General features: G+C 75.3%; 55 protein-coding genes (2 of these 55 only partly in view). 31 read left to right on the top strand and 24 right to left on the bottom strand.

The genetic code is table 11. From position 1 onward, the window contains the following. Positions 1 to 860 carry the 5' portion of a cysteine desulfurase-like protein gene (locus ACI782_RS05120; RefSeq protein WP_456906757.1) on the bottom strand. 343 nt of this gene lie to the left of the window's left edge, so only the first 860 of its 1,203 coding nucleotides appear in the window; it begins with the start codon at positions 858 to 860; its stop codon lies off the left edge, out of view. A 110-nt stretch (positions 861 to 970) separates the two neighbouring features. Next, positions 971 to 2,413 carry a bifunctional 3-(3-hydroxy-phenyl)propionate/3-hydroxycinnamic acid hydroxylase gene (locus tag ACI782_RS05115; protein ID WP_456906755.1) on the bottom strand — a complete coding sequence of 481 codons (1,443 nt, stop codon included), beginning with the start codon at positions 2,411 to 2,413 and terminating at the stop codon, positions 971 to 973. Between the two features lie 152 nt (positions 2,414 to 2,565). Between ACI782_RS05115 and ACI782_RS05110 the strand changes: the two genes are divergently transcribed. The 3 genes from ACI782_RS05110 (at position 2,566) to ACI782_RS05100 (ending at position 5,762) form a co-directional block, all read left to right on the top strand. Then, entirely contained in the window at positions 2,566 to 3,693 is a 1,128-nt protein-coding gene (locus ACI782_RS05110; protein WP_456906753.1) for an NDMA-dependent alcohol dehydrogenase, read from the top strand. 129 nt (positions 3,694 to 3,822) lie between these two features. After that, the gene (locus ACI782_RS05105) at positions 3,823 to 4,716 is read left to right on the top strand and encodes an AAA family ATPase (RefSeq protein ID WP_456906751.1); all 894 of its coding nucleotides are present in this window, start codon (positions 3,823 to 3,825) and stop codon (positions 4,714 to 4,716) included. A 110-nt stretch (positions 4,717 to 4,826) separates the two neighbouring features. After that, on the top strand, positions 4,827 to 5,762 hold the full coding sequence (locus ACI782_RS05100) for a vWA domain-containing protein (protein ID WP_456906749.1): 936 nt from the start codon (positions 4,827 to 4,829) through the stop codon (positions 5,760 to 5,762). Between the two features lie 41 nt (positions 5,763 to 5,803). Here the strand turns inward: ACI782_RS05100 and ACI782_RS05095 are convergent, their stop codons facing one another. From ACI782_RS05095 to ACI782_RS05065, 7 genes are all read right to left on the bottom strand, one after another. Then, positions 5,804 to 6,304 (bottom strand): molybdenum cofactor biosysynthesis protein, encoded by a 501-nt coding sequence (locus tag ACI782_RS05095; RefSeq protein ID WP_456906747.1) that lies wholly within the window; start codon positions 6,302 to 6,304, stop codon positions 5,804 to 5,806. 53 nt (positions 6,305 to 6,357) lie between these two features. Next, on the bottom strand, positions 6,358 to 7,050 hold the full coding sequence (locus ACI782_RS05090) for an ATP-dependent Clp protease proteolytic subunit (RefSeq protein ID WP_456906745.1): 693 nt from the start codon (positions 7,048 to 7,050) through the stop codon (positions 6,358 to 6,360). Next, a complete protein-coding gene (locus ACI782_RS05085) occupies positions 7,047 to 7,313 on the bottom strand; it encodes a helix-turn-helix domain-containing protein (protein ID WP_456906743.1) in 267 nt (88 codons plus the stop codon). Before ACI782_RS05085 ends, ACI782_RS05090 begins: the two co-directional genes overlap by 4 nt. A 101-nt stretch (positions 7,314 to 7,414) precedes the next feature. Then, positions 7,415 to 8,536 (bottom strand): XdhC family protein, encoded by a 1,122-nt coding sequence (locus tag ACI782_RS05080; protein WP_456906741.1) that lies wholly within the window; start codon positions 8,534 to 8,536, stop codon positions 7,415 to 7,417. A 68-nt stretch (positions 8,537 to 8,604) separates the two neighbouring features. Continuing rightward, entirely contained in the window at positions 8,605 to 9,738 is a 1,134-nt protein-coding gene (locus tag ACI782_RS05075; protein WP_456906739.1) for a vWA domain-containing protein, read from the bottom strand. 46 nt (positions 9,739 to 9,784) lie between these two features. Then, positions 9,785 to 10,699, bottom strand: a complete 915-nt coding sequence (locus ACI782_RS05070; protein ID WP_456906737.1) for an AAA family ATPase — start codon at positions 10,697 to 10,699, stop codon at positions 9,785 to 9,787. A 149-nt stretch (positions 10,700 to 10,848) separates the two neighbouring features. Then, positions 10,849 to 11,841, bottom strand: coding sequence for a DUF2382 domain-containing protein (locus tag ACI782_RS05065; protein WP_456906735.1), 993 nt, complete (start codon positions 11,839 to 11,841; stop codon positions 10,849 to 10,851). A 321-nt stretch (positions 11,842 to 12,162) separates the two neighbouring features. Between ACI782_RS05065 and ACI782_RS05060 the strand changes: the two genes are divergently transcribed. Then, a complete protein-coding gene (locus ACI782_RS05060) occupies positions 12,163 to 12,972 on the top strand; it encodes a DUF3097 domain-containing protein (protein ID WP_456906733.1) in 810 nt (269 codons plus the stop codon). A gap of 49 nt (positions 12,973 to 13,021) precedes the next feature. On the opposite strand, the gene ACI782_RS05055 is transcribed toward ACI782_RS05060, so the two are convergent. Further along, complete coding sequence (locus ACI782_RS05055; RefSeq protein ID WP_456906731.1) at positions 13,022 to 13,858, bottom strand: aldo/keto reductase; 837 nt, start codon at positions 13,856 to 13,858, stop codon at positions 13,022 to 13,024. A 61-nt stretch (positions 13,859 to 13,919) separates the two neighbouring features. Beyond that, positions 13,920 to 15,179, bottom strand: a complete 1,260-nt coding sequence (locus tag ACI782_RS05050) for an MFS transporter (protein ID WP_456906729.1) — start codon at positions 15,177 to 15,179, stop codon at positions 13,920 to 13,922. A gap of 217 nt (positions 15,180 to 15,396) precedes the next feature. Here ACI782_RS05050 and ACI782_RS05045 point away from each other — a divergent pair, with 217 nt between their 5' ends. From ACI782_RS05045 to ACI782_RS05010, 8 genes are all read left to right on the top strand, one after another. Then, the gene (locus ACI782_RS05045) at positions 15,397 to 16,269 is read left to right on the top strand and encodes a hypothetical protein (protein ID WP_456906727.1); all 873 of its coding nucleotides are present in this window, start codon (positions 15,397 to 15,399) and stop codon (positions 16,267 to 16,269) included. A 117-nt stretch (positions 16,270 to 16,386) separates the two neighbouring features. Beyond that, positions 16,387 to 17,436: a GTP 3',8-cyclase MoaA gene (moaA, locus tag ACI782_RS05040; RefSeq protein WP_456906725.1), complete on the top strand. Its 1,050-nt coding sequence runs from the start codon at positions 16,387 to 16,389 to the stop codon at positions 17,434 to 17,436. Positions 17,437 to 17,443: 7 nt separating this feature from the next. After that, the gene (locus tag ACI782_RS05035) at positions 17,444 to 17,683 is read left to right on the top strand and encodes a MoaD/ThiS family protein (RefSeq protein WP_456906723.1); all 240 of its coding nucleotides are present in this window, start codon (positions 17,444 to 17,446) and stop codon (positions 17,681 to 17,683) included. Between the two features lie 79 nt (positions 17,684 to 17,762). Continuing rightward, positions 17,763 to 19,148, top strand: coding sequence for a hemolysin family protein (locus ACI782_RS05030; protein ID WP_456906721.1), 1,386 nt, complete (start codon positions 17,763 to 17,765; stop codon positions 19,146 to 19,148). Further along, on the top strand, positions 19,141 to 20,166 hold the full coding sequence (locus ACI782_RS05025) for a hemolysin family protein (protein ID WP_456906720.1): 1,026 nt from the start codon (positions 19,141 to 19,143) through the stop codon (positions 20,164 to 20,166). The genes ACI782_RS05030 and ACI782_RS05025 overlap by 8 nt, the downstream gene beginning before the upstream one ends. A gap of 36 nt (positions 20,167 to 20,202) precedes the next feature. Then, positions 20,203 to 20,406, top strand: a complete 204-nt coding sequence (locus ACI782_RS05020) for a hypothetical protein (RefSeq protein WP_456906718.1) — start codon at positions 20,203 to 20,205, stop codon at positions 20,404 to 20,406. A 46-nt stretch (positions 20,407 to 20,452) separates the two neighbouring features. Further along, the gene (locus ACI782_RS05015; protein ID WP_456906716.1) at positions 20,453 to 20,980 is read left to right on the top strand and encodes a GAF domain-containing protein; all 528 of its coding nucleotides are present in this window, start codon (positions 20,453 to 20,455) and stop codon (positions 20,978 to 20,980) included. A 132-nt stretch (positions 20,981 to 21,112) separates the two neighbouring features. After that, on the top strand, positions 21,113 to 22,069 hold the full coding sequence (locus ACI782_RS05010) for a hypothetical protein (RefSeq protein ID WP_456906714.1): 957 nt from the start codon (positions 21,113 to 21,115) through the stop codon (positions 22,067 to 22,069). A 23-nt stretch (positions 22,070 to 22,092) separates the two neighbouring features. Here ACI782_RS05010 and ACI782_RS05005 read toward each other — a convergent pair whose 3' ends face one another. The 6 genes from ACI782_RS05005 to ACI782_RS04980 all read right to left on the bottom strand — a co-directional run bounded on the left by ACI782_RS05005 (position 22,093) and on the right by ACI782_RS04980 (position 26,241). Then, the gene (locus ACI782_RS05005; protein WP_456906712.1) at positions 22,093 to 22,503 is read right to left on the bottom strand and encodes a molybdenum cofactor biosynthesis protein MoaE; all 411 of its coding nucleotides are present in this window, start codon (positions 22,501 to 22,503) and stop codon (positions 22,093 to 22,095) included. Further along, a complete protein-coding gene (locus ACI782_RS05000) occupies positions 22,500 to 23,093 on the bottom strand; it encodes a nucleotidyltransferase family protein (RefSeq protein WP_456906710.1) in 594 nt (197 codons plus the stop codon). Before ACI782_RS05000 ends, ACI782_RS05005 begins: the two co-directional genes overlap by 4 nt. A 44-nt stretch (positions 23,094 to 23,137) precedes the next feature. Continuing rightward, the gene (locus tag ACI782_RS04995; protein ID WP_456906708.1) at positions 23,138 to 24,193 is read right to left on the bottom strand and encodes an ABC transporter ATP-binding protein; all 1,056 of its coding nucleotides are present in this window, start codon (positions 24,191 to 24,193) and stop codon (positions 23,138 to 23,140) included. Beyond that, a complete protein-coding gene (locus ACI782_RS04990) occupies positions 24,190 to 24,993 on the bottom strand; it encodes an ABC transporter permease (RefSeq protein ID WP_456906706.1) in 804 nt (267 codons plus the stop codon). The genes ACI782_RS04995 and ACI782_RS04990 overlap by 4 nt, the downstream gene beginning before the upstream one ends. Then, complete coding sequence (modA, locus tag ACI782_RS04985; protein ID WP_456906704.1) at positions 24,990 to 25,775, bottom strand: molybdate ABC transporter substrate-binding protein; 786 nt, start codon at positions 25,773 to 25,775, stop codon at positions 24,990 to 24,992. The genes ACI782_RS04990 and modA overlap by 4 nt, the downstream gene beginning before the upstream one ends. Before the next feature lie 70 nt (positions 25,776 to 25,845). Further along, positions 25,846 to 26,241: a TOBE domain-containing protein gene (locus ACI782_RS04980; protein ID WP_456906702.1), complete on the bottom strand. Its 396-nt coding sequence runs from the start codon at positions 26,239 to 26,241 to the stop codon at positions 25,846 to 25,848. A gap of 492 nt (positions 26,242 to 26,733) precedes the next feature. On the opposite strand from ACI782_RS04980, the gene ACI782_RS04975 reads away from it, so the two are divergent. From ACI782_RS04975 to ACI782_RS04945, 7 genes are all read left to right on the top strand, one after another. Continuing rightward, positions 26,734 to 27,597, top strand: a complete 864-nt coding sequence (locus ACI782_RS04975) for a DUF2786 domain-containing protein (RefSeq protein WP_456906701.1) — start codon at positions 26,734 to 26,736, stop codon at positions 27,595 to 27,597. A 101-nt stretch (positions 27,598 to 27,698) separates the two neighbouring features. Next, positions 27,699 to 29,405, top strand: a complete 1,707-nt coding sequence (locus tag ACI782_RS04970; RefSeq protein ID WP_456906699.1) for a RecQ family ATP-dependent DNA helicase — start codon at positions 27,699 to 27,701, stop codon at positions 29,403 to 29,405. A gap of 185 nt (positions 29,406 to 29,590) precedes the next feature. Further along, positions 29,591 to 31,234 carry a carbamoyltransferase family protein gene (locus tag ACI782_RS04965; RefSeq protein ID WP_456906697.1) on the top strand — a complete coding sequence of 548 codons (1,644 nt, stop codon included), beginning with the start codon at positions 29,591 to 29,593 and terminating at the stop codon, positions 31,232 to 31,234. A gap of 206 nt (positions 31,235 to 31,440) precedes the next feature. Continuing rightward, entirely contained in the window at positions 31,441 to 31,866 is a 426-nt protein-coding gene (locus tag ACI782_RS04960) for a DUF4383 domain-containing protein (RefSeq protein ID WP_456906694.1), read from the top strand. A gap of 182 nt (positions 31,867 to 32,048) precedes the next feature. Continuing rightward, positions 32,049 to 32,336: a DUF3040 domain-containing protein gene (locus ACI782_RS04955; RefSeq protein ID WP_456906692.1), complete on the top strand. Its 288-nt coding sequence runs from the start codon at positions 32,049 to 32,051 to the stop codon at positions 32,334 to 32,336. Next, positions 32,333 to 33,574, top strand: a complete 1,242-nt coding sequence (locus ACI782_RS04950) for an acyl-CoA dehydrogenase family protein (protein ID WP_456906690.1) — start codon at positions 32,333 to 32,335, stop codon at positions 33,572 to 33,574. The genes ACI782_RS04955 and ACI782_RS04950 overlap by 4 nt, the downstream gene beginning before the upstream one ends. Positions 33,575 to 33,609: 35 nt before the next feature. Then, positions 33,610 to 33,984: a DUF1801 domain-containing protein gene (locus ACI782_RS04945; protein ID WP_456906688.1), complete on the top strand. Its 375-nt coding sequence runs from the start codon at positions 33,610 to 33,612 to the stop codon at positions 33,982 to 33,984. Between the two features lie 147 nt (positions 33,985 to 34,131). On the opposite strand, the gene ACI782_RS04940 is transcribed toward ACI782_RS04945, so the two are convergent. Continuing rightward, complete coding sequence (locus ACI782_RS04940) at positions 34,132 to 34,332, bottom strand: hypothetical protein (protein ID WP_456906686.1); 201 nt, start codon at positions 34,330 to 34,332, stop codon at positions 34,132 to 34,134. Positions 34,333 to 34,401: 69 nt separating this feature from the next. After that, positions 34,402 to 34,599 carry a hypothetical protein gene (locus ACI782_RS04935; protein WP_456906684.1) on the bottom strand — a complete coding sequence of 66 codons (198 nt, stop codon included), beginning with the start codon at positions 34,597 to 34,599 and terminating at the stop codon, positions 34,402 to 34,404. A gap of 54 nt (positions 34,600 to 34,653) precedes the next feature. Here ACI782_RS04935 and ACI782_RS04930 point away from each other — a divergent pair, with 54 nt between their 5' ends. Both ACI782_RS04930 and ACI782_RS04925 read left to right on the top strand, forming a co-directional pair. Continuing rightward, a complete protein-coding gene (locus ACI782_RS04930) occupies positions 34,654 to 34,926 on the top strand; it encodes an ArsR/SmtB family transcription factor (protein WP_456906682.1) in 273 nt (90 codons plus the stop codon). A 9-nt stretch (positions 34,927 to 34,935) separates the two neighbouring features. After that, positions 34,936 to 35,319: a VOC family protein gene (locus ACI782_RS04925; RefSeq protein WP_456906680.1), complete on the top strand. Its 384-nt coding sequence runs from the start codon at positions 34,936 to 34,938 to the stop codon at positions 35,317 to 35,319. A 28-nt stretch (positions 35,320 to 35,347) separates the two neighbouring features. Here the strand turns inward: ACI782_RS04925 and ACI782_RS04920 are convergent, their stop codons facing one another. Then, positions 35,348 to 36,934, bottom strand: a complete 1,587-nt coding sequence (locus tag ACI782_RS04920; protein WP_456906678.1) for an LCP family protein — start codon at positions 36,932 to 36,934, stop codon at positions 35,348 to 35,350. 317 nt (positions 36,935 to 37,251) lie between these two features. Between ACI782_RS04920 and ACI782_RS04915 the strand changes: the two genes are divergently transcribed. The 5 genes from ACI782_RS04915 (at position 37,252) to ACI782_RS04895 (ending at position 43,859) form a co-directional block, all read left to right on the top strand. Beyond that, positions 37,252 to 38,055 carry an exodeoxyribonuclease III gene (locus ACI782_RS04915; protein ID WP_456906676.1) on the top strand — a complete coding sequence of 268 codons (804 nt, stop codon included), beginning with the start codon at positions 37,252 to 37,254 and terminating at the stop codon, positions 38,053 to 38,055. Between the two features lie 124 nt (positions 38,056 to 38,179). Continuing rightward, positions 38,180 to 38,938 (top strand): peroxide stress protein YaaA, encoded by a 759-nt coding sequence (gene yaaA, locus ACI782_RS04910; protein ID WP_456906674.1) that lies wholly within the window; start codon positions 38,180 to 38,182, stop codon positions 38,936 to 38,938. Positions 38,939 to 39,122: 184 nt separating this feature from the next. After that, positions 39,123 to 41,693 carry a SpoIIE family protein phosphatase gene (locus ACI782_RS04905; protein ID WP_456906672.1) on the top strand — a complete coding sequence of 857 codons (2,571 nt, stop codon included), beginning with the start codon at positions 39,123 to 39,125 and terminating at the stop codon, positions 41,691 to 41,693. Between the two features lie 247 nt (positions 41,694 to 41,940). Then, on the top strand, positions 41,941 to 43,362 hold the full coding sequence (locus ACI782_RS04900) for an amidase (RefSeq protein WP_456906670.1): 1,422 nt from the start codon (positions 41,941 to 41,943) through the stop codon (positions 43,360 to 43,362). Continuing rightward, positions 43,359 to 43,859, top strand: a complete 501-nt coding sequence (locus ACI782_RS04895; protein ID WP_456906667.1) for a signal peptidase II — start codon at positions 43,359 to 43,361, stop codon at positions 43,857 to 43,859. The genes ACI782_RS04900 and ACI782_RS04895 overlap by 4 nt, the downstream gene beginning before the upstream one ends. A gap of 58 nt (positions 43,860 to 43,917) precedes the next feature. On the opposite strand, the gene ACI782_RS04890 is transcribed toward ACI782_RS04895, so the two are convergent. Beyond that, positions 43,918 to 48,843, bottom strand: a complete 4,926-nt coding sequence (locus ACI782_RS04890; protein ID WP_456906665.1) for an NAD-glutamate dehydrogenase — start codon at positions 48,841 to 48,843, stop codon at positions 43,918 to 43,920. Between the two features lie 123 nt (positions 48,844 to 48,966). Next, the gene (locus tag ACI782_RS04885) at positions 48,967 to 49,335 is read right to left on the bottom strand and encodes a phage holin family protein (RefSeq protein WP_456906663.1); all 369 of its coding nucleotides are present in this window, start codon (positions 49,333 to 49,335) and stop codon (positions 48,967 to 48,969) included. A 270-nt stretch (positions 49,336 to 49,605) separates the two neighbouring features. On the opposite strand from ACI782_RS04885, the gene ACI782_RS04880 reads away from it, so the two are divergent. Then, positions 49,606 to 50,583, top strand: a complete 978-nt coding sequence (locus ACI782_RS04880) for a chemotaxis protein CheB (protein WP_456906661.1) — start codon at positions 49,606 to 49,608, stop codon at positions 50,581 to 50,583. Positions 50,584 to 50,637: 54 nt separating this feature from the next. Further along, entirely contained in the window at positions 50,638 to 51,822 is a 1,185-nt protein-coding gene (locus ACI782_RS04875; protein WP_456906659.1) for an AAA family ATPase, read from the top strand. 10 nt (positions 51,823 to 51,832) lie between these two features. Here the strand turns inward: ACI782_RS04875 and ACI782_RS04870 are convergent, their stop codons facing one another. Continuing rightward, a complete protein-coding gene (locus ACI782_RS04870) occupies positions 51,833 to 52,645 on the bottom strand; it encodes an alpha/beta fold hydrolase (RefSeq protein ID WP_456906657.1) in 813 nt (270 codons plus the stop codon). Between the two features lie 234 nt (positions 52,646 to 52,879). Here ACI782_RS04870 and ACI782_RS04865 point away from each other — a divergent pair, with 234 nt between their 5' ends. Together ACI782_RS04865 and ACI782_RS04860 are read left to right on the top strand one after the other, a co-directional pair. Next, positions 52,880 to 53,629, top strand: a complete 750-nt coding sequence (locus tag ACI782_RS04865; protein WP_456906655.1) for a ZIP family metal transporter — start codon at positions 52,880 to 52,882, stop codon at positions 53,627 to 53,629. A 155-nt stretch (positions 53,630 to 53,784) separates the two neighbouring features. Next, complete coding sequence (locus tag ACI782_RS04860; protein WP_456906653.1) at positions 53,785 to 54,699, top strand: alpha/beta fold hydrolase; 915 nt, start codon at positions 53,785 to 53,787, stop codon at positions 54,697 to 54,699. Here the strand turns inward: ACI782_RS04860 and ACI782_RS04855 are convergent. Beyond that, on the bottom strand, positions 54,624 to 56,459 hold the full coding sequence (locus ACI782_RS04855) for a SpoIIE family protein phosphatase (protein WP_456906651.1): 1,836 nt from the start codon (positions 56,457 to 56,459) through the stop codon (positions 54,624 to 54,626). The genes ACI782_RS04860 and ACI782_RS04855 overlap by 76 nt on opposite strands. A 200-nt stretch (positions 56,460 to 56,659) precedes the next feature. Between ACI782_RS04855 and ACI782_RS04850 the strand changes: the two genes are divergently transcribed. Next, on the top strand, positions 56,660 to 57,671 hold the 5' portion of the coding sequence (locus tag ACI782_RS04850; RefSeq protein WP_456906649.1) for a SpoIIE family protein phosphatase. The gene runs 680 nt beyond the window's last position; the window shows 1,012 of its 1,692 coding nt (coding positions 1-1,012); its start codon is at positions 56,660 to 56,662; the stop codon falls past the right edge of the window.

The raw sequence follows: 57,671 nt of genomic DNA, 5'->3' as shown, positions 1-57,671 counted from the left end.
CGCGCGCGCCGGTCCCCCTCGGGACCGCCCAGCGCGGCGAGGAAGTCGACCGCCGCGGTGGTGCCCGCCATCAGCTCGTAGGGCAGGGTGCCCAGCTCGAACCGCTCGGGGACGGCGTCGGTGGAGGGCAGCAGCTTGTCCGGGCGCAGCGTCTCCAGCAGGCCGGGTCGGGCCACGACGCACCCGCAGTGCGGGCCGAGGAACTTGTACGGCGAGCAGGCGTAGAGGTCGGCACCGAGCGCGGCGACGTCCACCGCGGCGTGCGCCGTGAGGTGCACCCCGTCGACATACGTGAGCGCGCCGGCCCGGTGGGCGAGCACGGTGATCGCGGCGACGTCCGGCCGGGTGCCGATCAGGTTCGACGCCCCGGTGACCGCCACCAGCCGGGTGCGGTCGGACAGCACGGCGGCGACCGCCTCGGGTGGCAGCTCACCGGTGGCCGGGTCGAAGTCGGCCCAGCGGACGGTCGCGCCGCGCGCCTGCGCCGCCTGCACCCACGGCCGGACGTTGGCGTCGTGGTCCAGCCGGGTCACGACCACCTCGTCGCCCGGCCCCCAGCCGGTCGCCAGGGTCCGGGAGAAGTCGTAGGTCAGCTGCGTCGTGCTGCGGCCGAAGACGACCCCGCCGGGATTCCCGGCGACCAGGTCGGCCACCGCCCGGCGCGCGGCTCCGACGACGTCGTCGGCGGTGCGCTCGGCCTGCGTCACCCGACCGCGGTTGGCGATCGGCGAGGTCAGGGTGTCGGCGACCGCCGCCGCCACCGAGTCGGGGACCTGCGAGCCACCCGGGCCGTCGAAGTGGGCGACTCCGGCGCGCAGGGCCGGGAAGCGGGCACGGACGGCGTCGACGTCGTAGCGCACCGCGACAGCATGCCCGGGTCCCGCCGCGAGCTGCTGCCGGGCACAGGGTGTGCACGCACCGCGGACCGAGCAGGCCCGAGACCACGCTGCGTGCACACAGCGCGGGACGGTCAGCGGGCCGACGCGACGATGCGGTCGGGGCGGACGACGACCGTCGAGGCCCCGGCGCGGTGCAGCCACCCGGTGAGGACGCCGTCGACGTCGTCCACCCGCACCTCGGGAGCGCCCTGCGGCCGCACCGCCAGCCGGCCGGGGCCCAGCAGCCGCAGCCGCGCCGTCCCCGGGCCCAGGACGTCGTCCACCGGGCAGCGCGACCCGCCGGCCTGGACCGGGGCACGCGGCAGCAGCGTCCCGGCCAGCCGCCGCCCGGCCCGGCCGCGGCGGGCCACCAGCGGGCCGCGGCGCAGCGGCGGGGTGCGGCTGTCGGTGGCGAACGCCGCGACCGCCGGCAGGCGTCCCACCAGCGCCAGCACCGCCCGGCGGGCGACGGAGCCGGAGCGGCCGCCCCCGGTCATGACCCGGCCGACGAGCAGCGCCAGCCGGACCATCGCCCGGGCGTGCGGCTCCCGCTCGGCCTGGTGGGTGTCGAGCAGCGCGTCCCCGGCCGCGCCGGTCAGCACCGCGGCCAGCTTCCAGGCCAGCTGGTGGACGTCGCGCAACCCGAGGCCGAGTCCCTGCCCGATGAACGGCGGCGTGAGGTGTGCGGCGTCGCCGGCCAGCAGCACCCGCCCGTCGCGCCACCGGTCGGCCACCTGCCCGCGGTAGACGTACTCGGCCACGCGCACCACCGCGGCGCCCGCCGCGCCGTACGGGTCGAGCAGGGCCGGCAGCCGCCCGGTGAGCGCCTCGCGGGTCTCGCCCGGCCGCACCCGGAACTCCCAGCGGTAGCGGTCCCCGGCGACCTGCATGAACGTGGCCGGGCGGACCGGGTCGCACACCTGGTGCACCCCCGGCCAGACCGGCAGCGGCACGTCCGAGCGCAGATCGGCCACCAGCCAGCGGTCGGCCCGGCCGAGGTCGCGCATCCGGGAGCCGACCAGCCGGCGGACCGTGCTGTTGGCCCCGTCGCAGCCCACCACCGCAGTGGCGGTCAGCCGCGAGATGGTCCCGTCGTCCAGCACGGTCAGCGCCACCCGGCCGTCGTCCTGGGTCAGCCCGGTGACCTCCGCCCCGAGCCGCAGCTCGACGCCCGGGGCCCGCCGGACGGCGGCCAGCAGCACCTCCTCCAGGTCGGGCTGGTGGAACAGCGAGCCCTGCGGCCAGCCGTGCGCGCCCGCGTCGGCCGACCGGCGGAACTCGGCCAGCGGGCGTCCCCGGCCGTCCAGCAGGCGCAGCCCGCTCATCGGCCGGCTGAGCTGCAGGAACTCGTCGGCGATCCCGGCGTCGGCCAGGGCCCGCAGCGCCTCGTCGTCGAGGTGGACCGCCCGCGGCCCGTCGTAGGGAGCCGGCCGCCGTTCCAGGACGAGCACGTCCAGACCGCGGCGGGCCAGCAGCAGCGCCGCCGTCAGCCCCACCGGCCCGGCGCCGACGACGACCACCGGGTCCCGCGCCACGGCGCCACTCTCCCAGGGTTCGGGGGCGGGGGTAGCGAGAACGTTGCAGCGCCCTTCCCATCTGTGTGAGCGACGCCATAACGTCCGGGGCACGGTCATGCGCTCGTGCATGCGAACGGCTCTCAGCGGTGAGGGCGACGAGGAGGTCACACGTGCCCGTGAACACCCGCGGAGCGATCCTGCGCTCCGGTCCCGGCAAGTGGGAGGTCACCGACCTGGTCGCGGACGACCCGCGACAGGGCGAGCTGCAGGTCAAGCTCGCGGCGTCGGGGCTGTGCCACTCGGACGACCACTTCTCCACCGGCGACATGGCGGCCGGCCACTACCCGTTCCTCGGGGGTCACGAGGGCTCCGGTGTCGTCACGGCCGTCGGGCCGGGCACCCCGGGCTTCAAGGAGGGCGACCACGTGGTCTTCTCCTTCCTGCCCGGCTGTGGCCGCTGCCGCTACTGCGCCAACGGCCAGCAGTACATCTGCGACTCCGGCGCCAACCTGCTCGTCGGCTCCCGGTGGGACGACGCGGAGAGCTTCCGCTTCCAGACGCCCGACGGCACGCCCGTCGGCCAGATGTGCGGCCTGGGCACCTTCGCCGAGGTGACGACGGTCGACGTCCGCTCCACGGTGAAGATCCCCGACGACATCCCGTTGGACGTCGCCTGCCTGACCGGCTGCGGCGTGGGCACCGGCTGGGGCACCGCGGTGCAGGCCGGAGAGGTGAAGGCCGGCGACACGGTGATCGTCATGGGCATCGGCGGCATCGGCATCAACGCCGTCCAGGGCGCAGCGCACGCCGGCGCCAGCCACGTCATCGCCGTCGACCCGATCCCCTTCAAGCGGGAGAAGGCGCAGGAGCTCGGCGCCACCCACGCCTTCGAGAGCATCGAGGAGGCCGCCGACTTCGCCCGCTCCGTCACCAACGGCCAGGGCGCGGACAAGGTGCTGATCACCGTCGGGATCCTGAAGGGCGAGCACGTCGCCCAGGGGGTCGAGGCGCTCGGCAAGGGCGGTCGGGTCGTCATCACCGGTCTCGGCGACCTCACCGAGGTGGGCATCCCGATCACACCCAGCATGCTGGCGCTGTTCACCAAGGAGATCCGCGGCGCGCTGTTCGGCGACCAGAACCCGAGCGCCGACATCCTCAAGATGCTCCGCCTCTACCAGGAGGGGAAGCTCAAGCTCGACGAGCTGATCACCAACCGGTACAAGCTCGACGACGTCAACCAGGGCTACGAGGACATGAAGGCCGGCAAGAACCTCCGCGGCGTCATCATCTACGACTGACGAAGGACCCCGCCCTCCCCACCCTCCGCAAGCTCAGCGTGGGACCCGGGACGGGGCCGCCGGCCGGACCGGGGCGTTCCCTGCGGGGAGCGCCCCGGTCGCACGTCCACCCCGCACAGGAGGACCTCCGTGAGCACCACCACCGCCGCCCGGCGGCTCGACGTGACGGGCATGGTCCGGGTCGCCCGCGAACGGGTGGTCGCCCGCCTCCGCGAGGCGGAGGTCGTCGCGGCCGCCCTGTCGGCCGGCCGCAACGTCCTGCTCGAGGGGCCACCGGGCACCGGCAAGACGACGCTGCTGCGCTCGCTGGCGGACGGGGCCGGGGTGCCGCTGGTGCTCGTCGAGGGCAACGCCGAGCTGACCCCCACCCGGCTGGTCGGCCACCACGACGCCTCCCGGGTGCTCACCGAGGACTACCGGGCCGAGAACTTCGTCCCCGGCCCGCTCACCCGGGCGATGACCGACGGCGCGATCCTCTACGTGGAGGAGTTCAACCGGGTGCCCGAGGAGACGATGAACGTCCTCCTCGGGGTGCTCTCCGAGCGGGAGATGCACGTGCCCCGCTTCGGCCGGGTGACCGCCCGCCCCACGTTCCGGCTGGTCGCGGCGATGAACCCGTTCGACGCCGTCGGCACCGCGCGGGTGACCCCCGCCCTCTACGACCGCTCCTGCCGCGTGGCGATGGGTTACCAGGACGAGGACGCCGAGCTCGCGGTCGCCGCCGCCGCCACCGACGGGCCTGCCGACCTGGTCGCGCAGGCGGTGCGCGCCGTGCGGATCACCCGCGACCACCCCGAGCTGCGCATCGGCTCCTCGGTCCGCGGCGCGATCGACACCGTGCTCATCGCGCTGGAGCTGGCCACGGTCCGCGGGCACGAGGGCGTGCAGGACGCCACCGGCCTCGACGCCGCGCTCGCCGCGCTGACCGGCAAGGTCACCCTCGCCGACGGGACCGCGCGGCCGGTGGAGGACGTCGTGGCCGACATCTGGCGCCGGGCGGGTGAGGAGCTGGGAAAAGCCTGACGCCCGAGGAACCGGGCGAGCAGTCGGAGCCCGCGGAGCCGCCGCCACCGCCGCCCGGAGCCGGCGGGCTGCGGGAGCCCCCGGGACGGCGTCCGCCGCAGCCGGCGCCGGTGGAGGACGCCGACGACGTCGAGCAGCTCCTCAAGCAGCACCAGGCCCGCCGCGCCGGCCGCGACGAGCTGGCGCGGGCGCACCCGGAGTTCCAGCAGGTCTCGCCGCAGCTGGGGCAGCTCGACGAGGAGGCGCTGGCCGAGGTCACCGCGCGCGATGCCGACGCGGCCAACCGGCTGCTCACCGCGATGGGGCGGGCGTTCGACCCGGCGCTGCGGGCCGCCGCCCGGGCGCTGGCCTGCCGGCTGCCGGTGGGGACGCCGCGGGCCGGGGTGCCCGACCGCCCCGGCACCCGCCGCGTGGTCACCCGCCGCGACGAGACCGGCAGCGACATCGACCTGGACGCCACGCTGGCCGCGCGCGGCGCCGAGCCCCACTGGAGGGCCGAGCACCTGCACACGCGGGGCTGGCGCTCCACCGGACGGGCCTGCGTGCTGCTCGTCGACGCCTCCGGCTCGGTCGCGGGCGACGAGCTGGCCGTCGCCGTCCTCACCGCCTCGGCGCTGGCCCAGCGGATGCGGCCCGGCGACGAGCTCGGCGTGGTCGCGTTCTGGTCGCAGGCGGTCGTGCTGCGGGCGCTGTCGACCGACCCGCGCGCCGACGCCGTCATCGACAGGCTGTTCGACCTCGACGGCGGCGGCACGACCGACCTCGACCTGGGCCTGCGCACCGCGGCCGCCCAGCTGGGCCGCTCGCGCGCGGCCGCCCGCGACGTGCTGCTGCTCTCCGACGGGATGCCGACCGACAGCCCCGACCCGCTCCCGGCCGCGGCGGCGCTGGTCCGCGCCGGAGCGCACCTGCACGTGCTCTCCCTGTCGGAGGAGCCGGAGTCGGTGGCCAACTGCGCCGCCCTGGCCGCCGCCGGCGACGGTCGGGTCGCGCCGCTGCTCAAGCCGACGCAGGCCCCGGCGGCGGTGCGGCTGCTGCTCGGTTGAGCGGAGTGGGAGGGGCGCACCTCCACTCCGTGGCACTCCGCTCACCGGCGGACGGCGTCCCCGGCGTGCCCGGCGTCCAGCGGGACGGCGGAGGTCAGGACGGCGGGCCCGAGCCGCAGCACGCCGTCCGACAGGGCCGCGCAGCGCACGCCGCCGCGGCCGCGCAGCCCGCGGTGGGCCCCGGGCGCGAGGACGACGTCCATCCACCCGCACGGGTGCGCCGGCCGCCCACCCCGCAGCCGCACCGGACCGGCGCCGCCGTCCAGGGCGAACTCCTGGCCCCGCAGCGCCTCCACCTGCGCACCCCGCAGGACGACGGTGCGCCGGGTCAGCAGCGGGTCGAACGGCGGCACCCCGAGCTCCGCGGCCAGCGCCTCCAGCGCCTCGACGGCGATCACGGTGAGCTGGGCGTCCCGGTGCGCCGGCCGGCCGGCGTAGCGGTCGCCCACCACGCCGGACCCGGCGCGCACCTCGATCGACGTGCGCCGGTCGCCGTCCTGGTCGGGGACGTCGGCCCCGGGCCGGCCGCCGTAGCGGTGCACCGGCGAGGCGAGCAGGCCGACGACCTCGACGTCGGAGCGATACGGCAGGGCGCTCAGAGGATCGGTCCGGCGCCCGGCGGCGGAGCCGGCTCGTCCGCGTCGGCCAGTCCGTAGTCGCGGGCCTCGGCGGCGTCGAGCAGCCGCCCGGCGCGCATGTCGGTGGCGACCTCCTCGACCGGGCGCCCGCAGGCGGCGGCGAGCCGCTCCTGCAGGCGGTGCAGCTGCCGGGCGTACTCGGCGGCCCAGACCTCGACGTCGGACCCGGGCAGACCGCGCGGCGCCCGCGGTTCGACCAGGTGGACGACCGCGTGCCGGCCGACCACCCGGCGGTCGGCCACGGCCAGCACGGCGACCGCCGGCCCGGTCAGGGTGCCCAGGCAGGTGGCGTGCACGGGGGCGCCCACGAGGTCGAGGGCGTCGACCAGGGTCAGGGCGCCGTCCAGGTCCGCGCCGACCCCGGACAGCTGCAGCCGGACCGGTCCGTCCCCGGTCGCGTCGAGCAGCGCGAGCTCGGCGACGGCCCGGTTGACCGCGTCGACGTCCAGGTGCCCGCCCAGGGCCACCACCCGCCGCTCGATCAGCCGCTCGGCCAGCCAGTCCCGCCCGCCGACCACCAGGGACGCCGACGCCGACACCGGCCCGGCTGGAGCCGGACGGGGCTCCGGGTGCCACGGGTCGTGCCGCGGTCGCGGCGGCTCCGGCGGCTGCGGGGGCAGGGGCGGGAAGGTGTTCCTGGGCACGCTCACGGGGACTCCTCGGACGGTCGGACCTGCCAGTCGACGGTGCGGCCCAGCGCGGCCGCGTAGCGCTCCAGCGTGGACAGCCGGGCGTCGAGGTCACCGCTCTCGAGCCGGGCGACGGCGGACTGCGAGGTCCCCATGCGCGCGGCGAGCTCGGTCTGGCTCAGCTCGCTCTCCTGGCGGAGCCGGACGAGCTCCTCGATGAGGCCGCGCCGGCGGTCGGCGACCCCCTCCAGGCCGGGGAACCGGCTGCGACGCTGCGGCGGCATACCAGGAACGGTATACCTTCTCCGCTATGGCGAGGACCCCCTGCCCTCCGCCACGCGCGAGCTCGCGGCGGGCCCCTGCAGGGGCCGTGGACGGCTGGGCCTCAGCGCTCGGCGGTCTTGTGGATGGGTCCCTCGATGCCGGTCAGCCGCTCCCCCGTGCCGCCCCACCGCCCCGCGATGATCTCGGCCGCGATCGAGATCGCCGTCTCCTCGGGGGTGCGGGCGCCCAGGTCCAGGCCGATGGGCGAGGAGAGCCGGGCCAGCTCCTCCTTGGCCAGGCCCGCCTCCTCCAGCCGCGCCAGCCGCTCCTCGTGCGTGCGGCGGGACCCCATCGCACCGACGTAGGCCACCGGCAGCCGCAGCGCGACCTCCAGCAGCGGGACGTCGAACTTCGGGTCGTGGGTCAGCACGCACAGCACGGTGCGCTCGTCGATGCGCCCGGCGTCCACCTCGGCCTGCAGGTAGCGGTGCGGCCACTCCACGACCACCTCGTGGGCGTCGGGGAACCGCTTGGGCGTCGCGAACACCGGGCGCGCGTCGCAGACGGTGACCCGGTAGCCGAGGAAGGCGCCCACCCGGGCGACCGCGGCGGCGAAGTCGATCGCGCCGAACACGACCATGCGGGCCGCCGGGGCGAAGGAGTTGACGAAGAGCGTGAGGTCGTCGCCGCGGCGCTCGCCGTCGTGCCCGAAGTGCATCTGCCCGGTGCGGCCGGCGGCGAGCATCCCGCGGGCGTCGGCCGCGACGGCGTCGTCCAGCCGCTGGAGGCCCAGCGTGCCGGAGGTGCGGTCGGGCCAGATGACCAGCCGCTTGCCCACCCGGTCCTCGGGGCCGGCGACACAGGTGACGACGGCGACCGGCTCGTGCCGGTCGACCGACTCCTTGATCTCGCCCAGCTCGGGGAAGGACTCCCGCGAGACCCGCTCGACGAAGACGTCGAGGATCCCGCCGCAGGTCAGCCCGACGGCGAAGGCGTCGTCGTCGCTGACGCCGTACCGCTCCAAGGTGGGGACGCCGGTGTCGACGACGTCCTTGGCCTCCTCGTAGACCGCGCCCTCGACGCAGCCGCCGGAGACGCTGCCCACCGCGGTGCCGTCGGGGCCCACGAGCATCGAGGCGCCGGCCGGGCGCGGCGCCGAGCGCCAGGTGGCGACCACCGTCCCCATCCCGACGGTCTCGCCCGCCTGCCACCAGCCGACCAGGTCGTCGAGCACGTCACGCATCGCTGCCCCTTCTCCCAGCGGAGTGTGGAAGTGCAGGTGACCCCCACCGTGGTACTCCGCTCAACACCTCAGGCACGGGAGATCACTCCCGCGAGCTCCTCGAACGCCACCATGCTGTGCCCGGCCACGAAGGCGTCGACGAACGGCAGGGCCGCCTGCATCCCGGCGGTGAGCGGCTCGTAGCCCTCCCGTCCCTTGTGCGGGTTGACCCACACGACCGCGTGCGCCAACCGGTGCAGCCGGGCCATCTGCTCGGCGAGCACCTCGGTGCCGCCGCGCTCCCACCCGTCGCTGCAGAGGACGACGACCGCTCCGCGGGCGGTGCCGCGCTGCCCCCAGCGGTCGAGGAACGCCTTGAGCACCTCACCGAGCCTGGTGCCCCCGGACCAGTCGGGGATCGCGGTGCCACTGGCCGCGAGCGCCTTGTCGGGGTCGCGCAGCCGCATCTCGCGGGTGACGCGGGTGAGCCGGGTACCGATGGTGAACACCTCGGTCGCGGCCGGGTGCGCGCGCACCGCGGCGTGCGCGAACCGCAGCAGCGCGTCGGCGTAGGGGTTCATCGACCCGGAGACGTCGATCAGCAGGACGACGCGGCGCGGGCGTGGCCGGGCCCGGCGGTGCAGCAACCGGGTGACCTCGCCGCCGTCGTGCAGCGCGCGGCGCACCGTGCGTGACGCGTGCACCGTGCCGTGCGCACTCGGCCGACGCCGGCGCGAGGCCCGCATCGGGGAGGCGGGGACCAGCAGCGCGAACAGCCGGCGCAGGTGCTCCCGCTCGGCCAGGCTCATCTCGGCGACGTCCCGGTGCCGGAGCACCTCGTCGGCGCTGGCCCGGCCGGCCAGCTCCGGGGGCTGCTCGCCCTCGTCGCCCTCGCCGGTCCCGGCCTCCAGCGGCGCGGTCGTGGCCAGCACCCGCTCCGGCTGCGCCGCGGAACGGGTCGGCCGCGGCGCCTCGCCCCCGAAGTACGCGGCGAAGGCGGCGTCGTAGCGGTCCAGGTCGTCGGGGCCGGCACACAGGGTGAGCCGGCCGGCCCAGTAGACGTCGGTGGCGTCGAGGACGTCGAGCGCCCCGACCGCGGCCAGCATCGCCTCCACCCGGTCGGGGCTGGCGGCCACCCCGGCGTGGCGGAGGGTCCGCGCGAAGCCGAGCACGGTGTCGACGACGTCCCGCCGCTGATCCGAGGCATGGGAGGCAGTGCCCACGTCCGCACGGCTGGGGACGCGGGTGGTGCTTCCCGTGCCCGGGGACTCACCCACCGAAGAGCGCCCCCCGGGCGAGGGCGTGCACCCGGTCGGTGTCCTCGCGGTACTTGAGCACGGCGCCGAGCGTGCGCGCGGCGACGTCCGGGTCGAGGTCGCGGGCGCCCAGCGTGTGCAGCGCCGTCGCCCAGTCCATCGCCTCCGCGACGCCGGGGGGCTTGAGCAGGTCGAGGGTGCGCAGCTTCGCCGTCGCGCGGGCCACCTCGCGGGCCAGCTGCTCGGTCACCTGCGGCAGACGGGTGCGCAGGATGGCGACCTCGCGGTCGAAGTCGGGGTGCTGCAGCCAGTGGTAGAGGCAGCGCCGCTTGAGCGCGTCGTGCACCTCGCGCGTGCGGTTGGAGGTCAGCACCACCAGCGGCGGCGTGACCGCCCGGATGGTGCCGAGCTCCGGGATGGAGATGGTGAAGTCGGAGAGCACCTCGAGCAGGAACGCCTCGAACTCGTCGTCCGCGCGGTCCACCTCGTCGACCAGGAGCACGCTCGGGGAGTCCTCGAGCGCCTGCAGCAGCGGGCGGGCGAGCAGGAACCGGCGGTCGTAGAGGGAGGCCTCGAGGGTCTCGGTGTCGCCGGTCGCGTGCGCGGCCTCGGCGGCGCGCAGGTGCAGCAGCTGCCGGCCGAAGTCCCAGTCGTAGAGCGCCTGGCTGGCCTCCAGGCCCTCGTAGCACTGCAGCCGGTACAGCGGCCGGCCGGTCACCTCGGCCAGCGCCTGCGCCAGCGCCGTCTTGCCGACGCCGGCCTCACCCTCCAGGAACAGCGGGCGGTGCATCGCCAGGGCCAGGTAGGCCGCGGTGGCCAGCCCCTCGTCGGGGAGGTAACCGGTGCCCTCGAGTGCCGCGGCCAGCTCGTCCGGGCCGGCGAACCCGCCGTCCGAGGCGGACACCGGCTCCAGCGTGGTCTCACTCACGTCCTGAGCATCCCACCTGCGCTGTCCGGACGGCGGCCCTCACCCGGGCCCGCGGCCCTCCTCCGGACCCGCAGCCCCGGACCCGCAGCCCGGACGCGACGGCGCCCGCCCGGTCGAGCCGGGCGGGCGCCGTCCTGCGACCTCGCGGGTCAGCCGATCCGGCCGTCTCGGTCGCGGTCCAGGGCGTCCTTGGCCTTCTGCGTGAGGCTGCGGTCGTCGTGGCCGCCCACGTCGCCCCGGACGCCGGTGCCCTGGGCGCCGTCGACCTCGATCCGCTCCTCGCGGACGTCGGCGGAGACCGTCTCGGTGTCGGTGACCGTCTCCTTGTCCAGGCGCACGCGCTCGACCGGCACGGCCTCCTTCTCCACCACCGGGCGCTCGGCGTGGAGGGTCACCTCGTGCTCCTCCTCGCTGATGGCCGGCCCGTCCAGCGCACTGCCGATGTTGGCGTCGGTGATCGGCTCGCGCTCGACCCGGACCTCCTCGCGGGAGACCGGCACCGTCTCGGTCTGGTTCTGGGTCACCACGTACTTCCGCAGCCGGGCCCGGCCGACCTCCTCGCTGCGGGTGCCGACGTTGAGCCGCTCCTCCGAGCGGGTCATGGCGTTGTCCGTCGTCGGACCGGAGGTGTCGTGGCCGACCGCGGGACGGGTGTCGGTGTACCCGGCGGTCCCGGTCAGGTCGCGGTCGGCGATGCCCTGGCCGGCCATGCCGGTGCTGGCCATCCCGGTGGTCGACTCGGTGCCGACCGTCCCCGGCTGGTCGACGCGGCCCACGGTGGTGTCGGTGCGGCCGTTGCCGGTGTCGACGCCACCGAGGGCCCCCGTGCCGGTGTCCAGGCCGTAGTAGCGGTAGAGCTCCTGCTCCTCCTGCGGCGACAGGTGGCCGTCGGTGTCGATCTTCGGAGCGTCCTTCACGGCGTCCTTGCTCACCGGTACCCGCAGGCCGTCGTCGGTGAGGTCGGCCTCCCGGATCGGGACGAAGGACTCCTTGGTGCCGAACAGGCCCGTACGCACGGTGACCCACTCGGGCTGGCCGGTCTCGTCGTCGAGGTAGACCTCGGAGGCGGAGCCGATCTTCTGGCCGCTCTGGTCGTACACGTCCTTGCCGATCACGCGGCTGATGGTGTCGGTTCCGATCATCGTCGTTCGTCGCTCCCATCTGAGCACTGGTGGAACGGTCGTCAGGAGGGGTTACCGGCAGTCACGCGACGAAACGGACCGATTCGTCCGACCCGTCCAACGGGCCTCCGGTCCGGTACCGGCGCGGGACGGCTGTCTCGAGCTGGGCGGCGCGTCCCTGCAGCTCATCCGCACGTCGATCGCGCGCAACAGGAGTTGCGGAGAGTGACCGACGCACGGGGCCACGCTGGGTCACCACACCACCGCCGGGCGTGTCGTCCACAGCCGTCCCCCGGCGCGTCGCCGCCGTCCTCGGGCCCGGTGCTGCTCATCCTGGAGGGCGTGCCTCCCCGCTCGCCGTACGACGACCTGGTCCACCCGCGCACCGTCAAGAAGCCCACCCCGCAGGTCGAGGCCGAGCGGGACCTCGTCGTCGAGGACCCGAGCTCGGGCTTCGTGGGCGCCGTCGTGCGCTGCGAGAAGGACGTCGTCCACCTGGAGGACCGGTTCGGGAAGGTCCGCGCCTACCCGCTGGGTCCGGGGTTCTGGGTCGACGGCCGGCCGGTCGTGCTGGTGCGGCCGAGGCCCGCGGCGCCGGTGACCCCGACCCGGAGCGCGTCGGGGTCGACCTACGTCGCCGGGGCGCGGGCCCGGGTCGCCCGCGAGGGACGCATCTACGTCGAGGGCAAGCACGACGCCGAGCTGGTCGAGAAGGTGTGGGGTCACGACCTGCGCATCGAGGGCGTCGTCGTGGAGCCGCTGCACGGCGTGGACGACCTGCCGGCCATCGTCCGGGACTTCCGCCCGGCGTCCGGACGGCGGCTCGGCGTACTGGTCGACCACCTGGTGAAGGGGTCCAAGGAGTCGCGGATCGCCGACCAGGTGACCGGCGAGCACGCGCTCGTCGTCGGCCACCCGTTCATCGACATCTGGCAGGCGGTCAAGCCGCAGGTGGTCGGCATCCGTGCCTGGCCGACGGTGCCCAGGGGCGAGTCGTGGAAGGAGGGGGTCTGCCGCCGGCTGGGCTGGGAGGACGACACCGGCTACGTCTGGGCGCAGCGGGTCCTCGCCCGCGTGCGCACGTGGACCGACCTGGAGCCGGCGCTGATCGGCCGGGTCGAGGAGCTCATCGACTTCGTCACGACCGACTGAGCGGAGTACCAGGGGCCCGTTCTCCGCGCCCTGGTACTCCGCTCGGGGGTCAGCTCGGGATGTAGTCGAAGCTGTCCGGGTCGGGGCCGGTGCGATCGCCCCGGTCCAGGCCGGACATCGCCGCCATCTGCGACTCGTCGAGCTCGAAGTCGAAGATCGCGAAGTTCTCCTCGACGCGGCTGCGGGTGACCGACTTGGGGAAGACGACGTCCCCGCGCTGCACGTGCCAACGCAGCGTCACCTGCGCCGGGGTCCTGCCCAGGCTCTCGGCGACCTCCTTGATCGCCGGGTCGTCGGACACCTTGCCCTTCGCGATGGGAGCCCAGGCCTCCGTCACGATCTCGTGCTCGGCGCCGAAGGTGCGTGCCTCGTCGTTGGCCAGGTAGGGGTGCACCTCGATCTGGTTGACCGCCGGGCGGACCTCGGTGGCCCCGAAGAGGTTCCGCAGGTGGTGCGGCTGGAAGTTGGAGACGCCGATCGCGCGGACCCGGCCGCTGGCGTAGATCTCCTCCAGGACCTTCCAGCGGGCCACGTAGTCGCTCACCGTCGGCAGCGGCCAGTGGACCAGGAAGAGGTCGAGCTGGTCGAAGCCGAGCTGGGCCAGGCTCTCGTCGAAGGACCGGAGGATGTCGTCGCGCGTCTGCCGGTTGTTGTTGAGCTTGCTGGTGACGAACACCTCCTCGCGCGGGATGCCCGAGGTGCGGACGGCCTCGCCGACGCCCTTCTCGTTGCCGTACATCTGCGCGGTGTCGATGTGCCGGTAGCCGACCTCGAGCGCCGTGCGGGTCGCCTCGGCGGTCTGGTCCGGCGGGATCTGGAAGACGCCGAAGCCCAGCTGGGGGATCTCGACGCCGTTGTTCAGACGGATGGTGGGCACGCTGGCCACAGGCACTGTTCCTCTCGGATCGGGGAGGGTGGCGCTCACGACGGGGCCACCCGGGGGGCGCCTACCCCTTGACGCCGTGGTCAACCCGCGCGGGCGGCCGCGCCGTTCCCGCCGGCGGTGCCGGACGGCGCAGCAGGGGAGCGCCGGCGAGGGCGAGGAGGGCGGCTCCGGCCGCGGCCAGCGCCGGGACGGCGAACGCGGTCTCCGCGCCCCACGCGTCCACGGCGGCCCCTGCCAGGGCCGACCCCGCGGTCACGCCGAGGGTGAGTCCGGTCGTCGTCCAGGACAGCGCCTCGGTGAGGGCCGCGCGCGGGACGCGGGACTCGGCCAGCGACGTCCCCGAGACCAGCACCGGGGCGATGGTCAGGCCCGCGAGGAACCCGACACCCACCAGGGCCACGAGCGAGCCCACGCCCCACATGAGCTGGGCGGCGAGGCCGAAGGCGACGGCCGTGGCCAGGAAGCGCGTGGCCAGCGTGCCGGGCAGCCGGAGGACGCCGTAGACGAGTCCGGCCACCAGGCTGCCGCCCGCGTAGACGGCGAGCGCCAGGCCGGCGAGCGCCGGGGCGCCCTCCGCGGCGGCGAAGCCCACCACGACGACGTCCACCGCGCCGAACACGGCCCCGACCGCGACGTAGGTCGCCGAGACGACCAGCACCGTGGCGTTGAGGGCCGCCCACCTGCGGGCGGGAGAGGCGGGGTCGGGCCCGTGCACGGCAGGCTCGGTGGCGCGCTGGCCGGCCAGCCAGAAGCCGCCGACCGAGCCCAGGACGATCCCGGTGAGGAAGCCGACCGGCGGGGCGACCAGTGTGGCGAGCAGGGTGACCAACGGCGGGCCGACGACGAAGACGACTTCGTCGACCACGGCCTCCAGGGCGAAGGCGGTCTGCCGCCCGCGGGCGTCCTCGAGCGCCGCCGCCCAGCGGGCCCGCACGAGCGAGCCGATGTTGGGCCCGCTGGCGCCGCAGACCGCGGCAAGCAGGAACCACGACCAGCGGGGTGCCCCGGCGGTGACCGCGGCGACGAAGCCCACCCCGGAGAGCAGGTAGGCGGTCATCGCCCAGCGCAGGACGACGCCCTGGCCGCGGCGGTCCATCGCGCGTGCCCACTGCGGGCTGGCGACGGAGAAGCTCAGCGCCAGGGTGCCGGAGACCGCGCCGGCCACCCCGTAGCTGCCGGTCTCCCCGGCCACGAGGAGCACGGCACCCAGACCGAGCATCGGGATGGGCAGGCGGGCGACCCAGCCGGCGAAGGAGAACGCCACCGAGCCGGGCACGGCGAAGAGGCGGGCGTACGGAGCGAACACGGTGCGGGGTGACACGGACTTCTCGCGCTTCCTGGCCACAGGCGAGTGCGGGGTGAGCCCGCCGGGCTCTCGGGTGGCCCGCCGACCGTAGCAACGGGCAGGGACGTCGCGCCGCCGGTTTCCCTGCGGGGACGGCGTCCGCCCGCGTGTCAGCCGGACCAGTGCATGAACGTTCATGCACGCTGTGTGAGCGACCGCACACGCGGACGTGCCCACCACCCTAGGGAGCCCCGTGTCCCCGATCCCCCCGCGCCGAGCCCTCCTCCTGGCCGCACTCCTCACCCTCGCCGTCCTGCTGGTGCCCGGCACCGCGTCGGCCCGGGGCGGCGACGACGCCACGACCACCGAGGACGGCGGCACCGCGGCCGGCACCACCGGCGACTTCGCCGTCGTCGTCAACGGCCGCACCACCGACCCGGCGCCCGGGCGCGAGGCGCGCCTGCGCGACGTGACGCCGACCGGCCCCGTCGCCGTCCGGGGCCGGCACGTCACCTTCACCATCGACCCGGCGACCCTGGGCGTCGTCGACTACACACTCACCGGCGCCGCGGACCCGCAGCGCATGGTCACCGCGCCGACCGTCGTCTTCGCCGCGAAGGTGCCGCAGCTGACCGCCGCACAGCTGCGCGGCGTGCGGATCGCCGAGCTGCGGCTGCGAGACGGCGTCCTCGTCGCCGAGTTCTCCACGGCCGCCGGCAAGCTCAAGATCCAGGCCAAGGACGCCCCGCAGGGCGGGATCTTCCAGATGGAGCAGGAGTTCGGCGCGCCGGTCGAGTTCGTGCACACGCTCGGCCCGACGCTGTTCTACTTCGTCAACGAGTTCACCGGGAAGGTCAACTTCGGCGACGGCGTCGCCGGGGACGCGACGCACCAGATGCTGCTCGGCAAGGACAGCCCCCAGGTCGCCACGAAGCTGTACCAGGACGGGACGAGCACCCGCTGGTCGGTGGCATCCGGCGGCCGGATGGGCGGTGTCCTCGGCGAGGACGCGATCGAGCTGTCGGGCGGCGCCACGAACTGCACCAGCGACTGCCAGGCCCGCAACCGCATCGGCGGCTCCGTCCCCGTCCCGCCGGAGCCGGTGGACCCCACCCCGATCGGCTGACCGTCGTTCCGCGGACGCGGGCCGCACGCGCGGTCCGCGTCCGCGGCTGCGGTTCGACCCCTCGGGTCCGGACCGACCCTGGCCACGTCGTTGGCCCCCGCTACTACATTGGACGAGGTGACCCCGACCTCCCTGCCCGACCCCTGGGTCCGACCCGCCGACGGCGCCCCGGGCAGCGGCGGGCTGGTGGACCGGCACGGCCGTGTCGCCACCGACCTGCGGGTCTCCCTCACCGACCGGTGCAACCTGCGCTGCACCTACTGCATGCCCCCCGAGGGGCTGGACTGGCTGCCCAAGGTCGAGGTGCTGACCGACGACGAGATCGTCCGCCTGGTCCGCATCGGCGTGGAGCGGCTGGGCATCCGCGAGGTCCGCTTCACCGGCGGCGAGCCGCTGCTGCGCCCCGGCCTGGTCGGCATCGTGCAGGCCACCACCCGGTTGAGCCCGCGTCCCGAGGTGAGCCTCACCACCAACGCGATCGGCCTGGCCCGCGTCGCCCCCGCGCTCGCCGCGGCCGGGCTGGACCGGATCAACGTCAGCCTCGACACCCTCGACCGCGACCGGTTCAAGCAGCTCGCGTACCGCGACCGGCTGGACGACGTCCTCGCCGGCCTGGCCGCCGCGCAGGCCGCCGGGCTCACCCCGGTGAAGGTCAACGCCGTCCTGCTGCACGGCATCAACGAGGCCGACGCCGTCCCGCTGCTGGACTTCTGCCTCGAGCACGGCTACCAGCTGCGGTTCATCGAGCAGATGCCGCTCGACGCCCACCACGCCTGGACCCGCGGCCGGATGGTCACCGCGGAGGACATCCTCGAGCGGCTCTCGCAGGCCCACACCCTCACGCCCGACACCGAGGAGCGGGGCTCGGCACCGGCCGAGCGCTGGCTGGTGGACGGCGGCCCGGCGACCGTCGGCGTCATCGCGTCGGTGACCCGCTCGTTCTGCGGCACCTGCGACCGCACCCGGCTCACCGCCGACGGGCAGGTCCGCAACTGCCTGTTCGCCCGCGAGGAGTCCGACCTGCGGACGCCGATGCGCGAGGGCGCCTCCGACGAGGAGCTGGCCGACCGCTGGCGGATCGCCACCCTCGGCAAGCTCCCCGGGCACGGCATCGACGACCCGAGCTTCCTGCAGCCGTCCCGGCCCATGTCGGCCATCGGGGGCTGAGCACCCCATGGTCACGGTCCGGTACTTCGCGGGGGCCCGCGCGGCCTCCGGTGTGGACACCGAGACGCGCGCTGCCGGCACCCTCGAGGAGCTGGTCGGGCAGATGGTCGCGACGCACGGCGAGAAGCTGGAGCGGGTGCTCACCGCCTGCTCGTTCCTCGTCGACGGAACGCAGACGCGGGACCGATCGTTGGCCCTGCAGCCCGGGGCGGTCGTCGACGTGCTGCCCCCGTTCGCCGGAGGTTGATCCCCTAACCCGTGCAGGCGCTGCCTCACCATCCCCCCTGTCCTGAACTCCTGCCGCGCCCGCCCGCGCGGACTCCCCGATGACCGAGTGGCTGCTCGTCGTCGTCGGCGTCCTGCTCGTCCTCGCCTGTGCCGGCTTCGTCGCCTTCGAGTTCGCCCTCGTCACCGTCGACCGGGCGACCGTGGAGCGGGAGGCCGAGGCCGGCTCCTCCCGGGCCGGCACCGCCCTGTCGGCGCTGCGGACGCTGTCCACCCAGCTGTCCGGCGCCCAGCTCGGCATCACCGTCACCAACCTGGCGATCGGGTTCGTCGCCGAGCCCTCGATCGCGGCGCTGCTGCGGGGTCCGCTGGGCGACCTCGGCCTGTCCGGGGCCGCCGCGCGGTCGGTGTCGATCACCCTGGCCCTGGTCGTCGCGACGGTGCTGACCATGGTGTTCGGCGAGCTGGTGCCCAAGAACCTGGCGATCGCGCAGCCGCTGCGGGTGGCCATGGCGGTGTCCGGCTTCCAGCGCGGCTTCACCCGCGCCACCTCGCTGGTCATCCGGCTGCTCAACGGCTGGGCGAACGGCGTCCTGCGCCGGGTCTTCGGCGTGGAGCCGCAAGAGGAGCTGGCGTCGGCCCGCTCGCCGGAGGAGCTGACCTCGCTGGTCCGCCGCTCGCGGACCGTCGGCACGCTGCCGGCCGGGACGGCGACCCTGCTCGAGCGCGGGCTGGCCTTCGGTGAGCTGCGCGCCAGCGACGTCGCCACCCCGCGGACGCGGATGACCACGGTGCCCGCGGGCGCCCCGGTCGCCGACGTCCTCGCCGCGGCGCGGGAGTCCGGGCACTCCCGGTTCCCCGTCGTGTCCGGCTCCGGCGCGGACGACGTCTCGGGGATGGTCCACGTGAAACACGCGCTCGCCGTGCCGCGCGACCGGCGGGACACCGTGCCGGTCGAGCGGGTGATGGTGCCGCCGCTGTTCGTGCCCACCTCCCGGCCGCTCGACGACCTGCTGGTCGACCTGCGCCGGGGCGGACTGCAGATGGCGGTCGTCGTCGACGAGTACGGCGGCACGGACGGCGTCGTCACCGTCGAGGACCTCGTGGAGGAGCTGGTCGGCGCGGTGTTCCACGAGCACGACGCGGAGGCCACCGCCGAGGTCGTCGCGCGCGGCGACGGCGTGTGGTCGGTGTCCGGGCTGCTGCGGCCGGACGAGGTCAGCGCGCTCACCGGGCTCGCCGTCCCGGCCGACCGGCACTACGAGACCCTCGGTGGTCTCGTGCTGCACCGCCTCGGCCGCATCCCCGAGCCCGGCGACCGGGTGACCGCGCTGCGGCAGCTGCCGCCGGAGCTCGCGGCCGAGGCCGACGGGCACCCCGGCGGCGTGTGGGTCGAGGTGGAGCGCCTCGACGGCACCCGCGTGGACCGCGCGCTGGTCGGCGCGGTCGCCCCCGAGGCCGACGTCGAGGAGGCCCCCCGTGGGTGACTGGGTCGGGGTGCTCGTCGCCGTCGTCCTGCTGCTGGCCAATGCGTTCTTCGTCGGCGCGGAGTTCGCGCTGATCTCCGCCCGGCGCTCGTCGATCGAGCCGCTGGCCGAGGCCGGCTCCCGCCGCGCCCGCACGACGCTCGCCGCCATGGAGCGGGTGTCGCTGATGATGGCCGGCGCGCAGCTGGGCATCACCGTCTGCTCGCTGGGGCTGGGCGCGATCGGCGAGCCGGCCGTCGCGCACCTGGTGGAGCCGGTGTTCGACGCGCTGCGCGTGCCCGAGGCGCTGGTGCACCCCGTCGCCTTCGCGATCGCGCTGCTCGCCGTCGTCGCGCTGCACGTGGTGATCGGCGAGATGGTGCCCAAGAACCTCGCCCTCGCCGGCCCGGACCGCGCGGCGCTGGCGCTCGCCCCGCCCCTGGCGGCCGTCGTCACCGTGCTCAGGCCCGTGATCGTCGCCCTCAACGCGCTGGCCAACGCCGTCCTGCGGGTGCTGCGGGTCGAGCCGAAGGACGAGGTGACCAGCTCCTTCACCCGGGACGAGGTGGCCGGTCTGCTCGACCAGTCACGCGCCGGCGGACTGCTCGGCAAGCGTGAGCACGACCTGCTGACCGGGGCACTGGCCCTGGAGGACCGCGACACCCGCTCGGTCCTCATCCCCCGCGACCGGCTGACCACCGTGCGCTGGGAGGACGGCGCCCCAGCCGTCGAGCGCGCCGCCGCCCGTACCGGCTTCTCCCGCTTCCCCGTGCTGCGCGGGAGCGCGGTGGCCGGCTACGTCCACGTCAAGGACGTGCTGGTGACCGACGGCGAACCCGACGTCCGGGTCGCCGACATCACCCGTCCCCTCCCCCGCGTGCCGGCCACCGGCGACCTGCGCACCACCCTGCAGGCCATGCAGGCCGACGGCGCGCACCTCGCCGCCGTCACCGAGGGCGGCGAGGTGCTGGGCGTGGTCGCGCTGGAGGACATCCTCGAGGAGCTGGTCGGGGAGATCCGGGACGCCGTGCACCGCTGACCCGCCGCGAGGCGGCGGACGGTCGAGAATGGGTGCATGAACATCTGGGACAAGGCCCGGGCCAAGGCCGAGGAACTCCTCGGCCGGGCCGAGGAGGTCTACGGCGAGTCGCACGGGGACGCCGCCGCGCAGCTGGCCGGCGAGGCCCGGCGCCTCGAGGGCGAGGCCGAGGAGGAGGCCGCCGAGCGGGGGGACACCACTCGGCAGCAGCCGCGTCCCGGGACCGACCCAGACCACTGACCGGCGTCGCCGGGCGCGGCCCGGTGACCGGAGGGGGCACGGGGGGATGGCGGAACACGTGGTCCCCGGACCGGGGATCGCCGACATGGCGCCCTGGCGCGACTTCGGCGGCGTCGCCTGCGGCGCGCTGAGGTTCCTGCACGAGCAGCTCGGGTGGGACGTCTGCGTGGTCACGCGCGTCGTCGACGGGCGGCAGGTGGTGCTGCACGCGTTCCCGACGGACGTGCTGCCGCGCGGCGCGTCCCTGCCGTGGGAGGAGAGCTTCTGCCGGCTGATGGTCTCCGGCGAGGCGCCGCGGGTGGCCACCGTGACCGCCGCCGTCCCGGAGTACGCCTCGCGCTCGCTCGGACCGGTCCAGCGGGTGGCCGCCTACCTCGGCGTCCCCCTGGTGACGGCCGAGGGGGAGCTCTTCGGCACGGTGTGCGCCATCGGCTTCCGGGCCAAGCCACGCAGCGCGGCCCGCGACCTGCCGCTGGTGGAGCTGGTCGCGCGGCTGCTGAGCACGCTCATGGCCGCCGGGATGACCCCGGACCCGCCGCCGCCACCGGCACCCCCGGGCTCCGTGCCGGTCTGACCGCACGTGCCCCGGGACAGGGGCGGGCCGACCTCCGGCCCTTCCCGGGGCGGCCGGTCGGTGCCATCGTGGAGCGCCGGGACCCAGCTCCCGGTCCCGGCGGCCGATCGCCGCTGCGACCAGGAGGCACCGATGGCCGGGTCCGCACTCCCCCGCTCATCGACGATCACGCTGGGCACCGTCCTCGCCCTGCTGGCGGCCACCGGCGGCCCCGCGCTCGCCTCCCCGGAGGTCGACGTCATCGTGCTGCCCGGGGCCAGCTCGGCCGAGGGCATCGCCCGGGGCTGGGACGCCACCTTCTACGCGGGTGACCTGTTCCGCGGTGACGTGTTCCGCGGCGACCTGGCCGAGGGGACCGCCGAGCTCTTCATCGACGTCCCCGACGAGCCGGCCCGGATGGCCGTCGGCATGTCCTTCGACCACCGGCACGGGCTGTTGTTCGTCGCCGGGGGCTTCACCGGTCAGGCGTACGTCTACGACGTCCGGAGCGGGGACACGGTGGCGACCTACCAGTTCTCGCCGCCGTCGCCCGCGGACGCCGTCCCGCCCACGACCGTCGTCAACGACGTGACCGTCACCGAGGACGGCGCCTGGTTCACCGACAGCCGCCGCGCCCAGCTGTTCTTCGTGCCCGTGGACCGCGACGGCGAACCCGGCGACGCGGGCACGCTCGACCTGAACGGCCCGGCCGCCGACACCAGTGGGCAGTTCAACCTGAACGGCATCGTCGCGACCGAGGACGGGGACACGGTGGTCGTCGCGCACGCCGGCAGGGGGCAGCTGCTCACCGTGGACCCGGAGACGGGCGACAGTGCGGTGGTCGACGGGGTCAGCGTGCCGGGCGTGGACGGCCTCGTGTCGAGGGGCCGGGACCTCTGGGCGGTGCAGAACAGCGACCAGGTGACCCAGGTCCGGCTGAGCCGCGACCTGGCCTCCGGGACGGTCGAGGAAGTGATCACGGATGCCGCCTTCCAGACCCCGGCCACGGCCATCTGGTTCGACCACCGGCTCGCGGTGGTGAACGCCAAGTTCGACACCGGGATCCCGCCGACCGCCGACCAGTACGAGGTCGTGCTGGTCGACGACTGAGAGGACCCCGCCCGGGACCGCCCTCAGGGGCAGGCGACCCACTCCTCCTCGCCGTCGGTGAAGACCTGCCGCTTCCAGATCGGCAGCCGCTTCTTCACCTCGTCGACGAGCTCCGCGCAGGCCGCGAACGCCTGGCCGCGGTGCGAGGCGCTGACCGCGCAGGCCAGCGCGACGTCGCCGATGCCCAGCATCCCGACACGGTGCGACACCGCCACGGCGTGCACCTCGGGGCGGGCGGAGAACTCCTCGGCCAGCTCGGTGATGACCTCCTGCGCCGTCGGGTGGCCGACGTACTCGAGCTCGGTCACAGACCGGCCGCCGTCGTGGTCGCGCACGACGCCGGCGAAGGAGACGACCGCGCCGGCGGCCTTGTCCGCCACGGCGTCCTCGTGCTCGGCGACCGACAGCGGCGTGTCCACGACCCGGGCGATCACGGCGCCGACGGTACCCCGGAGGTGGCGCTCCCCGGCGGGACGTCGAGGTCGGTGGGGTCGGCCAGGCCGGTGCAGTCCACCTCGGTGACCGGGTGCGTGGCCAGGTAGCGGCGGGCGCCCTCGTCGCCGGTCGCCGTCTCGGCGACGCCGGCCCAGTGCTCGCGGCCGAGCAGCACCGGGTGCCCGCGGACGCCGGCGTAGGTGGCGACGGCGAGCGCGTCGGGTGCGGCGTGCCCGGCCATCCGCGCCAGCGCGGCCGGGGTCATGCCGGGCATGTCGACCAGCAGCACGAGGGCGGCGTCGACCCGTCCGGGCCAGCCGCGCAGCCCCTCCAGCCCGGTGCGCAGGGACGACGCCATGCCGGTCTCCCAGTCGCGGTTGGCCAGCACCGTGGCGCCGTCGAGGTCGGCGGTCCGCCAGACGTCGACCGCGCGGGCGCCGAGGACGACCAGCACCGGGTCGCACACCTGCCGCGCCGTCCGGACCGCCCGCTCGACCAGCAGGCTGCCCTCGTACTCGGCCAGGGCCTTGGGCATGCCGTAGCGGCGACCGCCGCCGGCGGCGAGGACGAGACCCGCGACTGCGCTCACGCCCCCACCCTGCCAGGACGGGCCATTGTGGCCACAAAGGCCCGTCAGCGGGCGTAGACGGCGACCTCGGAGGCCTTCACCGTCGCCCACACCCGCGACCCGGGCGCCAGGCCCAGCTCGGCGAAGGCGGTCGCGGTGACGTCGGCGACCAGCGGCACCTCGCCGTCCAGCTCGCAGCGGACCGTGGCCCCGTGCGGCGTGGCCGACACCAGCCGCGCCGGCCAGACGTTGCGCGGGCTGCCGTGCGGGGCGTCGAGGTACAGCGCGACCGACTCGGGCCGGACGGCGACGAACACCGGGCCCGCGGTCTCCTCGGCCACCGCCACCGTGCCCCCGCCGTCCAGCCGCACCGCCGTGCCCGCGCCGGTACCCGGCAGCAGCGCCAGCCCGACCAGCCGGGCCACGTAGTCAGTGCGCGGGTGCCGGCTGACGTCGGCCGGCGTCCCGGCCTGGACCACCCGGCCCTCCTCGACGACGACCACCCGGTCGGCCAGCGCCATGGCGTCGACCGGGTCGTGGGTCACCAGGACCGTGCTGCCGCCGAAGCCGGCCAGGTGCCGGCGCAGCTCGGCGCGGACGGTGAGCCGGGTGCGGGCGTCCAGCGCCGACAGCGGCTCGTCGAGCAGCAGGACGGCGGGGTCGCCGACCAGCGCCCGGGCCAGCGCGGCCCGCTGCGCCTGGCCGCCGGAGAGCTGCCCGGGCCGGCGGTCGCCGAGCTCCTCGAGGCCCACCCGCGCCAGCCACTCCCCCGCCGTCGCCCGCGACGCTGACTTGCGCACCCCGCGCGTGCGCAGGCCGAAGGCGACGTTGTCGGTCACCGTCAGGTGCGGGAAGAGCAGGTGGTCCTGGAACACCATCCCGAGGCGGCGCTCGTGGGCGGGCACGTGCACTCCGGCGGCGACGTCGTCCCAGACGTCGCGGCCGCCCACCACCACTCGGCCGTCGTCGGGACGGAGCAGGCCGGCCAGCACCCGGAGCAGCGTGGACTTGCCCGCCCCGTTCGGCCCGAGGACGGCGAGCACCTCCCCGTCGGCGACCTCGACGGCCACCTCGACGGCGGCCGTGCCGCGGGTGACCCGGACGTCGGCGGCGAGCGTCACGCGGCGGCCCCGGCGCGGGACAGCCAGCGGTCGCGCAAGAGCAACAGCGTGGCCAGCGAGACGACGAGCAGCACGAGCGAGAGGACGATCGCCGCCTCCGGGTCCTGCTGCAGGGCCAGGTAGACGGCCAGCGGCATCGTCTGCGTCGTCCCCGGGAAGTTGCCGGCGAAGGTGATCGTGGCGCCGAACTCGCCGAGCGCCCGGGCCCAGCAGAGCACGGCGCCGGCGGCGATGCCCGGCGCCACGAGCGGGAGCGTGACCCGGCGGAACGTCGTCCAGCGGTCGGCGCCGAGGGTGGCCGCGGCGTCCTCGAAGCGCGCGTCGGCCGCCCGCAGCGCCCCCTCGACGCTGATGACGAGGAACGGCATCGCCACGAACGTCTCGGCGATCACGACCGCCGTCGTCGTGAACGGGATCGTGACGTCGAAGGCCTGGTCCAGCCAGCGGCCGACGATCCCCTGCCGGCCCAGCACGAGGAACAGCGCGACCCCGCCGACCACCGGCGGCAGCACCAGCGGCACGGTGACCAGGGCCCGCAGCACCGACCGGCCCCGGGCGCGGGAGCGGGCCAGCACCCAGGCCAGCGGCACGCCGAGCACCAGGGAGACCGCGGTGGCCAGCGTCGCCGAGACCAGCGACAGCCGCAGCGCCTCCCCCACGGCCGGCGAGGTCAGCCGCGGCCACAGCCCGCCCCACGGCGCGCGGACGACGAGGCCGACCAGCGGCAGGACGAGGAAGGCGACCGCGATGGCCGCGGGGACGAGCAGCGGCAGCGGGACCCCGGTCTCCGGCCGTCTCACGGGGTCCGGAAGCCGGCGTCGGCGAGCGCCCGCTGTCCCTCCTCGGACCGCACCAGGTCGACGAAGGCCGCCGCCGCGTCGGGATTGGGCGCGTCGGCCAGCGGCACGATCGGGTAGTCGTTGACCGCGTCCTCGGCCTCGGGGAAGTCCAGCCCCTCGACCGCGTCGCCGGCCGCGGTGACGTCGGTCGTGTAGACCAGCGCGGCGTCCACCTCACCCAACTCGACCTTGGTGAGCGCCGCGCGCACGTCCTCCTCCAGGGTGTCGGGCACGGCGGTGGTGCCGGCGGCGGCGAAGACGTCCTCGGCGGCCGCCCCGCAGGGCACCTCGGGCGCGCAGACGGCCAGCGTCAGGTCCTCCCGCCCGAAGTCGGCCAGGCCGGCCACCCCGGCGGGATTGCCCGCGGGGACGGCGATCTGCAGGACGTTCGAGGTGAAGACCGTCGGGTCCTCCCCCTGCAGCCCCGCGTCGGTGACCACGGTCATCTGCGTCTCGTTGGCCGAGGCGAAGACGTCGGCCGGCGCCCCCTGGGTGAGCTGCGTGGCCAGCGCGGAGCTGCCGGCGAAGTTGAACCGGACGTCGAGGTCCGGGTGGTCCAGCTCGAGCCGGTCGCCCAGCTCGGTGAAGACGTCGGTGAGGGAGGCGGCCGCGAAGACGGTGAGGGTGCCGCTGAGGCCGCCGTCTGCGGAGCTCGACGAGGCCGCGCCCGCGTCGTCGTCCGGTGCCGCTCCGCAGGCGGAGAGCAGGAGTACCGCGGCGAGGAGTGGCCAGGGTGTCCGCACCCGCGGGACGATAGCGCCTCGGGCTGCGCACGTGCGGATCGGTGACCTACGAGCGGTTCCGAGTGTGCGGTCAGGGGACGTCGACGCTGACCTGGGTCGCCTTCACCGTCGCCACCGCCCGCACGCCGACCTCGAGCCCGAGCTCGTCGGCCGCCTCGCGGGACATCAGCGAGACCACCCGGAACGGCCCGGCCTGGATCTCCACCTGGGCCATGACGGTGTCCCGGAGGACGCGCGTGACGATGCCGGTCAGCCGGTTGCGGGCCGAGGAGTGCCGCGTGGTGCCGGGCTCGGGCGCCTCGTGCAGTCGGGTGGCGACCCGGGCGAGGTCGGCGCCGTCCACCTGGGCCGGGCCGCCGCCGTCGCGGCGGGCGGGCAGCCGGCCGCTGTCGATCCAGCGGCGCACCGTGTCGTCGCTGACGCCGAGCAGCTCGGCGGCCTCGGCGATGCGGTAGGAGGCAGCCACCGCCCGAGCCTAGCCGCAGGCGCGGTGCTGCCCGGTCGTGCAAGGCGCAGATGCGGACCTGTGGATGTCCCGGCGTCGTCCACAGGCCCGGCCGGTCCCCGGAGGGGCGGCGGGGGAGCATGCCGGCATGGGGACCACGACTGCGGACGACGCCTGGCTGCGGGACCTCCTGCTCGCCGGCCGCTGGCTCGACGACCCGCGCGACGCCGACGACGTGGCCGCCGCCCTTGCCGCGCGGGACCCCGATGTCGACACCGCCGGCCGGGCGACCCGGGCGCTGCTCACCGCTCTCACCGAGGCCTGGGAGCGGGGCTGGCAGCCGGCCGACGTCGTGCACGCGGTGCGTCGCCAGGCGCCCGCCCGGTCGGCGCGGCTCGCGGTCGCGCTGCTCGCCGAGGACGCGCGGCTCACCGACGCCGGCTCGCGGGCGCCCGAGCCGTGGGTCGCCCAGCTGCGCGAGCTCGGCGCCCTCGTCCCGCGGGTGACCAGCGGGTGGTCGCCGCCTGGCACCGCACCGGGCGCCGCCCCGCGGCCGAGGCGTGGCGGGCGGTGCTGCTGGTCGCCACCGTGCTGTCCACACTGCCCCGCATCGACCAGCTCGTGCCGCCACCCTCCCGCTGGGGGACGGGCGTCCGGGGCGCGGACCCCGCCCCCACTGCCGACGACGCACGGCTGCTGCGGCGCATCCGCAGCCTGCTGGCCAAGGCCGAGTCGACGGAGTTCCCCGAGGAGGCCGAGGCCCTCACCGCCAAGGCGCAGGAGCTGATGGCCCGGCACGCGGTCGACGCCGCGCTGCTGGACGCCGGTGCCACCGCCGCGGCCCGGGCGGTCGTCGGCAGCCGACGCGTCCACGTCGACGACCCGTACGTGCGCGCCAAGATGCAGCTGCTCGGGGCGGTCGCGGACGCCAACGACGTGCGGCTGGTCTGGTACCAGAGCCTCGCGATCGCCAACCTGGTCGGCACCCCCGCCGACCTCGACGCCGTCGAGCTGCTGTTCACGTCCCTGTTGCTCCAGGCGGGCCCCGCCCTCGCGGCGGCCGAGCGGTCGGCAGCGCCGCGGTCGGCGTCCCGCTCCTTCCGGCGGGCGTTCCTGCTCGGCTACGCGGGCCGCATCGGCGAACGGCTCCGGACCACCCGGGAACGAGCCACGTCGACGGCGGCAGCGGAGCGCGGCGTGGACCTGCTGCCGGTCCTGCGCTCGCGGCAGGAGGCGGTGGACGACGCCTTCACCGAGCTCTTCCCGCGGGTGCGCACCAGCCGCAGCCGGGCGTCGATGGACCCCGCGGGCTGGTACGCCGGCCGGGCCGCGGCGGACACCACCGACGTCGGCTCCTGCCGCTCCCGGCTGCGGTGACCGCGGTCCCGCGCACGACGGCGTTCCCGCGGCGACGTCCTGAGTGCCACAGCACGGCAGTGTTCCGTTTGCCGATCTCGGCCCCCGGGCAGCGGGAACCGGTGCCCCGCCGCAACGAGGACCACCCCGCCGGGGCGTCCCCCTCCGTCCGCACCCGCCGCATCCGCGAGGTCGCCCGCGCCCTCCTCGGCATCGAGGAGTTCCGGCCCGGCCAGGAGGAGGCGATGCAGTCGGTCGTGTCCGGGCAGGACACCCTCGCGGTGCTGCCCTCGGGGGCCGGGAAGTCGGCGGTGTACCAGGTGGCCGGCCGGCTGACCGACGGCCCGGTGCTGGTCGTGTCCCCGCTCATCGCCCTGCAGCGCGACCAGGTCGACCGGCTCGACGAGCTCGACGGCCTCCACGGGCAGGCCGCGCAGCTGAACTCGGCGCTGTCGGCCGGTGACCAACGAGCCGCCCTCGCGGGCCTGGCAGACGGAACGGTCCGCTACCTGTTCCTCGCGCCCGAGCAGCTCGCCAAGCCCGAGGTGGTGGAGGCGATCGCCGAGGCGCACCCGGCGCTGTTCGTCGTCGACGAGGCGCACTGCGTCTCCGCGTGGGGGCACGACTTCCGCCCCGACTACCTGCGGCTGGGCGCCGTCGTCGACCAGCTGGACCACCCGACCGTGCTGGCGCTCACCGCGACCGCGGCACCGCCGGTGCGTGCGGAGATCCTCGAGCTGCTGGGCATGCGCGACCCCCGGACCGTCGTCGCCGGCTTCGACCGACCGGAGATCCGGCTGGAGGTCGAGCAGCACGCCGACGCCCACGGCAAGCAGCAGGCGGTGCTCGACCGCGTGCTGGCCGAGGTGGGCGCGGGGCGCGTCCCGGGGATCGTCTACAGCGCCACTCGCAGGGGCACCGAGGAGCTCGCCGGCGAGCTCACCGAGCGCGGCCTGCGCGCGGCGCCCTACCACGCGGGGCTGCGGAAGGCCGAACGCGAGGAGACGCAGCAGGCGTTCATGGACGACGAGCTGGACGTCGTCGTCGCCACGACCGCGTTCGGCATGGGCATCGACAAGCCCGACACGCGCTTCGTCGTCCACGCCGAGCCCGCGGACTCCGTCGACAGCTACTACCAGGAGATCGGCCGCGCCGGCCGCGACGGGCAGCCGGCGCTGGCGGTGCTGGTGTACCGGCAGGAGGACCTCGGCGTCCGCAAGTTCTTCGCCGCCGGCATCCCGCCCGAGGAGGAGCTGCAGCAGGTGGCCGGCCTGGTGGCCGCCGCGGAGGCAGCCGGCATCGACGACGGCGTCGACGTCAAGCAGCTGCGCGAGGAGACCGGCCGGGGCGCGACGCCGCTGGCCCGCGACCTCAACCTCCTGGAGCAGGTGTCGGCGGTGGTGCTCGACGAGGAGGGCGCCGCCCACCCCGCCGAGGGGGCGCCGAGCCCCGGCGAGGCCGCGTCGGCCGCGCACGAGCTGGCCGAACACCACGAGCGGGTCGACCAGAGCCGGGTGGAGATGATGCGCGGCTACGCCGAGACCACCGAGTGCCGGCGGCAGTTCCTGCTCGGCTACTTCGGCGAGCAGCTCGAGCAGCCGTGCGGGAACTGCGACAACTGCTCCGCCGGGCTGTCCCAGGAACAGCCGGCCGCGGACGACGACACCCCGTTCCCCACGCAGACGCCGGTCGAGCACGCCGAGTGGGGCCCGGGCATGGTCATGCGGGTGGAGGACGACCGGGTCGTCGTCCTGTTCGAGGAGGTCGGCTACAAGACCCTCGCGCTGGCCGCCGTCACCGAACACGACCTGCTGCGCCGCCGCGACTGAAGAAGGACGCTGCTGCCCCACGCCTCGCGAGCTCGGCGCGGGTCCTCGCAGCAGGGCCGATGCCAGGCCTCGCGGGGGCCACGGTCGGGTGACCTGCGCCGTTCGCCATGCGGACCAAGGTCATCGGCTCGATGATCAACGCAACGACGGACCGGGCGGTTCTGCCCGGCGGGAGGAGCACACGGGTGAAGGTCCTCGGCATCAACGCGATATACCACGACCCCGCAGCGGCGCTCGTCGTCGACGGCCGCATCGTGGCCGCCGCGGAGGAGGAGCGCTTCAGCCGGCGCAAGCACGGCAAGCGCCCCCTCCCGTGGAGCGCCTGGGAGCTGCCCGAGCTGTCGGCGACGTGGTGCCTCGCCGAGGCCGGCATCCACCCTGAGGAGCTCGACGCCGTCGCCTACTCGTTCGACCCCGCCCTCATGGGGACGCCGGAGGAGTCCGGGCTGAACGACCCGGGCGACGTCATGCGCAAGACGTACGCGGAGAAGGCACCCGAGTTCCTCGCCCACGCCCTGCCCGGTCTCGACCCGGCCAAGGTCCGCTTCGTCAAGCACCACGTGGCGCACGCGGCCTCCGCGGGGCTGGCCGCGCCCACGCCGACCAACGCGGTGCTCGTCCTCGACGGCCGCGGCGAGGCGCACAGCCACCTGGCCGGGCGCTACGTCGACGGCCGGCTGGAGGTCCTGGCCGGCCAGGCGCTGCCGCACTCCCTCGGTCTGATGTACGAGGAGGTCACCGACCACCTCGGCTTCCTGCGCAGCAGCGACGAGTTCAAGGTCATGGCGATGGCCTCCTACGGCAAGCCGCGCTTCCTCGGCGACCTCACCGAGCTGATCCGGGCCACCGACGACGGCGGGTTCCGCACCGAGAAGATCGACTACTCCGAGTTCGCGCCCCGCCTGGGCAAGGGTGACGACTGGACCCAGGACCACGCCGACCTCGCCGCCTCGGTCCAGCAGCGGCTGGAGGAGGTCATGCTCGACCTCGCCCGCTGGCTGTACGAGCAGACCGGCGAGCGCACGCTCACCCTCGCGGGCGGCACGGCGCTGAACTGCGTCGCCAACACCCGCATCCACGCGGAGACCCCGTTCGAGGACGTGTGGGTGCAGCCGGCCGCCGGTGACGCCGGCACCGCGCTGGGCAGCGCCCTGCACGTGGCCCGGGCGCTGGGTGAGCAGACCGAGCCGATGCCCGGCGCCGACCTCGGCCGCGGCTGGTCCGACGACGAGATCGAGCAGTGGCTGCGGACCGCAGCGATCGACTACGAGCGCCCGCGGGACGTCGCCGACGCCGTGGCTGCGGTGCTCGCGGACAACGGGATCGTCGCCTGGTTCCAGGGTCGCAGCGAGTACGGGCCGCGGGCGCTGGGCCACCGGTCGCTGCTGGCCCACCCCGGGTACGAGGCCAACCTCGAGCGGATGAACAACGTGAAGGGCCGCGAGCAGTTCCGCCCGGTCGCGCCCATGGTGCTGGCGGAGCGGGCCGCGGACATCTTCAGCCGCGGGCCGATCCCGTCGCGCTACATGCTCTTCGTCCACGACGTGCACCCCGACTGGCGCGAGCGGATCCCGACGGTCACCCACGTCGACGGGACGGCGCGGATCCAGACCGTCGACCGGGCCGAGGAGCCACTGGTGGCCCGCATGCTGGAGTGCTTCGAGCGGCGCACCGGGCTGCCGGTCGTCGTCAACACCAGCCTGAACACCGCCGGCCGGCCCATGGTCGACGACCCGCGCGACGCCCTGGAGTGCTTCGGCTCCGCCCCGGTCGACCTGCTCGCGATCGGCCCGTTCGTCGTCCGGCGTCCGAGGCCGACCCCGCGCTGAGCCGCCGGGGCCGGCGAGCGACCACCAGGTGCCGGCCCCGGGAGGTGACGATTCGGCGACATCGGTCCCTGCATCGGGGGACCTCTGGTCAGCGTCGATCGACAGGGGTATCCCGGAACGGAACCGTCCAAGACAGGGCGGGTCACCGTGCACCTGGGAGGACCACCATGTCCGCAACCGGCGACGCCGGCACCAACCGTGGGGCCATGACCTGGCCCCAGGTACTGGCGCTGGCCCTCGGGGCGATCTACCTGATCATCGGCATCATCGGCTTCTTCATCACCGGCTTCGAGAACTTCGTGGGCAACGAGGCCGGCACCCCGCACCACGTCGACGCGAACCTGCTCGGCTTCATGATCAACCCGATGCACAACGTCGTGCACGTCCTCATCGGCGTGGTCGGGCTGATCCTGTCCCGCACGCTGCGAGGAGCACGGACGTACGGCTGGCTGCTGGCCGTCGGCTACGGCGCCGCCTTCGTGTACGGCCTGTTCGCCGTCGGCGCGGAGTGGGACTTCCTCAACCTCAACTGGGCGGACAACTGGCTGCACCTGGTCACCGCGCTCGTCGGTCTGGGCATGGCGCTGGGCCCGGTCCGCACCGCCGTGGGCGGCCGCTCCACCCGCGTCTGACCCGACCCGCCACACCACCCGGAGGCCGTGTCCCGCGACCGGGGCCCGGCCTCCGGCCGGTCCGGGCGCACCACCCAAGGTCCCTGCGGGCACGGTGACCACGGGCACTCGACAGCGCGGGCACGCGGTCGCCTACTGGCTGGCGCACCGCCGCAGGCTCCGGCTCCCGGAGGACACCCGCCGTGGACGACGACCCCGTGCTGCGGGCCCTGGGTGAGGACCTCGCCCGCGAGGACCCCGACCTGGCCGCCCTGCTCGCCGCCGGTCCCCTGCCGCCCGCTCCCCGGCGCCACGGCCGGCGGGTGCTGATCTGGCTGGTGCTCACCGCCGTCCTGACCGTCGCGATCTCGCCACTGCTGCTGGGGCCGGTGGCGTTCGGCCTGATGGGCCTGGCGGTGCTGGCCTGCCCGCTGCTGGTCTGCCACTGGGTGCTGCCACCGGCACCGGAGGACGACGAGCCGCCCCCGTGACCGCCGGGGACATCTACGTTGCGGGCATGGACTTCTCCCTCTCCGCCCGAGCCGAGGACGTCTGCGGCCGGATGTGGGACTTCATGCGCGAGCAGGTCTTCCCCGCCGAGTCGGTCTACGCCCGGTGGCGCGCCGCCCGCGGCCACGACGACCACGCGCACCCACCCGTGCTGGAGGAACTGAAGGTCGAGGCCCGCAAGCGCGGCCTGTGGAACCTCTTCTCCCCCGAGCTCGGTGGGCTGACCAACCTGGAGTACGCCTCCGTCGCCGAGATCACCGGCTGGAGTCCGACGATCGCGCCCGAGGTCACCAACTGCGGAGCGCCGGACACCGGCAACATGGAGACGCTCATGCTGTTCGGCACGCCCGAGCAGAAGGAGCGCTGGCTGCAGCCCCTGCTCGAGGGCGAGATCCGCTCCGGCTTCGCGATGACCGAGCCCGACGTCGCGTCGTCCGACGCCCGCAACATCCAGACCTCGATCGTCCGGGACGGCGACGAGTACGTCGTCAACGGCCGGAAGTGGTGGACCACCGGCGCCGCCGACGAGCGCTGCCAGGTCTTCATCGTGATGGGGAAGACCGACCCCGAGGGCGCTCCGCACCGGCAGCAGTCGATGCTCCTGGTCCCGCGGGACGCCCCCGGGCTGGAGATCGTCCGGCACCTGCCGGTCTTCGGGTACCAGGACCAGCACGGCCACTCGGAGCTGGTCTTCACCGACGTCCGCGTCCCGGTGGGCAACCTCCTGGCCGGCGAGGGCGACGGATTCATGATCGCCCAGGCCCGGCTCGGCCCCGGGCGCATCCACCACTGCATGCGGGCCCTCGGCATGGCCGAGCGGGCCCTGGCGCTGATGGTCGGCCGGGCGCAGGAGCGGGTGGCCTTCGGGCGCCCGCTCGCCGAGCAGGGCACCGTGCGCGAGCTCATCGCGCTGTCCCGGCTGGAGATCGACCAGGCCCGGCTGCTGGTGCTCAAGACCGCCGACCTGATCGACCGGTACGGGGCGCGCGGCGCCCGCACCGAGATCGCCGGCATCAAGGTGGTCGCGCCGCGCGTGGCCTGCGAGGTCGTCGACCGGGCCATCCAGGTGCACGGCGGCGCCGGGGTCAGCGACGACACGGTCCTCGCCCGCTTCTACGCCGCGGCCCGCACGCTCCGCATCGCCGACGGCCCGGACGCCGTCCACCTGCGCTCGGTCGCCCGCGAGGAACTGGGCCGCGACCGCCCGCACCCGGGGTGACCCGAGTCGTCGGTGTCCCGTGACACGGTGCCCACGTGCCCAGGGACCCGGACGCCGACGACCTCCTGATCGAGCACACCGACGCCGTGGCCGCGACCGCCCAGCGGCTGCGCGCGGTGCTCCTCGACGCCCACCCGCAGCTCGACGAGCGGGTGCGGCGCGGCTGGCACTCGCTCAACTACCGCGATCCCGTGGCCGGCTTCGTCTGCGCGCTGTTCCCGACGGCCGACCGGGTGCAGCTGGTCTTCGAGCACGGGGTCCGCCTCCCCGACCCGGAGCGCCGGCTGGGCGGCACGGGCCGGCAGGTGCGCACGCTCGACTTCGCCGACCCGGCGGACGTCGACGTCGACGTCGTGACCACGTTCCTCGACCTCGCCGTCGAGCTGGGCGCTGGGGAGCAGGTCCGGTGACCGGGCCCGTCCTCGTCCTCGCGGCACCGGGACCACCCGACGGCGTGCCGGTCGACCGCCCACGTCCTTCGCAGCCTCCGCGCGGGCGGCGACCGCGGCCGGTGCTGGCGCGGCTCATGCGGGCCGCCGTGTGCGGCCTGCGCTGCCTCAGGGGGACAGTGTCGAGCCGAACCCGCCTCCGGCCAGCTTCGCCATGAGCTGGGTGCGGTCCAGCCCCACGGCGTCGAGCGCCTCGCCGTCCCGGTCGGTGTCGATCTCGTCGGGCAGCTGCGCCTGCACCTTGTCGGCCGTCTCGTTGTCGCCCTCGGTGCGCAGCACCCGCAACAGCTCCTGCTTGTCCAGCTTCACGCCTGACCTCCGCTCGGTCGCCGACAACTCCGGTCCAGCGTGATGCGCGGCCCGCCGGCCTGCAACGCGTCAGCGACGCTGCGCGCGGCGGTAGAGGAACGCCGCCACGCCCGCGAGGACGACGGCGAGGAAGAGCTGCGCCACCCCGACGCCCGCCTGGTCGCTGGCGAACCACGTCGGCGACGACACCAGCAGGACGACGGCCACGCCCGCCACCAGCAGGGCCACCTGTCGCTCGCGGCGTGCCGCCGGTCCGGGAGAGCTCATGGACCCGACCCTAAGGTCTTGTCATGCAAGCAAGCACTTGCGTATCGTCCGACCGTGGGCGACGTGTTCAAGGCCCTCGCGGACCCGACCCGGCGCGCGATCCTCGACGAGCTCCAGGAGCGGGACGGTCAGACGCTGTTCGAGCTGTGCGCCCGGCTGATCACCAGACACGGGCTCACCTCGTCCCGCCAGGCCGTCTCCCAGCACCTGGACGTCCTCGAGGACGCCGGCCTGGTGCGGACCCGCCGCGAGGGTCGCTACAAGTTCCACTCCCTGGACACCGCGCCCCTCCGGACCATCACCGAACGGTGGCGGATCGACCCCTGAGGAGGGCTCGTGCGCATCAACCTGACCAGCGTGCTCGTCGACGACCAGGAGAACGCCCTGCGCTTCTACACGGAGGTGTTGGGCTTCGTGAAGAAGACCGACATCCCGGTGGGCGAGCACCGCTGGCTCACCGTGGTCTCACCGGAGGACCCGGACGGCGTGGAACTGGTGCTCGAGCCCGACGAGCACCCCGCCGCGAAGCCGTTCAAGGCCGCCCTGGTGGCCGACGGCATCCCGTTCACCTCGTTCACCGTCGACGACGTGTCGAAGGAGTACGAGCGCCTGACGGGCCTCGGGGTCACCTTCACCCAGGAACCGACGGCGATGGGGCCGGTGACCACGGCCGTCCTGGACGACACCTGCGGCAACCTCATCCAGATCGCCAGCACGTGAGCCGCTCCCCCGGCGTCGGCGTCCTCCGTCAGTCGGCCTTGTTCGGCGGCTCCCCCGCGTCCCGGGCGGCCTGCGCCTGCGCGGGGTCGTAGGCGCAGGCGTCCCCCACGTCGGTCACGGTCTGGGCGTCGCCGTCGGAGGTCCCCGCCGGCGGCGGCGTCTGCTCGGCCGGGGTGGGTGTGGCGGTGCCGTCCGCGGCGTCGTCCGGGGCCGGGGCCGGGGCCGGGGCCGAGGCCGGCGAGAGGGCGTCCTCGACGATCTGCCGGATGGTGTCGTAGTCGGGGTAGGCCGGGTCGATCACGCTGTTGTCGAAGACGACGCTGCGCACCTCGGCGTCCTTGACCAGGAAGCCCAGGTCGACGAAGTCGTCCAGGGCCGACCGCGGGATGTCGGTGCTCACGATGTCCTGGGTGGTCGCCGCCAGCTCCTGGTAGCGCTCCAGCAGGGTGACCGGGTCGGCGGCGTCGATGATCGCGTCGATGGTGCAGCGCTGACGGGCCATCCGGTCGTAGTCGGTGAGGCCGAACCGGCCACGGGCGAACTGCAGAGCCGTGAACCCGTCCATGTGCTGATCGGGCCCCGGTTCGATGTAGTCGTCGGGCAGGGCGCCGGTGCCCGGGTCACCGCCGATCGGCACGTAGTAGTTGACGTCGACGGTGATCCCGCCGAGCGCGTCGACCAGCCGGCTGAACCCGTCGAGGTTGACCAGCACGAAGTAGTCGATGTCCAGGCCGAGCGCCTCGCCGACGCCTAGCTTGAGGAAGTCCGCCCCCGGGTCGTCGGTCGGGCCCAGGATGTCGGGGTACTGGGCCGGGCCGTTCCGGTAGACGGCGTTGAGCAGGCTCTCGCTCTCGCTGCCGCCGTCGAAGCCGTCCGGGTAGACCTCGGCCAGCGGGCTGTCCGCGGGGAAGGGCAGGTCCTCGAGGTTGCGCGGGAGGCTGAACAGCGTCGTGTCCCCGGTGCCGGTGTCGATGCTGGCCACGATGACGGTGTCGGTGCGCACGCCCTCGCGGCCTTCGCCGCCGTCCCCGCCGAGCAGCAGCACGTTGACCCGCTCCTGGTCGCCGAACGGGTCGGAGGTGTCATCGACCGTCGCCGACAGCCGGTCGTCGGCGAACAGGTCCTCGAGCAGGCCGCGCTGGGCGAACGCCACCTCGGCGGCTTTGAAGGACGGGTACCCGATCCCGGCCAGCAGCGCCAGGACGACCACCGCCCCGAGCGCCTTCCGGCCGCCGGACGTGCGCTCGGGCAGCAGCGCCCGGTAGCCGGCGACGACGACGAGCATCCACAGCACCGCCACGGCGACGACGCCGGCCAGCACCCACGTCAGGAACGCGGAGTCCAGGGCGATCTGCACCGCGGTGCGCCGTCCGGCGGTGGCCAGCCACACCGCGCCGCCGACGAGGAGGGCGAAGAACAGCAGCGTGAGGGCACCGAGCTTGCGGCGTCCGGCCGCGAGGAACGCCGTCCCCGGGAGGACCGCGCCGACGACGGTCAGGGCCAGCGTCGACCCGAAGGAGCGCTCGGGCTCCGCGCGGCGGTAGACCGGTCCGTGCGGCGGCGGGAGGGACCGGGAGGGACCGATGGGTCGGGTCGCGTCCTCGTGCTCGCTCACGGGCACGCCTGCGCAGGACGGATCCGGGTCATTCGGCCATGATCCCACTCAGAACCCGCCCGTACCCTCCGTCATCCACCTCCCACCTGCAGTGCACCCGATCGAGGGCTCGGTCGCGCGCTCAGCGGAGTACCCGGGCGCGGAGTCGCCCGAAGGTCCGCCGCGGCTCGGCGCAGGCGGAGGGGCACCTGGCCGCGGTGTCGCGCGAGCGACGAGCGGGGCCCGGAGGGTCCCCGAGGAGCGCAGGTCCGCCGCGGCTCGGCGCAGGCGGAGGGGCACCTGGCCGCGGTGTCGGACGGCAGTCCGACAATGACTCAGTGCGCCTGGCGACCTGGAACGTGAACTCCATCCGCAGTCGAGCCGACCGGGTGGTCGCCTGGCTGCAGCGCTCGGACGTCGACGTCCTCGCGGTGCAGGAGACCAAGTGCCGCGACGACCAGTTCCCCGAGTCGCGCTTCACCGACCTCGGCTACCAGGTCGCCCACGTCGGCTACTCGCAGTGGAACGGCGTCGCGATCCTGTCGCGGGTCGGCCTGGACGACGTCGAGATCGGCTTCCCGGGCCAGCCGTGCTGGGGCGACGGGTCGGGTGGGGATGACAGGGCCGAGGCCCGAGCCCTCGGCGCCACCTGCGGCGGGGTGCGGGTGTGGAGCCTCTACGTCCCCAACGGCCGCACGCTCACCGACCCGCACTACGAGTACAAGCTGCGCTGGCTGGAGGCGCTCCGGGCGACCGCGTCCGGCTGGCTCGCCGCAGACCCCGCCGCACAGGTCGCCCTCGTCGGCGACTGGAACATCGCGCCGCAGGACGACGACGTGTGGGACGTGCGCGTCTTCGCCCACTCCACGCACGTCTCCAAGCCCGAGCGGGCCGCGTTCCGGGCGATCGTCGACGCCGGGTTCGCCGATGTCGTCCGGCCGCACGCCCCGGGCCCCGGCGTCTACACGTACTGGGACTACACCCAGCTGCGCTTCCCCCGCCGCGAGGGCATGCGGATCGACTTCGTCCTCGGCTCCCCCGCCCTCGGAGCGCGCACCACCGGCGCGCGCATCGACCGTGAGGAGCGCAAGGGCAAGGGCGCCAGCGACCACGCACCGGTCGTCGTCGAGCTGGCCGACTGAGGCAGGCGCTCCGCGGGCTGGGAGGAGTCGAGGTCGACCGCCGTCGACCCGAGCCCCACGGGGGACCGCCGCGGTCGGCGCCGGTCGACCACCTCGGCCTGCCCGCCACGTACCGTGGCCGGTCGTGCTCGTCCTGCTGCCCCCGTCGGAGACCAAGGCGCCCGGCGGCGACGGCGCCCCGCTCGACCTCGCCGGCCTGTCCTCCCCCGAGCTCACCTCGGTGCGCACCGAGCTGGCCGAGGCGCTGGTCAAGCTGGCCGACGACGTCCCGGCGTCGCGCGCCGTGCTCGGGCTGTCCGTCACGCAGGACGACGAGATCGCCCGCAACGCCGCCCTGTTCACCAGCCCGACCATGCCGGCGCTGGAGCGCTACACCGGGGTGCTCTACGACGCCCTCGACGTCCGGTCGCTGACCCGGGCCCAGCGCTCGCGCGCCGACCGCCGGCTGGCGGTGGGCTCGGCGCTGTTCGGGCTGGTCCGGGGGACCGACGCTATCCCGGCCTACCGCCTGTCGACCGGCTCGTCGCTGCCCGGGCTGCCCACCCTGCGGGCGCTGTGGCGACCCGCGCTGGGCCCGGTCCTGGCCGCCGCCGACGGGCTCGTCGTCGACCTGCGCAGCGGGTCCTACGCAGCCCTCGCGCCAGTCCCGGGTGCGGTCACGGTGGACGTACTCAGCGAGCGGCCCGACGGCACCCGCGCGGTCGTCAGCCACTTCAACAAGGCGCACAAGGGGCGGGTCGCCCGCCTGCTGGCCACCACCACGGCCGAGCCGGCGGACGTCGTCCGGCTGCGGGCGCTGCTGCGGCGGGCGGGGTTGCACGTGGAACACGACGGCGGGACGGCCCTGACCCTCGTCGTCCCGGCGGAGCACGTGACGCGGTGAGCAATCACCGTCCGTGTTCAGTACGGTGATCTGCGTCAGGATTGTTGCCCGTGCCCGACCCGCCGTGGCATAACCGTCTGAGACGCGCGGGGCTCGAAGAAGGCGGGTCGGCGCGCGGGCAGCACCCTGGCCGCGGCCGGGCGGAAGGGTTGTGGTGGAGACATCCCCACGGCGGGACGACGCCGTGAGCAGGCTGGACGCTGCCCGGGCGGCGATCCTCCTGCGCAGCGATCCCGCCCGCGTCCGCGCGGCGCGGCGGTTGCGCGTCTCCGGCATCGGGTTCGCCGCCCTCGACCGGCTCGTGGAGCTGGCCTCGCGGCTGCTGGGTGCCCCTTCGGCGCAGATCTCCATCCTGGACGACGTGCACACGGTCGCCGGCATCGCCGGGATCCCGCCGGGCGGTCGCGGCCAGGAGTCCCCGCTGGACCAGTCGCCCTGCGCTCTCGCCGCCGCGCTGCGCGCCCCACTGGCGATCCCCGACGCCCGCGCCGACGTGCGGGTCCGCGACCTCGGCCCGGTCAGCTCGGGGATCGTGGGCTCCTATCTCGGCGTGCCGCTCATCGACGAGTCGGGGCTGGCTGTCGGCACCCTGTGCGTGTTCGCCGCCGCCCCGCGGGCGTGGTCCGACAGCGACGCGGCCACCCTGGCCCAGCTCGCCGCCGCGGTGGTGACCGAGCTGGAGTACGCGGCGCTCGCCGGGGAGCACGAGCGCCAGCGGGTGCGGTGGGTCCTGGCGATGGACGCCGGCCGGGTGGCCACCTTCGACTGGGACCTGCGCACCGGCGAGCTGGTCTGGGACGAGCCGCTGATGGCGGTGTTCGGCTACACCGCCGAGGAGTTCGACGGGACCATCGACGCGTTCAACCGGCGCCTGCACCCCGATGACCTGCCGCGGGTCAGCGAGGCGCTGCGGACGTCGATCGAGACCGTGGGCGACTTCGCGGCCGAGTACCGGGTGGTGCGCCCGGACGGCGACACCCGCTGGGTGCAGGCACGGGGCCGCGCCCTGGCCGGTCCGGACGGGATGGCCGTCCGCCTGCTGGGCGCCGCCTCCGACACCACGGAGGACCGCGGCGCGCAGGCCCGCGTGACCCGGGTCCTCGAGGCGATGCCGGCCGGCTTCTATTCGCTGGACCACCGTTGGCGGTTCACCCACGTGAACGCCGAGGCCGAGCGGCTGCTGGGCCGTTCCCGCGAGGAGCTGCTCGGGCAGGTGCTGTGGGAGGCCTTCCCCGCCGCGACGAGCAGCATCTTCGAGGAGAGCTACCGCGACGCCGTCCGCACGGGGCAGCCGGTCAACTTCGACGCCCACTACCCCGCGCCGCTGGACGGCTGGTACGAGCTGCGCGCCTGGCCGACCCCCGAGGGCCTGTCGGTGTACTTCACCGAGGTCACCGAGCGGCGCCGTGTCCGCGAGCGCGCCGAGCGGTCCGCCCAGCAACTGGCCCTCCTCGCCCAGGTCAGCGCCGAGCTCGCCGGCACGCTGGACACCGAGGCGGCGACCGCCCGCCTGTCGCGGCTCGTCGTCCCGGCGCTGAGCGACTTCTGCGTCCTCACGGTCATCGACCCCGACGGCCGCCCCCGCGACGTCGGCAGCTGGCACGTCGACCCGGCGTACCGCTCGATTCTCGAGCGGTACGCCGAGGTGCGGATGGAGGTCATGCCGGTCACCGCGCCGGTCGCCCGCGCGCTGCACACCGGCGAGGCGGTCACCTTCGCCGGGGACGACGTCCTGGACGTGCTGCCGCCGGGCCGGGCCAAGGACCTGCTCGCCGTCCTGTCGCCGGCCACCGAGGTCGCCCTGCCCCTGCGCGCCCGCGGCCGGACCGTCGGGCTGCTCACCCTCTTCTACGCCGGCGGGCACGCGCCGACCCCGGAGGACGTCGCCGTCGCACAGGACGTCGCCGACCGGGCCGGGCTCGCCCTGGACAACGCGCGCCTCTACGGCCAGCAGCAGCAGCTCGCGGAGGGCCTGCAGCGCAGCCTGCTCACCGACCCGCCCGAGCCCGACCACGCGCAGATCGCCGTCCGGTACCTGCCCGCCGTCGAGGCCGCCCGGGTCGGCGGCGACTGGTACGACGCGTTCCTCCAGCCGGGCGGGGCCACGATGCTGGTCATCGGCGACGTCGTCGGGCACGACACCGAGGCGGCCGCGGCGATGGGCCAGCTCCGCGGGCTGCTGCGCGGCATCGCGACCTACAGCGACGCCCCGCCGGCGGAGGTGCTGCGCGGGCTGGACGCCTCCATGGCGGTGCTGCAGACACGGGTGCTGGCCACGGCGGCCGTCGCCCGCTTCGAGCAGACCGACGACGAGCGCGCCCGCGGCATCACCCGCATGCGCTGGGCGAACGCCGGGCACCTGCCGCCGCTGGTCATCAACCCCGACGGCACCGTGGCCGAGCTGGCCTCCTGGAAGGGTGACCTCCTCCTCGGCGTGGACCACGAGGCGCGTCGGCAGGAGTCGGTGGTGACCCTCGACCGGGGTTCGACGGTGCTGCTGTTCACCGACGGCCTCGTGGAGCGGCGCGACGCCGACCTCGACGCCGGCATGGTGCGGCTGCGGGAGGCCCTGACCGACCTGGCCGGCCAGCCGCTCGAGGACCTGCTCGACCACGTGATCAAGCGGCTGGTCGACGGCCGGCCCGAGGACGACGTCGCGCTGGTCGCCGTCCGGCTGCACCCGCAGGACCGGCCGCGGCCACCCGAGGCCGGTCCCAACGTGGTGCCGGACGTCGTCCCGGAGGACCCCGCCTGACGCACTGCCCTGTCGGGCTCGGCGCGGACCGGGACGCCCCCTGGTCGCGGTGCCGTGCCCGGCGGCGGGCCCGGAGGGTCCCCGGCGGGTGCGACGGTCGGGCTCGGCGCGGACCGGGACGCCCCCTGGTCGCGGTGCCGTGCCCGGCGGCGGGCCCGGAGGGTCCCCGCGGGTGCGACGGTCGGGCTCGGCGCGGACCGGGACGCCCCCTGGTCGCGGTGTCGTCCGGTAGGACGACGATGTGACCGTGACGACCTCCACTGACGAGCTGTGCCTGCGCCCCGCGACGGAGCTGGCCGCGCTGATCCGTTCCCGGCAGCTGTCGGCCCGCGAGCTCACTGACGCCTGCCTGGACCGGATCGAGCGGCTCGACCCTCAGGTCAACGCCGTCGTCACCCGGGACCCCGAGGGCGCGCGGGCGGCCGCCGACGCCGCGGACGCCGCCCTGGCCGCCGGGGAGGAGGTCGGCCCGCTGCACGGCCTGCCGGTCGCGCACAAGGACACGCACGCCACCGGCGGCATGCGCACCACCTGGGGATCGCCGCTGCACCGCGACACGGTCCCCGCGGAGGACGAGCTGGTCGTCGCCCGGCTGCGGGCGGCCGGGACGGTGCGGGTGGGCAAGACCAACACCCCCGAGTTCGCGGCCGGGTCGCACACCTTCAACACCCTCTTCGGCGTGACGCACAACCCGTACCGGCACGGGTTGTCCGCGGGCGGCTCCAGCGGCGGGGCAGCCGCGGCGCTGGCCGCCGGGTTCGTGCCGGTGGCCGAGGGCAGCGACATGGGCGGCTCGCTGCGCAACCCGGCGGCGTTCTGCAACGTCGTCGGGCTGCGGCCGACCCCGGGCCGGGTGCCGATCTGGCCGACCTCGATCGGCTGGTCGCAGCTGTCGGTGCAGGGCCCGATGGGCCGCACCGTCGCCGACGTCGCGCTGGTGCTGTCCGCGATCGCCGGCCCCGACCGCCGGGTGCCGATCGTCCTGGACGACCCCGGCGCGCCGTTCGCCGCGCCGCTGCCCGAGCGCCTCGACGGGCTGCGGGTGGCCTGGGCGCCCGACCTCGGCGGGCGGGTGCGGGTCGACTCGGCGGTCACCGCGGTGCTGGAGGGGGCGGTGCGGGTCTTCGAGGACCTCGGCGCGACCGTCGAGGCCGACTGTCCCGACCTCTCCGGTGCCGACGACGTCTTCGGCACGCTGCGCGCCTGGCTGTTCGACGCCGCCTACACCGACCTCATCCGGCAGCACCCGGACCAGGTGAAGGAGTCGATCCGCTGGAACGCCGAGATGGGCGCCAAGCTCTCCGGCTCCGACATCGCCCGGGCGGAGACCGCGCACACGGCCCTCTACGAGCGGGTGGTGGGGTTCTTCGACCGCTACGACGTGCTGCTGGCACCGACGGCGCAGGTGCTCCCCTTCCCGGTCGAGCAGGAGTACCCGACCGAGATCGGCGGCCAGCCGCTGGAGAACTACCTGGAGTGGATGCGGGCCTGCACGCTCATCACACCGACCGGCTGCCCGGCGCTGTCCGTGCCGGGCGGGTTCACCGACGACGGCCTGCCCGTCGGGCTGCAGGTGGTCGCCGCGCCGCGGGCCGACCGCCGGGTGCTCGAGGTGGGCCACGCCTTCGAGCAGGCCACCCGGTTCGGCGACCGCCGTCCGCCCCTGTGACCGGGCAGCCGCACCGTCGCCACGGGTGGGTGCTGGGCGTCGCCGCCGCCGTCCTGGTCGCGGACCAGGCCACCAAGGTGTGGGCCGAGTCGGTGCTGGCGGACGGCCGGCGGATCGACCTGGCCGGGGACCTGCTGGGCCTGCGGCTGCTCTACAACCCGGGGGCCGCCTTCTCGATCGGCAGCGGCGCCACCTGGCTGTTCACCATCGTGTCGGGCGTGGCGGTGGTCGCGCTGGCCTGGTACTCGCGGCGGGTCACCTCGACGGCGTGGGCCATCGCCCTGGGCCTGCTGCTCGGCGGTGGGGTGACGCACTTCGGCGACCGGTTGCTGCGCGCGCCGGGCTTCGGCCGCGGGCACGTCGTCGACTTCATCGACTACGCCGACTGGTTCGTCGGCAACGTCGCCGACATCGCGCTGTTCTGCGGCGTGCTGCTGGCGCTGGTGCTCTCGCTGCGCGGCGACCGGGAACCGACGCCGTCCTCTGAAGCCGAATAGGGCTCTCTGGTTCCAGCGCTAGAGAGCCGCAGACGCGGCTACGCGCCGGCTCCCTCCCTCAGGTGCGGCGCCGGAGACCGCGCAGCGTCCGGACGGCGACCAGCAGCTCGGCCAGCTCGTGGCGGTCGCCAGCGGCGATGTCGACCAGGTGTGCAGCCGCCCGCTGCTGGGTGCCGTCCCAGCCCCCCGCCCAGCGGGCCACCAGCTCGTCGGCGGGCTCGGTGTCGGCCCGCCGCCCGCCGAGCACCTCGGCGACCAACGCGGCCTGCTCGGTGGCCAGGTCGTCGCGCAGGGCCGCCCGTGCCATCGACGGCCAGCGGCGGTCGCGGGGCAGGGCGATGACCCGCTCGCGCAGCGGCACGAGGCTCAGCCGCTCGGCGAGGCACTGCTGCACCCGGCCGGCGAGGTCGATCGGCGCGCGGGTGCGCTCGACGACCACCGCGAGGTCGAGCGCGGCGGGCAGCAAGGGGGCGGCGGCCACGTCGGCGGCGAGCTCCCCGGGCACGCCGACCCGCTCCAGCCGCGTCGCCCGCTCGGCGTAGGCGGCGGCCTCCGACCCGAGCAGCCACGACGGCAGCCCGGCACGCACCGCGGCGACAGGAGCGACGAACCGTTCCGTCACCTCCCCGATCGGGGGAGCCTCCTCGGCGGCGAACGGCGGGAGGGCCAGCAGCCACCGGGTCGCCCGTTCGGCCAGCCGGGTCGCCTCCGTGCGCAGCTCCACCTGCGTGGCCGCCGGGACCCGGTTGTCCAGCGGCCGGACGGCGTCCCAGAGCCGGTCGACGTCGAACACCGCGCGGGCCACCGCGTGCGCGCGCACCACGCCGGCCAGGGACACGCCGGTCTCCTCGACCAGGCGGTACAGCCCGGTCACGCCGGCGACGTTCACCGCCCGGTTGGTCAGCGCCGTGGCGACGATCTCCCGGCGCAGCGGGTGGCCGCTGACCGCCTCCGGGTAGCGGCGGCGCAGCTCGGCCGGGAAGTACCCGACCAGCAGGTCCTGCAGGGCCGGGTCGTCGGGCAGGTCCGAGTCCAGGACGGCGTCCCCGGTCTGCAGCTTGGCGTAGGCGAGCAACACCGACAGCTCCGGGCCGGTCAGCGCGTGGCCGTCCCGCCGTCGCTCGGTCAGGGCGCGGTCGTCGGGCAGCGCCTCGACGCTGCGCACCAGGCGTCCGGAGCGCTCCAGCGCGCGCAGGTAGCGCTGGTGGGCGTCGAGCAGGCTGCGCGCCGAGGTCACCTCGACGGCCAGGGTCGCGTTCTGCGCGTGGTTGTCGGTGAGGACGTCGGCGGCGACCTCGTCGGCCATGTCGCCGAGCAGCGCGGCCCGCCCCTCGGCGTCCAGCTCCCCGGCCTCGACCACCCGGTCCAGCGCGATCTTGATGTTGACCTCGTGGTCGGAGGTGTCCACGCCGGCGGAGTTGTCGATCGCGTCGGTGTTGACCTTGCCGCCGGCGAGCGCGTACTCGACTCGCCCGCGCTGGGTGAGGCCGAGGTTGCCGCCCTCCCCCACCACCCGCACCCGCAGGTCGCGGCCGTCGACCCGGACGGCGTCGTTGGCCTTGTCCCCCACGTCCAGGGAGCTCTCCGTGGCGGCCTTGACGTAGGTGCCGATGCCGCCGTTGAACAGCAGGTCGACGGGGGCGGTCAGGACGGCCCGCACCAGCTCGACCCGGCTGAGCACCTCGACGCCGGCGGGCAGGCCCAGCGCGGTCCGCATCGGCTCGCTGACCGGGATCGCCTTCGCCGTCCGCGGCCACACCCCGCCGCCGGGGCTGATCAGCGCCGGGTCGTAGTCGGTCCACGACGAGCGCGGGAGGTCGAACAGCCGGCGGCGCTCGGCGTAGGAGGACACGGCGTCCGGTGTGGGGTCGACGAAGACGTGCCGGTGGTCGAAGGCGGCGACCAGCCGGATGTGCTCCGAGAGGAGCATCCCGTTGCCGAACACGTCGCCGGACATGTCGCCGATGCCCACGACGGTGAAGTCCTGGCGCTGCACGTCGAGGTCGAGCTCGCGGAAGTGGCGGGTGACCGACTCCCACGCGCCGCGGGCCGTGATGCCCATGGCCTTGTGGTCGTAGCCGACCGAGCCGCCGGAGGCGAAGGCGTCGCCCAGCCAGAAGCCGCGCTCGAGCGCCACGGCGTTGGCCAGGTCAGAGAAGGTCGCCGTGCCCTTGTCGGCGGCGACCACCAGGTAGGGGTCGTCGCCGTCGTGGCGCACCACGCGCTCGGGCGGGACGACGCGGCCCTCGACCAGGTTGTCGGTCAACGACAGCAGCGCGCCGATGAACAGCCGGTAGCAGGCCTGCCCCTCGGCGAGGTGCGCGTCGCGGCCGGCGCTCTCCGGCGGGGGCCTGCGCACCACGAACCCGCCCTTGGCGCCGGTGGGCACGATGACGGTGTTCTTGACCATCTGGGCCTTCACCAGCCCCAGGACCTCGGTGCGGAGGTCCTCGTGCCGGTCGGACCAGCGCAGCCCGCCGCGGGCCACCGCGCCGAAGCGCAGGTGCACGCCGGCCACCCGCGGCGAGCTGACCCACACCTCGCGGTCCGGCCGGGGCTGGGGCAGGTCGGGCACCTCGGCGGGGTGCAGCTTGAGCGCCAGCGGTCCGCCCGCGTAGTACGTCGTCCGGACGGTCGCGGTCACGGCGGCCAGCAGCGCGGTGAGCACCCGGTCGGCGTCGAGGGACTCCACCTGCCCGATGGCCGCGCCCAGCGACTCGACCAGCTGGTCCTGGCGGCGTTCGCGCCCCGCATCGCGGTCCGGGGAGAACCGCGTCTCGAACAGCGCCACCAGCCGGGCGACGACGTCCGGGTGCGCGGCCAGCGTCGTCTCCACGTAGCGCTGGCCGAACGGCAGCCCGGCCTGCCGCAACCACTGCACGTAGGCCCGGACGACGGCGACCTGCCGCCAGTTGAGCCCGGCCAGCAGCACCAGAGCGCCGAGGCCGTCGTCCTCGGCCTCGCCGCGCCACACCGCCGACAGGGCGTCGGTGAACCGCTCCGGGAGCGAGCCGGGGAACGGCAGCTCGCCGGCGGGAGCGGTGAGCCCGAAGTCGTAGATCCAGGCCAGCGGCGCGCCGATCCGGTCGATCTCGTAGGGCCGCTCGTCGACCACGTCGACGCCCATGTGCTGCAGCATCGGCAGCACGTCGGAGAGCAGCAGCCGCTGCCCCACCCGGTAGACCGCCAGCCGCGGCTCGCTGGTGGAGGAGCCGCCGCGGAGCACCAGGCCGATCTCCCCGTCGCCCAGCGCCTCCAGCCGCTCGAGGTCCTCGACGGCGACCGACGCGGGGAAGTCCTCCTGGTAGGCGCCCGGGAAGGCGTCGGCGACCCGGGCCAGCCGCCGCTCGGCGTCCTCCCCGTACCGGGCGCGCAGCGCCTCGGACAGGTCGTCGGTCCAGCTGCGCACGACGGCGGCCAGCTCCGTCTGCACGGCGCCCACGTCGACGTCGGGCAGCGCCGGCCGGCCGCTGCGGGCCACCGGGGGGCGGACGACGAAGTACAGCCGGGCCAGCACCGACTCGGTGACCCACGCCGTGTACTCGATGCTCGTGCCGCCCAGCCGCTCCAGCAGCAGCTGCTGGACGGCCAGCCGCACCTCGGTCGTGTACCGGTCGCGGGGCAGGTAGACGATCGCCGACCAGAACCGGCCCGCCGGGTCGCGGCGGAGGAACAGCCGCGTCTGCCGGCGCTCCTGCAGGTGCAGCACGGCCAGCGCCACCGGCAGCAGCTCGTCCGCGCCGACCTGGAACAGCTCGTCGCGGGGGTAGGTCTCCAGGACGTCGAGCAGCTGCTTGCCGGTGTGGCTGTCGGCCGGCACCCCGGAGCGGTCCAGCACCTCGGCCACCCGGCGGCGCACCAGGGGCACCTCGCGGACGCCGTGCGCGGCGGCCGCCGTGGGGAACAGCCCGGCCAGCCGGTGCTGCCGCGCGGGCCCGCCGTCCTCGGCCGGGAAGGTCACCGTGACCACGTCCAGCCAGGCGCGGCGGTGGACCGTCGACCGGGCATCTGCCTTGCTCACGGTCAGCAGGGCCGGCCCCGGCGTCCCCTCGGGGAGGGAGGTCGCCTCGACGTCGCTGCGCAGCACGCCCAGCCCGCTGCCGGGCACCGCGCGGACCGTCGTCCGCCCCTGCCCCCGCGCCCGGTCGACGTCGCGGGCGCCGAGGAAGACGAAGTTGCCGTCGGTCAGCCAGCGCAGCAGCGCCGCCGCCTCGGCCGGGTCGGCCGCGGGGTCGCCGTCCGGCGCCGGTGCCAGCCGGTCGAGGCGCTCGGCCAGCTCCAGCGCGCGGGCGCGCATGCGGGTCGCGTCCTCGTCGACGGCGCGGACGTCGGCGAGCACCGTCCGCAGCCCGGCGACCAGGTCACCGGTGGCCTCCTCGTCCAGCGGACCGTCGAGGACGAGGGCCATCCACGACTCGGCCAGCGCGTCGGACCCGCAGACGGCGGGATCGCCGCTGTCGCAGAAGGCCCGGATCCGGCCGGCGAGGTCGCGGCGCACCACGACGACCGGGTGGACGACGTGCTCGAGGCGGAAGCCCTGGCGGACCACCTCGGCGGTGACCGAGTCGACCAGGTAGGGCATGTCGTCGGTGACGACGAGGACCACCGAGCGGGGGCGGGTCCCGGGGCGGTCGGGCAGCCGCTGGACGTCGACGGTCGCCGAGCCCTGCGGGCGGACCCCCGCCAGCCGCAGGTGGGCCAGGGCCAGGGCGGCGAGGTCGGCCGGGTCGTGCTCGAGGACCTCGGCGGCCGGCTCGCTCCAGTAGTAGCGCTGCAGGAGCGCCGGGACGTCGTCCGCCCCGCACCCGGGCGGCAGCCCCGCCCGGCTCTCGAGCGCGGCCTGCGCGGCGCGCTCCAAGAGCCGGGACTTCTCCTGCCGGGCCGCCTCCAGGGCGGCCAGTTCGGTGGCGGCGGCTGCGGGTGACGCGCCGGCCGCGGGGCCCGCTCCCGGGGTCGCCGGGGCGGTGCCGGTCGTGCTGGCCATGCCCGCGACGTTAGTAGAAGGATCCCCTGCCCCCCACCGTTGAAGGCCCCGTCCTCCCACCCTTCGCAAGCCCAGGGCGGTGCCCTGGACGGGCCGGGAGCCTGCAGGAGGCCGAGACGCGGGTCAGCGCTTCTCGGTCACCTGGTCGGCCAGCCAGCCGCCGATGGCGAGCAGCAGGCCGCCGACGATCGCGCTGCCGAAGCCGTCCACCTGCAGGCGGTCGGTGATCGCCGCGGTGATCCCGAGCAGGGCCGCGTTGATCACCAGCAGGAACAGGCCGAGGGTGAGCAGCACGAACGGCAGCGAGAGCAGCCGCAGGACCGGTCCGACGAACGCGTTGACAACCGCGAAGATCAGCGCGATCCACAGGTAGGTGCCAGGCTCCCCGAGCGGGCCGTTCGGGTTGGGGATCACCTCGATGCCGTCGAGGAGATAGGCCACGCCGTAGAAGACAGCGGCCATGATGACGACCTTGAGCAGGAACCTCAGCACGTCGTCCACGCTAGTCGTGGATGATCACGAGCCGGGTCGTGTCGGCTCCTCTACGGCTCTCTAGCCGCCGGTGTAGACGTCGGCAGACAGCGGTCGACACCCTTCCGCCCGCCCGCGTCCCGCGTGATCATGGGCTGTCGTCGCCGACACCGCGGCGTCCGCAGCAGCGCCGGCACGGGGCCCGTGGTCGACGCGACCCGAGCACGCATCGACCGGGCTCCCCCGGGGAAACCCGTCACTGCGGGGGGAACCGGAGAGGTGGGGGCACCGATGGACCGACTCGTGGTGGTCGGAGCGTCCGCCGGTGGCCTGGGCCCGCTGCAGGACCTGGCCGCGGCGCTCCCCCCGGACCTCCCGGCCGCCGTCCTCGTGGTGGTGCACCTGCCTCCCGCGGCCGACAGCCACCTGCCCCGGCTGCTCTCCCGCTGGGGGCCGCTCCCCGCGCGCACGGCGGCCGACGGGGACGCCCTGGTCCCGGGGACCGTGCTCGTCGCCCCGCCCGATCGGCACCTGCTGGTCCGCGACTCCCGGGTGCGGCTGTCCCGCGGGCCGCGGGAGAACCGGCAGCGTCCGGCCGTCGACCCGCTCTTCCGCAGCGCCGCGCAGTCCTTCGGCCCGGGGGTCGTGGCCGTCGTCCTGTCCGGCGCGCTGGACGACGGGGCCGTCGGCGCGGCGAGCGTGGCCGCGCAGGACGGCGCCGTCCTCGTGCAGGACCCGGCCGAGGCCCGGGTCACGTCCATGCCGCGGGCCGCACTCGCCGCCGTCCGCCGGGCGCGAGCGCTCCCCACCGCCGCACTGGGCGCCGCCGTCACCGACCTGGTCTGCGGCGAGCTCCCCGGCTCCGCGCCCGCCGCCACGACCACCACCGGAGAGAGGAGCAGGTCCATGGAGGGCGGACCGACCGCGGTCACCGACCTGGGCACCCCCGCGGCCGTGGGATGCCCCGAGTGCCAGGGCGGCATGTACGAGGCGGTCTCGGACAAGACAGCCAGCTACACCTGCCACGTCGGGCACGCCTGGACCGCCCAGACGCTCCTCGACGCCCAACGGCAGGCGGTCGAGGGCGCCATCTACAACGCCGCCTCCAAGCTGCTGGAGGTCGCCGCGGTGCACCGGCGGCTTGCCGAACTCGACGGTGCGGAGGCCGGCACCCGGGAGGAGAACCTCCGGGCCGCCGACCGGGCCGAGCGCCACGCCGCGCGGATCCAGGCCCTGGCGACCGAGGACCCGGGCGGCGACACGCCCTAGCCGGTTCTACCGATGTCTACGGCGGGGACTAGACGACGCCATACGGTGCTCGACATGGACCCCGTGCGGAACCCGTACGCGCCCGGCGCCGGCCAGCGCCCGCCGGAGCTGGCCGGCCGCGACACCGAGCTGTCGGCGTTCGACGTCGTCCTCGAGCGGATCGCGCACGGCCGTCCGGAGCGCTCCCTGGTGCTGACCGGGCTGCGCGGGGTGGGCAAGACGGTGCTGCTCAACCAGCTGCGCTCGGCCGCGATCGGCCGCGGCTGGGGCACCGGCAAGATCGAGGCGCGCCCGGACCAGTCGCTGCGCCGGCCGGTCTCCTCCGCGCTGCACATGGCGCTGCGCGAGCTGCGCCACCCCGACCCGGAGTCCATGGACGCCGTCCTGGGCGTGCTCAAGGCGTTCGCGCTGCGGCAGTCGGTCGACGCCAAGGTCCGCGACCGCTGGCAGCCGGGCATCGACGTCCCCGCGGCCTCCGGACGGGCCGACTCCGGGGACATGGAGATCGACCTGGTCGAGCTGCTCAGCGACGCCGCCGGACTGGCCGCGGACGTCGGCAAGGGCGTCGCGCTGTTCATCGACGAGATGCAGGACGTGCAGGCCCCCGACGTCTCGGCGATCTGCGCCGCCTGCCACGAGCTGTCGCAGCAGGGCGCGCCGCTGATCGTCGTCGGCGCGGGCCTCCCCCACCTGCCGGCGGTGCTGTCCGCCTCCAAGAGCTACTCCGAGCGGCTGTTCCGCTACCTGCGCATCGACCGGCTCGACCGGGCCGCCGCCGACCGCGCGCTGCTCGCGCCGGCCGAGCGGGAGGAGGTCACCTTCGAGCCGGAGGCCCTCGACGCGCTGTACGCGGCCGCCGACGGCTACCCGTACTTCGTGCAGGCCTACGGCAAGGTCACCTGGGACGTCGCCGCCTCCTCCCCGATCAGCGCGGCGGACGTCGCGATGGCCGCCCCCGTGGCCGAGGCCGAGCTCGCGGTCGGGTTCTTCGGCTCCCGCTACGACCGGGCGACCCCCGCCGAGCGGGAGTACATGCACGCGATGGCCGAGCTGGGCGGCCCCAACGGCGCGGCGGTGGCGACGTCGGAGGTCGCGGTGTCGCTGGGCCGCAAGCCGGCGTCCCTCTCCCCGGCGCGCGACTCGCTGATCAAGAAGGGGCTGGTCTACTCCGCCGAGCGCGGGCAGATCGCGTTCACCGTGCCGCACTTCGGCCGGTACCTGCTCAGCCACCCCGACTGAACCGGGCCGGTCAGCTCGGGAGCAGGAAGGCGTTCAGGTCGCTCGCCACGTCCCCGGGCCGCTCCCAGTTCGGGCAGTGCCCGGTGTCCTCGAGCACGTGCAGCTCGGAGTGCGGCAGGAGGGCGAGCAGCCGGTCCTGCTGTCCCCGGTCGAACAGGGCGTCGTGGTCGCCCCAGAGCACCAGCGTGGGCGCGGTGACGTCCCCGAGCCGGTCGCGGTCGTCGACCCGGACCAGCCCCTCCCAGGACTCCCGGTACACCCAGCCCGGCGCCTTGCGGCTCTCGGCGACGAGCGCGTCGAAGAACTCCGGCGGCACCGGCCGGTGCACCGTGCTGGCCGCGAACTCGCGGGCGAAGTCGTCGGGGACCTCGTCGGGCAGGTCGGCGATCGCCGCCCGCACCTCCTCGACCAGCGAGTCGCCCATCCGGTCGGCCGAGCCGATGAGCACCAACCGGTCGACGCGGTCCGGGTGCCGCTCGGCGGCGTGACGGGCGACGAAGCTGCCGAAGGAGTGTCCCACCAGGTGCGTGCGCGCGATGCCGAGCGCGTCGCAGAGGGCCACCAGGTCGTCCGCGTACCGGTCGAGGGCGTACCCGGCCGGCGGGCGATCGGACTCGCCGAAGCCCCGCTGGCTGAAGGCGACGGCGCGCAGCCGAGGGTCCACGGAGGGGAGGACGGAGCTCCAGGAGAACCAGGAGTCCGGCCAGCCGTGGACGAGGACGACCGGCGTCCCGGTGGGGTCACCCTGCTCCACGACGTGCAGGCGCAGTCCGCCGGGCACGGTCACGTCGGCGGAGCGGAGCGGCTGGGTCGTCCCGGACACGGCGCCTCCCGGTGCTCGGCCCCCGCGCGTCCACGGTAGGGCCCGCGATCGGCTGCCGGAACGCCGCCGGACGGACGGAGCGGACCGGTCGAAGGTCCCTGGCCCCGCCGGCGGATTCCTGCCGTGGACCGTGTCCTCCGTTGCGACCGGCGTGGTTGGGCGGCCGGCTCGGCGGGCAGGGCGGACCCGGCGTCCCCGGACCAGGGAGGCCGGGGGACGTGGAACGGGGACGCCGTGCCGACGTGGCTGGAAGCCGGGCTGTGGGGCCTGCTGGGGGGCGGGGCCCTGGTGCTCGGCGCGCTGGTCGCCTGGTTCGTGCGGGTGCCGCAGACGGTCATCGCCTCGGTCATGGCCTTCGGCTCGGGCGTGCTGATCTCCGCGGTGGCCTTCGACCTCATGGCCGAGGCCGCCGAGACCGGCGGGCTGCTCCCCACGGCGCTCGGGTTCGTCGGCGGCGCACTCGCCTACCTGGGCGCCAACGAGGTCCTGGCCCAGCGCGGGGCCCGGCACCGCAAGCGCTCGGGGTCCCAGCAGCCGTCGGAGGACCAGCAGTCCGGCAGCGGGGCCGCGATCGCGATCGGCGCGCTGCTCGACGGTGTCCCGGAGTCGGTCGTCCTCGGCCTCGGGCTGCTGGGCGGCGGGTCGGTGAGCGCCTCGGTGCTGGCCGCGGTGTTCATCTCCAACGTGCCCGAGGGGCTCTCCTCGGCCGCCGGGATGAAGGCCAACGGCCGCTCCGCGCGCTACGTGTTCGGGGTGTGGGGCGGGATCGCCGTCGCCAGCGGGCTCGCGGCGCTGATCGGCTACGCCGCGCTCGGCGGCGCCCCGCCGGAGGCGATCGCGGTCATCACCGCCGTCGCGGCCGGGGCGATCCTGACCATGATCGCCGACACGATGATCCCGGAGGCGTTCGAGCGGACCCGCACCTGGACCGGCGTCATCACCTCGCTGGGCTTCCTGGTCGCCTTCGCCATCGAGCTCGCCTGACCGTCCCGACTCCCCGCGGCGCGGGGTCGGTCCCCGGGCGCTCGTGCTCTGCCCACCCACGTCGGCAGAGCACGAGTGTGCGCGGGCGCAGCCCACCGGCCGGCGGGGAGTCGCCTGACGCTGCGGCCGCGGCCCCTCCCCGGCAGGGTGGGCTCGTGAGAGAACCGAAGGAGATCGCCGTCCCCGTCGCCGGTGGGGAGCTGGCCGCCCTGCACTGGCCGGCCGACGCCCCCGGTGCGCCGCTCGTCGTGCTCGTGCACGGCATCACCGCCAACGCGATGGCGTGGGCACGGGTCGGGAACGCGCTGGCCGGCGAGTTCGAGGTCGTCGCGCCGGACCTGCGCGGCCGGGCCGGGTCGGCCGCGGTGCCCGGGCCGTACGGGCTGGACGCGCACGCCGACGACCTGACCGCGCTGCTCGACGGCTTCGGGGCCGACGGCGAGGCAGGCGCCGAGGCCACCGTGCTGGTCGGGCACTCCATGGGCGCCTTCGTCGCGGCGCTGGCGACGTCGGGGCAGGCCCGGGACCGGGTGCACGGCCTGGTCCTCGTGGACGGCGGGCTGGCGCTCCCCCTCCCCCCGGGTGCCGACGTCGACGCGATGATGGCCGCCGTCCTCGGGCCCTCGCTGGCCCGGCTGTCGATGACCTTCCCGGACCTCGCGGCGGTGCGGGCGTTCTGGGCGCAGCACCCCGCGGTCGGGCCGTGGGTCGACGACCCGGCGGTGGCCGCCTTCCTGACCCGGGACCTGCAGGGGGAGCCACCCGCGCTGCGCAGCGGGTGCGTGCCGGAGGCGATCCGGGTGGACGGCGGCGACGTGCTGCTCAACGAGCGGGTCCTCGAGGCCACCGCCGACCTGCCGGTGCCGGCCACGCTGCTGTGGGCGACGCGCGGCCTGCAGGACCAGACCCCCGGCCTCTACGACGAGACACGGCTGGCCCTGCTCGGGCTGGAGCCGGCCGGGATCACCGCACGGGAGGTGCCCGACACCAACCACTACTCGATCGTCTGGTCCCCCGACGGCGTGGCGGCGATCGCGGCCGCCGTCCGGGAGGCTGCCGCGCGCCGGTGAGGTCGGGCCGGCCGGGCCGCCACCGGCCCGGCGACCGGTGGCCGCTGCCACGTCATCGGGTGGGCCCGGACGGCGAGCAGCGCGACGTCGTCCTCGGCCCCGTCGCCCACCATCCCGGCCAGCAGCCGGTCGCACAGGTCGTCCAGCGGCTCCCCCGCCGAGCCGGCCAGCAGCCGCCGCAGCCGGTCGCGGCCCTCGTCGAGCGTCACGTCGCGGCGTTCGAAGAGCCCGTCGGTGAACAGCAGCAGCGTGGCCCCCTCCGGGAGCGTGGCCGTGCCGTCGGCGCGCGGTCCCCGCCAGCCGATGCCCAGGGGCGGCCCCACCGGGGCGGAGAGGTCCGCGACCGCGCCGTCGCCGAACAGCAGCATCGGGTCGGGGTGACCGGCCGTGGACCAGCGCACCCGGCGCAGCCCCCGCTCCCGCTCGGCGGGGGTCTGCTCGACGCGGCACACGAGGGCGGTGGCCATGGCGGGCACGGCCAGGCCCACGAGGGCGTGGTCGACCCGGCGCAGGACGCCTGCCGGCTCCTCCAGCCGGTCGAAGGCGATCGCCCGGACCAGGGTCCTCACCTGACCCATCGCCGCGGCGGCCTCGACGTCGTGGCCCATGACGTCGCCGATGACGACCACCGTGTCGCCGTCCGGCTGCAGGAACGCGTCGTACCAGTCGCCGCCTATGGAGACCCCGCGGGTCGCCGCCCGGTAGCGGACCGCCAGCTCCAACTGGTCGGGCTGCACCGGCGGGGACAGCAGGCTCAGCTGGAGCCGCTCGGCGATCTGCTGGTTGGCCGCGGCCAGCCGGGCGTTGTCCAGCGCCAGCGCCGCGCGGCGGGAGGCGATCTCCGCCGTCCGCAGCTGCGCCTCGCTGTGCGGACCGCGCTCGGCCCCGTTGACCAGGGTGAAGGCGCCGAATGTCTCCCCGCGCGCGACCAGCGGGAACGTCGCGACCGCCGCCGGCCGCAGCGGCGCCAGCGCGGCCCGCGCCTCCGGGCTGCTGACCATCGCGGCGACGTCGCCCTCGGTGAGGGCCGGGATCACGACGGGGCGACCGCTGCGCAGCGCCGTCGGCACCGGCGCCGCGGGGGCGTTGGTCCGCACGCGGGCATCGGCGTAGCGGTGCATCGCCTCGACCATCGCCGGGTCGCTGTGGGCCCGGCCGACGTCGCGGCGGGTGCCGTCGGGGTCGATCACGCTGACCAGGCACCATTCGGCCAGCACCGGGACGACGAGGCGCGCGAAGCGGTCGACCGCCTCGTCGACGTCGACGGTGGAGGTCATGGCCAGGTTGATGTCGCCCAGCAGCACCAGGTGCCGGCCGGTCCGCTCGGCCTCCGCGACGGCTGCGGCCGCCGCCCGCACCGACTCCTCCCGCGCGGCGACGGCCGCTGCCCGCTCCTCCTCGGTGCGCCGGCGCTCGGTGACGTCGTCGTAGGAGACGACCAGGCCGGCGTCGGTGAGGAACGCGTCGGCGCGGAACCACCTCCCCAGGGGACCGAACCGGGCCTCGGTGGTCCCCGACTCCCCCGTCGCCCGGACCCGCCGGTACAGCTGCTCGAACGGGCCGCCCACGGCCTCCGGGAACTCCTCCCACACGTCGCGGCCGACCAGCCCGTCGACGGTCCGGTCCAGCGCCCGTGCCCCCGCGGGGTTGACGTAGCGGAACCGCCAGTCGTCGTCCAGGACGAGCAGCGGCCGGTCCATGCCCTCCACCGCCTGCGTGAGCAGGTCGGGGGGCGGCGGCGCCGCGTCCTCCCAGGTCATGGGAGGTCACTCTGCCTCATGCGGATCCTCGCCCTCCCGCGCCGTGCCCGGGGGTGCCCGATCGGGGGTACACCGCGCGGCAGGGCTCCTTGGCAGCGACCGCCGCCCCTGCCACCATCCGGACACCCTCCACGGCCTGCTGGGCGGGGGGCGCTCCGGAGATGCGCGCCCGGCGCCCGCCGTGGAGGGGAGTGGCTCCCGTGGAGGACCGCCGACCGGATCCCGCGGTCGACAGCGGGTACCTGGTCGTGGCTCCGACGCCGTCGCCCGTGGGCGGCGACCCCGCGGCCGGGGTCCTCGACGCCATGCCCGCCGCGCTGTGGTGCGTCGACGCCTCTCGGCGGGTGACCTACGCCAACCGGGCCGCCGAGCGGCTGCTCGGGCGGACCGCGGCCGCCATGACCGGCCGGCCGGTGACCGACCTGCTCGCCGGGGACCTCCTCGCCGCGGACCTCGCCACCGCCGTCACCACCGCCTGCCGGGACGCCGCCGCCACCCGTTGCGCCGTCACGACCGAGCTCCCCGCACCGGCTCCCGCCGACGGCTGGTTCGCCCTGCACGCCTGGCCGGTGCCGGCCGGGGTCGCCCTCGCCGTCGTCGACATCCGCGCCCGCCGGGCGGCGCAGGACGCGGCCGAGCGGGCCCAGCGGGCCGCCGAGCGGGCGGGCGCCCGCATGGCCCTGCTGGCCGCGGTGACCGCCGAGCTCTCCGGGGCGCTGGACGGCGAGTCGGCGCTGGGCAGCCTGGCCCGGCTGGTCGTGCCCGCGCTCGCCGACGCCTGCATCGTCACCGTCGTCGACCGCGAGGGACGGGCCCGGGACGTCGGTTCCTGGCACGCGGATCCGGCCCGCCGCGAGCTGATGGCCCGCTACACGCAGGTGCGGATGGACACCATGCCGCCGGTCTCCCCCGTCGCGCGTGCCCTGCGCACCGGCACCTCCGCCGACGAGTCGGTCGACGCCGTCCTCGCGCTCATGGCCCCGGGGTCCGCCCGTGAGCTGCTGCGCGACCTGGGGTTCACCTCGGCCGTCGTCCTGCCGCTGACCGCCGAGCAGCGCACCGTCGGCGTCCTCACGCTGTACCTGGACCCGGGCCGCACGCTGGACCCCGACGACCTGGCCGCCGCCGGGGAGGTCGCCTCCCGGGCCGGCCAGGCGGTCGACCGGGTGCACCGGCAGAACCGGCAGGCCCAGCTGGCGGAGGCGCTGCAGC

Source organism: Geodermatophilus sp. SYSU D00703, from assembly GCF_054050155.1.
This window is presented reverse-complemented; position numbering and strand designations above follow the sequence as displayed.

What these genes read in the sequence shown, in the direction of transcription:
- ACI782_RS04890 (WP_456906665.1), bottom strand. Translation starts at nt 48,843, where the DNA reads ATGGCCAGCACGACCGGCACCGCCCCGGCGACCCCGGGAGCGGGCCCC.
- ACI782_RS04880 (WP_456906661.1), top strand. Translation starts at nt 49,606, where the DNA reads ATGGACCGACTCGTGGTGGTCGGAGCGTCCGCCGGTGGCCTGGGCCCG.
- ACI782_RS04960 (WP_456906694.1), top strand. Translation starts at nt 31,441, where the DNA reads ATGACCTGGCCCCAGGTACTGGCGCTGGCCCTCGGGGCGATCTACCTG.
- ACI782_RS05030 (WP_456906721.1), top strand. Translation starts at nt 17,763, where the DNA reads ATGACCGAGTGGCTGCTCGTCGTCGTCGGCGTCCTGCTCGTCCTCGCC.
- ACI782_RS04875 (WP_456906659.1), top strand. Translation starts at nt 50,638, where the DNA reads ATGGACCCCGTGCGGAACCCGTACGCGCCCGGCGCCGGCCAGCGCCCG.
- ACI782_RS04935 (WP_456906684.1), bottom strand. Translation starts at nt 34,599, where the DNA reads ATGAGCTCTCCCGGACCGGCGGCACGCCGCGAGCGACAGGTGGCCCTG.
- ACI782_RS05065 (WP_456906735.1), bottom strand. Translation starts at nt 11,841, where the DNA reads ATGATCGGAACCGACACCATCAGCCGCGTGATCGGCAAGGACGTGTAC.
- ACI782_RS04855 (WP_456906651.1), bottom strand. Translation starts at nt 56,459, where the DNA reads ATGACCTGGGAGGACGCGGCGCCGCCGCCCCCCGACCTGCTCACGCAG.
- ACI782_RS05085 (WP_456906743.1), bottom strand. Translation starts at nt 7,313, where the DNA reads ATGCCGCCGCAGCGTCGCAGCCGGTTCCCCGGCCTGGAGGGGGTCGCC.
- ACI782_RS05080 (WP_456906741.1), bottom strand. Translation starts at nt 8,536, where the DNA reads ATGCGTGACGTGCTCGACGACCTGGTCGGCTGGTGGCAGGCGGGCGAG.
- ACI782_RS05015 (WP_456906716.1), top strand. Translation starts at nt 20,453, where the DNA reads ATGGCGGAACACGTGGTCCCCGGACCGGGGATCGCCGACATGGCGCCC.
- ACI782_RS05020 (WP_456906718.1), top strand. Translation starts at nt 20,203, where the DNA reads ATGAACATCTGGGACAAGGCCCGGGCCAAGGCCGAGGAACTCCTCGGC.
- ACI782_RS05010 (WP_456906714.1), top strand. Translation starts at nt 21,113, where the DNA reads ATGGCCGGGTCCGCACTCCCCCGCTCATCGACGATCACGCTGGGCACC.
- ACI782_RS05035 (WP_456906723.1), top strand. Translation starts at nt 17,444, where the DNA reads ATGGTCACGGTCCGGTACTTCGCGGGGGCCCGCGCGGCCTCCGGTGTG.